Here is a 56570-nt window from a genome sequence, read left to right as displayed (position 1 = left end):
TATTATGACGGCGCGTTCGACGTCTACGTCAACGAAGAGGACAACTGGCGACACTTCGGCCGCATCTTCGCGCAGGTCGCCAACGCGCCGGGCTATGGCGTGGAGATGATGGACACCTATCTCGATCCGCTGGTGCTGCGTCTCATCGGGCTGCTGCAGAAGGCGTTGCCCGACGCCAGGCCTGAGGACCTGTTCTGGAGCTTCCAGTTCACCTCCGGCGCCTACTCGCTGATCCTGTCACGGACCGGCCGGATCGACCGCCTGTCCGGCGGCCTGTGCAAGTCCGACGATTTCGCCGCGGTCCGCGAGCGGTTCGTGACCTTCATGGCCGGGGGCTTCAACGCGCTCTACAAGCGGCGGAAGCAGAAGTCGAAATGAGCGCCTCTTGGCGTCTCCTGGCCGTACCACGCAAACAAGCCGGAACGAATGATGATAGCTCCCTACGTCCCGCAAATGGCTCTCTATCGGCAATGGCTGAGGGACAATCGCGGCCTCCACTTCGAGAACTTCGAGCCGATGCGGCAATGGTCCATCCGCGACCTCGACGGATTCTGGCGCAGCATCTGGGACTATCATGACCTGCAGTCGCCGACCGCGTTTTCGACCGTCCTCGGCAAGCGCACGATGCCGGGAGCGGTCTGGTTTCCGGGCGCTTCGGTCAACTACGCCCAGCAGGTCTTTCGTCACGTCGACGCCGCCGATGCGGCGGGCCTGCCTGCGATCATCAGCAGTCACGAGGACGGCAGGCTCACGGAGACGACCTGGCCCGAGCTTCGGCGAAAGGCAGCCGCCCTGGCGCTGCATCTGCGCGAGCAAGGCGTGGCGCCCGGCGACAGGGTCGCCGCCTATCTGCCCAATATACCCGAAGCCATCATCGCGTTTCTCGCTTCGGCGAGCATTGGCGCGATCTGGAGCGTTTGCGCGCCCGACATGGCCGCGCCCGCCGTGATCGACCGGTTCAAGCAGATCGAACCCAAGGTGCTGATCGCCTGCGATGCGGTCACCTATGCCGGCCGCCGGCACGATCGCCGCGGTGTCGTCGAGGAGCTGCGCCGGTCGTTGCCGACACTCGGTCACGTCATCCTGCACAGTGACGATGCCGGCGCGCAGGTGAGCGACGGGGTTCGTCTCTCGGACATTCTGGCAAGAACAAGCCCTGGCATCGATGCCTTCGAACCGGAGTGGCTTCCGTTCGATCATCCGCTCTGGATCGTCTATTCGAGCGGCACCACCGGGCTGCCGAAGCCGATCGTGCATGGTCACGGCGGAATCATCATCGTCACACTCGCCCTCCTCGGGCTGCACAACGACATCGGCTGCTCGTATCAGCCAAATTCGTTCGGCGAGCGCTATCACTGGTATAGCTCGACCGGCTGGATCATGTGGAACAACCAGGTCGGCGCGCTTCTGAACGGGACCACGTGCTGCATCTTCGACGGCAGCCCCGCCGGACCGAAGGATCGTCCGGACTGGACCACGCTGTGGCGATTCGTGGCGAATTCAAAATCCACCTTCTTCGGCGCGGGCGCGGCGTTCTTCGCGAACTGCGTCAAGGCGGACATCAACCTGGCCGACGCGGGCGATCTGTCCCATCTGCGTTGCCTCGGGTCCACCGGCTCGCCGCTCAGCGCCGACACGCAGGCCTGGTTCGATCAGCGGTTCGCGGCGCTGTCGCAGGTCAATGGCAGCCGGGCGCAGGCGCAAATGTGGTGGGCCAATATTTCGGGCGGCACCGACTTCGCCGGCGCCTTCATCGGCGGCAATCGCGAATTGCCGCAGGTGCCCGGAACGATGCAGTGCCGCGTCCTCGGTGCAGCGGTCGAGGCCTTCAACGACCAGGGCAAGGCCGTCATCGGCGAAGTCGGAGAGCTCGTCTGCACCGCGCCGATGCCGTCGATGCCGCTGCGGTTCTGGAACGACGACGGCGATGCGCGCTATCTCGCAAGCTATTTCGACGCCTTCGAGACGCGCGAGGGCGGGCCGGTCTGGCGGCACGGCGACTGGCTCAAGGTCGATCCGGACGGCTCCTGCGTGATCTATGGTCGTAGCGATGCGACCATCAATCGCCACGGGCTGCGCATGGGGACGAGCGAATTGTACTCGGCCATCGAAGCGCTGCCGGAGATCCTCGATTCGCTGGTCGTCGATCTCGAATATCTCGGCCGAGACAGCTACATGCCGCTGTTCGTGGTCCTGCGCGACGGCGTCGCGCTCGATGCGGCGATGAAGCGGAAGATCAACATGGCGGTGGAAGGCAGCCTGTCGCGACGCTTCGTGCCTGACGACATCTTCGCGGTTGCCGAGATCCCGCGCACGCTGTCCGGCAAGAAGCAGGAGCTCCCGATCAAGAAGCTCCTGCTCGGGCAGCCCCTCGACAAGGTCATCAACCGCGATGCGATGGCCAATCCCGGTTGCCTCGACTGGTACATCGCGTTCGCCCAGAGCCGTTTGCAGAGCGGCTCAGGTGCGACGTAGCAGACGTGCCCGAACGAGCCGCTAGACCACCATCCGGTCGAAATCGATCGCGACACGGCTGTCAGGAAAGATCTCCCGCGCCTCGGCGAGGATCTCCTCGTCGGGATAGCGGCCGGAGATGTGGTTCAGGACGAGCTGCCTGACGTTGCTGGACGCCGCGAGGCCGGCGGCCTCCGCGGCCGTCAGGTGGCCGTAGTCGCGAGCCATGGCAGAATCGCGCCGGAGGAAGGTCGCCTCGATCACGAGCATGTCCGCGTCGCGGACGTGCTCGTGCAGACCCTCGGTCGTTTCCGCATCGCCGACGATGACGAGCTTCTTCGGTCCCTGCGGAGGCCCCAGAACATCCTCGGGATCGATGGTTCGGCCATCCTCCAGCGTGACCGGCCGGCCCTCCGCCAAGGCCTTCCGCACGGGCCCATCGGGCACGGCGAGCGCTGCCAGACGCTCTGGCAGCAGATGGCGGCGCGCTCGACTCACAAATTCGAAGCCGAAGCCGTCGGTGTCGCGGTGCCGGACGGGAAAGCAGTTGATCGTGAACTCACCGGCTTCGAGAACCTCGCCGCGCCTGAGCGGTACGAACTCAAGCGGGATCGGCGCGCGGCCCTCGCCCCACAGCCCCGCGAGCATTCGGACCACCACATCGAGCGTGCCGGGGCTGCCGTGGACGCGCATGATGTCAGCGCTCCTGCGCAGCCGCAGGGTGGAAAACAGTCCGGGAATACCGAGGACATGGTCGAAATGGCCGTGGGTGAGCAGGATCCGATCGAGCCGCCGAAAGCCTGCCCCACCGCGGAGCAACTGACGCTGGATCCCCTCGCCGCAATCGACGAGAATGCGACGCCGGCCTGCTCGAACCAGAAGGCCGGGATGATTGCGGTCCGCGGACGGAACGCTCGCCGAGGTCCCCAGAAACGTGAGCTCGAACATCACAGCCGGGCTCAGGCAAAATTCGCTCGCGGCGTCGAGACCCGTTTTGACAACGGATCCCGGCTGCGCTGCTTCGTTTCAATCACCGTAGGCCATCCTTTTCTGAGCGCTTTTCCGTAGCCGCCGTTTGAGGGCCTGACGGGCAGATCTCATCGCAACGCCGCCGTCAAAGGGACGTCGCAGGCAGCGCTCGGGCCGGGCAGACTTCATCGCCACGCTCTGATAGAGCTTGGCGATGCCAAGCTCCGGTCCGAAACAGGATGCCGCGCCGCCGGCCATTCGCAAGATCATCCACATCGACATGGATGCATTCTATGCGTCGGTCGAGCAGCGGGACAATCCCGAGCTGCGCGGCAAACCCGTGGCCGTCGGCGGATCGCGCGAGCGCGGCGTCGTGGCAGCCGCGAGCTATGAGGCTCGGGCGTTCGGCGTGCGCTCGGCCATGCCGTCGGTGACGGCAAAACGCCAGTGCCCGGACCTGATCTTCGTCAAGCCGCGCTTCGAGGTCTACAAGACCATCAGCCAGCAGATCCGCGCCATCTTCGCCGAGCACACGCCGATCATCGAACCTCTGTCGCTGGACGAGGCCTATCTGGACGTCACCGAAAACCTTCAAGGCATTCCGCTGGCGCGCGACATCGCCTTGCAGATCCGGGCCAGGATCAAGGCCGAAACTGGACTCAATGCCTCCGCGGGAATCTCCTACAATAAGTTCCTCGCAAAGCTGGCCTCGGACCATCGCAAGCCCAATGGCCAATACGTCATTTCTCCGGAGATGGGTCCAACCTTCGTGGAGGGGCTGCCGGTCGGCAGGTTTCACGGCATTGGCCCGGCGACCGCTGCGAAATTCAACGCGCTCGGAATTCATACCGGCCTCGACATCCGCAATCAGACCCTGCCCTTCCTCCAGCAGCACTTCGGCAAAGCAGGCAACCACTACTATTGGATCTCGCGCGGAATCGACAATCGCCCGGTCCGAGCCAATCGCATCCGAAAATCCGTCGGCGCCGAAAACACCTTCTCGACGGACCTGACGGAATTCGAGCCGATGCTGGCGGAGCTGCAGCCCCTGATCGACAAGGTCTGGCAGCATTGTGAAACCAGCGGCAACCGAGGCCGGACGGTCACGCTGAAGGTCAAGTTCGCCGACTTCGACATCATGACGCGCAGCAGGTCCGTCGCCCACGCGGTCGGAAGTCGCGAGGATCTGGCGCGGTTGTCCGTTGCGCTCCTGCAGAGCGAGATGCCGTTGCCCAAGCCGGTGCGGCTCCTCGGCGTTTCGCTGTCATCCTTGCAGCAGCAGAATGACGCCGGGGCGGACGCACAGCTGCCCTTGCTGATCTGAGGCGGGCTGGGCGGCCCGATCATGCGTCGACCGGCGGACACACGTCGCCCATGTCGAGCCGGGCTGGCTCGAGAAGCGCGCCTGCCATGGGCGAACGACCGGTCGGGGTCACGGAGTCCTGTTGACCTATATAGGGTACCCCCCTATCTTATGGCAATGTCGCACACGATCAAACACAAGTCGAAGCTGCTTGCGCGCGTCCGGCGCATCAAAGGACAGATCGATGCCGTGGAACGGGCGCTGGACGCGGAGCTGGGCTGCGCCGACGTCCTCATGCTGGTCGCGTCGGTCAGGGGCGCAATCGCAGGACTGACCACCGAGCTGCTGGAGGATCACATCCGCCACCATGTCGTCGATCCGGCGCATGAAAAGGATCCTGACAAGGCCAAGGGCGCCGCGGACCTCATCGAAGTGGTTCGAACCTATCTGAAATGACACTCGCATGACCGACCTGTCTCAACTTCTGCAACAAGGCAGCGCGAACGCCTGGCTGTTCGTCCCCAGCGCCATCGTTCTGGGTGCGCTGCACGGGCTCGAGCCGGGTCACTCCAAGACCGTGATGGCTGCGTTCATTGTCGCGATCCGAGGAACCGTTTTTCAGGCCGTGCTGCTCGGCCTGTCGGCAACCCTCTCCCACACCGCGATCGTGTGGGTGATCGCGCTGGCCGGGCTTCACTTTGGCCAGGAACTCTCCGGGGCGCGGAGCGAAGCCTATCTGCAACTGATCTCGGCCGTCGTCATCATCGGCATCGCCGTGTGGATGGTCTGGCGCACGTGGCGGGATAAGAATGAACATCACGGTCATCATCATCACGACGCGCCGACATCCGTCGTGCTGACCGGACGTACGTTGTTGCTCGAGATCTTCGAAGACGGCGTGCCGCCACGCTGGCGAGTCCGGACCGAGTCCGGCGCGCTCCCTCCGGCCGGCGAACTCCAGCTCACGACCATTCGCGGCGACGGCGACGCGCAGAGCTTCAGCTTCCGCGCCGCAAGCGATTACCTGGAGAGCATCGAGGAGATTCCCGAGCCGCACGCGTTCAAGGTACGGCTTGCGCTTGCGGGTGACACTGCCGAGATCCTGTTCGAGGAACATGGGCACGATCACATGGATCTCGGCGATGAGGACGATGCCCACGCACGCGCCCATGCGGACGACATTCGAAAGCGCTTTGCAGGACGCACGGTCACGACCGCGCAGATCGTCGCCTTCGGTCTCACAGGCGGGTTGATCCCCTGCCCCGCCGCCATCACCGTCTTGCTGCTCTGCATCCAATTGAAGCAGTTCGCCCTCGGCTTCATTCTGGTGCTGTGCTTCGGCATCGGTCTGGCGATCACGATGGTCTCGGTTGGCGTTGTGGCGGCCCTTAGCCTGCGGCACGTCGAGCGGCACTGGAGCGGGCTCAGTCGCTTCGCCCGCCGTGCGCCCTACGTCTCGGCGGCTCTGATCGTGCTCGTCGGGGTCTATACGGGGTGGCTGGGTCTGCACGAATTCATCACGTAAGGCCCGCGATCCGGGATCCAGCCGGACAGGGAGGGGTCAGCGCATCACCTCCGGCGGAGCGACTAAGATCCGCCCCGGCCCTACATCGATCATTCCCGGCCAATGCGGCGGGTTGACAGCGGACCCATCCAGCGCTTTATTTCGCTTACGGGGATGTGCGATCTCCCCGCGAGGCGACATGCCCAAGAATCGCGTCCTGGTCACCAAGGGCGCAGCATGTCATCATCATACACCTCGATATCATCCGAAAAATTGTCTCGACTGATCGGCACGGCGACTTCGCCACGGCTCGTCGACGTGCGTGTCGACGAGGATTTCGCCGCCGACCCACGCCTCATCCCCGGCGCGGTACGGCGCTCCCATCTCGACGTCCAGCAATGGGCACCGAACTTCACCGGCCAATCGGTTGTCGTGATCTGCCAGAAAGGCAAGAAGCTGAGCGAAGGCACCGCGGCCTGGCTCCGGTGCAGCAACGTCGCAGCCGAGGTCCTCGAGGGCGGGCACGTCGGCTGGAAGGAGTCCCAACTCCCGACCGTGCCAGCCGACAGAATTCCGAGCAGGGATGACCGCGGCCGCACCGTCTGGGTCACGCGATCACGCCCCAAGATCGACCGCATCGCCTGTCCATGGCTGATCCGTCGCTTCGTCGACCCCGCCGCGGTCTTCCTGTTCGTGACGCCGGCCGAAGTCGAAGCCGTCGCCGAGCGTTTCCAAGCCACTCCCTTCGACATCGAGAATGTCTTCTGGAGCCACCGCGGCGAGCTTTGCACCTTCGACGTCATGGTCGAGGAGCTCGGTCTGCGGACACCACCCTTGGAACGACTCGCCACGCTGGTGCGTGCCGCGGATACGGCGCGACTTGATCTCTCGCCCGAGGCTCCTGGCCTCCTTGCCGCTTCACTCGGCCTGTCGCGAATGTATGACGACGATCTGGAGCAGCTGAGCGCCGGCCTGCTGCTCTATGATGCCTTCTACCGCTGGTGCCGCGACGCCACGAAGGAGGCGCACAACTGGCCGACCAGCAAGGTGAAGTCATGACGGACGTCGCAGCATCCCGGAAGCCGGTCGCGGCGGAGCACGCCCACGGCATCTCCTTCAATGAGGCGCTTCTCGTCTGGATCCGCGTGGCCGTGCTGAGCTTCGGCGGCCCCGCCGGTCAGATCGCGGTCATGCATCGCATCCTCGTCGAGGAGAAGAACTGGATCTCGGAGAGCCGCTTCCTGCACGCCCTGAACTACTGCATGCTGTTGCCCGGCCCGGAGGCGCAACAGCTTGCGACCTATATCGGCTGGCTGCTGCACCGGACCACGGGCGGCATCGTCGCAGGAACGCTCTTCGTTCTGCCCGGCATCTTCGCCATCATGGGCCTCAGCTACATCTATGCAGCCTATGGCAATGTCGGCGTCGTCGAAGCCTTGTTCTTCGGCCTCAAGGCGGCCGTGCTGGCGATCGTGATCCAGGCCGTCGTCCGCGTCGGCAAGCGTGCGCTGCGCAATCGGATCATGATCGGACTGGCGACCGCAGCCTTCGTCGCGATCTTCTTCTTCGGGGCGCCGTTTCCGATCATCGTCATTGCCGCCGGAGTCATCGGCTTCGTCGGTGCCCGCCTCGGCCGGCCGGAGTTCGCAGCCCTCGCGCACGGCGGCAAGAGCGCCGGCGCGATCGACAGCATGCTCGGCGAGGCCGTGCCGGATCACGTCCGTCCGAACGCTTCGCGCGCGCTGCGCGTGGCCGCCGTCTGGCTCGCGATCTGGCTCGTCCCCGTCTTCGCACTGCTGATCCTGCTAGGGCCGAACGACGTCTTCGGCCAGATCGCGATCTTCTTCAGCAAGATGGCGATGGTGACGTTCGGCGGCGCCTACGCCGTGCTCGCCTACGTCGCGCAACAGGCTGCGGAGTACTATCACTGGGTTGCTCCGCGCGAGATGCTCGACGGCCTCGGCATGGCGGAGACGACTCCCGGTCCCCTGATCATGGTCGTCCAGTTCGTGGGCTTCATGGCCGCGTTCCGCGGGGCCAGCGGACTGTCTCCCATGCTCGCCGGCACGCTGGGCGGACTGCTGGCGACGTGGGTGACGTTCGCGCCCTGCTTTCTCTGGATCTTCGTCGGCGCGCCCTACATCGAGGCCTTGCGGGGAAACAAGGCGCTCGGCGGCGCGCTCTCGGCCATCACCGCCGCCGTCGTGGGCGTGATTCTCAATCTGTCGATCTGGTTCGCGCTGCACACCCTCTTCCGCGAGACCTTTCCGATCCAGGGATTTGGACTGTCATTCGACGCGCCCCGGCCGATGAGCATCGACCTGCCGGCCGTTGTCCTGTCGGTTGCGGCCGCTACGGCCATTTTCCGCTTCAACGTGGGAATGCTCGTCGTGCTCGCCGCCTCGTGCATCGCGGGCATCCTGATGCGCTTTGCGGGCGTCATCTGAACGGCTGTGACGGCCGCGGGATGCGCGAGCGCCGATCTGGCATGTCCCCTCCCTCGACCCACGCGCGATCCTGTGGCAAGTCTGGACGACGCCGATGTGGCGCAGCCGGATGTCGTGATGTCGTCGGAGCAGGACTGGACGAGCGCTTTCCCGCCGTTGCGACAACTGCCGGAGGAGACCTTCGCGCAGTTGCGCGAGGCCAGCCTCATTGTCGAGCTTCCGGAAGGCAGCCGGATTTTCGGCCCCGGCCAGGCGCCGGACTCCTTCCTGCTGCTGCTGGACGGGACCATCCGGGTGCAGCAGACGTCCGAGTCCGGCCGCGAGATCGTGCTCTACCGCGTCCAGGCAGGCGAAAGCTGCGCGCTGACCACGGCCTGCCTGATGGGTTACGAGGAATACCAGGCCGAGGGCATCGCGGAGACCCGGATCCGCGCCGTGGCGATCCCGCGCGCGCTGTTTGACCGGCTGATCGCCAGCTCGCGCGAATTCCGTCAGTTCGTCTTCACCGCGTTCAGCCGCCGCGTCACCAATCTCTTCCGCATCATAGAGGAGGTCGCGTTCGAGCGGATCGATGTGAGGCTCGCGCAGAAGCTTCTCGAGTTCGCCGGGGCAAAGCAGCAGATCGCTGCGACGCATCAGGAGCTCGCCAACGAGCTCGGCAGCGCACGCGAGGTCATCAGCCGCCAGCTCAATGAATTCGCGAGGCGCGGCTGGTTGCGAATGGCTCGCGGAATCGTCGAGATCACCGACAGACCGGCGCTTGTCCAGCTGGCCCAGCATGATTAGGAACCGGCGTCTCTTGGTGACTTAGTTACATACGCGCGCCGTATCCCGCTCTATCGTTGGCATCATCGCAAGCCAAAGGGGAGCGCGACATGACACAGAACATTGGCAAGATCGACCGGCTGCTCAGGATCATCGTCGGACTGGCGATCCTCAGTCTCACGGTCGTAGGGCCGCAGACCTTGTGGGGCCTTCTGGGCCTGATCCCGCTCGGCACCGCACTGATCGGCTGGTGCCCGCCCTACGCGATGCTCGGCATCAATACCTGCGGAACGAAATCCAGTCCGATGCCTTAGACCGCGCAGGACGACAAACGCGGCGTGGGCGGCGATGCCGCCCCGGAGCCAAATCGTGGAGCAGCAGCCATGTCCTATCCAATCGATCTCCGCGTGCAGCCGAAGGTGGCCGGATTTTTCGATCCCGACACCAGCACGATCAGCTACGTAGTGAAGGACCCGTCATCGCCGTCCTGCGCGATCGTCGATCCCGTCCTCGACATCGACTACGCGGCCGGCCGCATCAGCACCCGCTCCGCCGACATGCTGATCGACTACGTGAAGATCAACGGCCTCCGGCCAGAGTGGCTGATCGAAACGCATGCGCATGCCGATCATCTCTCCGCTGCGCCCTACATCCAGGACAAGCTCGGCGGCAAGATCGGCATCGGCGAGCATATCCTGACCGTGCAGGAGACCTTCGGCAAGGTCTTCAACGAGGGCACGGAGTTTCGCCGCGACGGCAGCCAATTCGACCGACTGTTCAAGGATGGCGACACCTATCAGGTGGGACAGATGACGGCCCTCGTGATGCACACGCCCGGTCACACGCCCGCCTGTGCCACGCACGTGATGGGCGATGCAGCTTTCGTCGGCGACACCCTGTTCATGCCCGACGGGGGAACGGCGCGGGCCGACTTTCCAGGCGGCAACGCGCGCACGCTGTTTCGCTCGATCCGGAAGATCCTTGAAACGCTGCCGCGCGAGACCCGGCTGTTCATGTGTCACGACTATGCCCCCAACGGCCGCGCGGTGCGCTGGGAAACGACCGTCGGCGAGGAGCGGCTCCACAACATCCACGCGCGAGACGGGATGACCGAGGACGAGTTCGTTGCGCTTCGCGAGGCCCGCGACAAGACGCTCGGCATGCCGCGCCTGATCATTCCATCGCTTCAGGTCAATATCCGCGCCGGACATCTGCCTCCCGCGGACGCGACGGGAAAGACATTCCTGAAGGTACCGATCAACGTACTTTGAGAACCACTCGCTTTGCTCACGCGATGCCGACCTGGGCCGCAAGTTCGCGGCGTCACGAAGATGTCAGTTGCCAAGAGCGGCCCGTCTGCGCGACCAGTCCAAGCTGGAGCAGATGATCCAAGATGATGCGCGCTGATTTCGAGATGCCCGCGATGACACGCCGCCTGATGGCGGCGCTGATCGCGCTCGTCTTGAGTCTGGCGCCTCTGCTCGGAACGTTCGAGGTTGCCACGGCAGACACCGGTGCCGGTGCCCCTCAATGGTCCCGAACGACCACGAGCGCGCCCAAGCCGTGCAGGAAGGCCGTCCTTCCGGGCATGATCAACACCTGTCCGTTTGCCGCGGCTGGTCTGACCGCCGTCCCGGCGAACGACAATCCTGCGGCACAGCCGGTTGCCGCCTCCCGGACGCTGTCCTGGCGCCCCTATGACGAGGCGCTGACGACGCAATGCCACGGGTCCTCGCCCTACCGTCCTCCCTGTCGCCACGCCTGACCGTTCCGTGCTCATCGGCTCACGGGCAGCGTAACGCCGTGACTTGAGCGAACGAATATCCAACATCGATCGCGGGTCACGCGGATCGGCTCGTGGTGCCCGTCTCTAGGCGTGCCTTGCGCCGGATCGCGCGGCGCAACGGCCACCGCAATGTGCGATCAGCGCGCGGGAGATCATCATGTCCATCCGTCATCTTGGCCGGCTCGTATTGCTGTTCGGCCTGCTCCATCTTGCGGCGACGACCGCCGCCGCCGGTCAGTTGCGGCCGCAGGCGAACGTCGACACGCGCCTGCTGGTCGGCGACATCACGCGAGCAGACGACGGCCCGGCCACGGCGTGGGCGGGACTGGATGTCAGGCTGGATGCAGGCTGGCACACCTATTGGCGCTCGGCCGGCGACGCCGGCGCACCACCGCAATTCGACTGGAGCGGCTCGCGCAACGTCGCCGATGTCACCGTCGAATGGCCGGCGCCGAGCCGCTTCAGCGAGCAGGATATCGACACGTTCGGCTATGCCGAGCACGTGCTGTTTCCGTTGCGCGTGCGGCTCGAGGATGGAGCGGCGCCCGCACATCTCACGCTGAAGGCCGTGCTGTTCGTCTGCTCGGTCATCTGCACCCAGCAGGAGGCCGATCTCGAGGCCGACATCCCCGCCGTTTCGCGTCGGCCGAACGATCAGGCGCTGATCGACGAATGGCGGCAGAGCGTCCCGCGGGCGAGTTCGCCCGGACTTTCCATCACGGCGCTGCGCATCGATCGGCAACCAAAGCCGCAACTGCTGCTCGAAGCGCATGCTACGCCGCCACTGCACGCACCCGACGTCTTCCTTGATGGGGACGACGCCGTGTCCGGCGGCCGTCCCCAGGTGAGCACGATGTCGGACGGCGGCGTACGGATCGCCGTGCCGGTGCAAGGCCTCGATCGGGCCGGTCCGGTGCAACGCCTGCGGGTCACCCTGGTCGATGGCGACCGATCGGTAGAAGCCATGATTCCGGTGGATGTCGATCAAGCTGCCCACGCTTCTGCGGCCAAAGCAGCCACACCGGCACCCCGTCCTTCGGCGGCATCGGTCTGGGCCATTCTCGGCGTGGCCCTGCTCGGCGGCTTCATCCTCAACTTCATGCCCTGCGTGTTTCCGGTGCTGTCGCTGAAGCTCGTTTCGCTGGTCGATCACGATCCCGCACACGCGCCCTCGCCGCGTCGGGCATTCCTGGCGACGGCGGCCGGCATCGTCGCCTCGTTCGTGACCCTTGCCATCATCCTGTCCGCGCTCAAGGCCGCGGGCACCGAAGTCGGCTGGGGCCTGCAGTTTCAGCAGCCCGCTTTCCTCATCGCGATGATCATCGTGCTAGCGGCATTCGGTGCCAACCTGCTCGGCCTGTTCGAGATCAACCTGCCGTGGTCGATCGTCGGCCGCCTCGGCAACGCTGCGAGCCGCAGGACGATGGCAGGTCATGCCATCAACGGCTTCGTCATGACGCTGCTGGCCACGCCGTGCTCGGCGCCATTCGTCGGCACCGCCGTCGCTTTTGCGCTGTCGCAGGCCGCGCCGCAGATCCTGCTGGTGTTCACCACGCTTGGGCTCGGCATGGCTGCGCCGTATCTGTCTCTCGCCGCGGCGCCGGGCCTTGCCGCACTCTTCCCGCGGCCCGGCCGCTGGATGCTGAAGCTGCGCGCGCTTGCAGCGCTCGCGATGGCGGCGACCGCGCTATGGCTGCTGATCGTGCTCGCCGACATCAGTGGACCCTCGACTGCGGCCGTCCTCGCCGCTGCGCTGCTCGTCCCTGCGCTGATCATGGCGGCGCTCCGTTTCCCGTTGCGGCGAACGATCGCTGGAGCCAGCCTCGTCATCGCGACAGGTCTGGCGCTGACGGCAGCGACCTACATCAAGGCACCGGACGGCGGGGACCGGGTGGCCGAGATCGCCTGGCAACCGCTGGCTCCGGCCGAGATCGCGGCACAGGTGCGTGCCGGCCATACGGTCTTCGTCGACATCGGCGCCAGCTGGTGCGTCACCTGCAAGGTCAACGAGAAGCTCGTGCTCGACAGCACGGCCGTGCGCAGCCGACTCGCGTCGGGTGTCGTTGCCGTCAAGGCGGACTGGACCTCGCCCAGCGACGCGATCGCGACCTATCTCCGATCCTTCGGCCGCTACGGCCTGCCGTTCAACATCGTGTACGGCCCCGGAGCTCCCAACGGCATCCTGCTCCCCGAACTGCTGACGCCGCAGACCGTGCTGGATGCCATCGACACCGCATCGACCATCCCGCGTCAGGAGAACGACAAGTCATGAACATGAAGGCCTTTACCGCATCGATCGCCATACTGCTGCTGTTGACCGCGGCCATCCTGCCGCTCCAGGCTCGCGCCGAGGACGACGACACCGACATTCTGAGCGAAGCGCGCATCCTGCACGATCCCGCCATCCCTGCTGTCGGAAACGCCGATGGCGACATCACGATCGTCGAGTATTTCGACTATCAATGCCCCTATTGCCGCAAGATCAGCCCGGAGCTCGCCAAGGTGGTTCGCGACGACGGTCACGTCCGTCTCGTCTTCAAGGATTGGCCGATCTTCGGCGGCGCCTCGATCTACGCGGCACGCCTCACCCTGGCGGCGAGATATCAGGACAAGTTCGCCGAAGCCCATGAGGCGCTGATCTCGCTCAATGAGAAGCTGTCGGAGGCCAAGGTCGATGCGGCGCTCAGCGGCGCCGGAATCGACCTCGCCCGCGCCAAGGCCGACCTCGCGGCCAAGCGCGCCGACATCGACGCCGTGCTTGCGCGCAACCACGAGCAGGCCACGGGCCTCGGCTTCCGCGGCACGCCGGCCTTCATCATCGGCCATTTCCGCATCCCCGGCGTCCCCAATGCACAGGCTTTCAAGCAGGCCATTGCGGATGCCCGCGCTGCCGCATCCGCCAAGTGAGCGGGCACCTGACGCTCGCCATGGACGGCCGGCTGCAGCGCCGTGCCCGCAACGTGCGGCTCAGTAGCTGGCCCCAACGGAGAAGGAGATCTCGTTCCGAACGTTTGGGACAGCGGAGCTTCCTGATTCACTTCCGCGATGGAGTGAGGTCCTGATGCGGTTGGCCGGCACGGTCAGGCCGATCTCGGCATTGGCGAGGTGGCAGCCGGGGTCTTCGGCCTCGGCATGGCCGGCGATGCGCGGCGCACGCCGCGCGCGTATTGCATTGCAGATGTCAACATGTGCGCGGGCACCACAGCGGCCGGCGACCCGGGATTGCATCATCGCTTCGCTCCGCGCATGACGGGCGCGGCAGGCAGTGGCCCCGCCTGATGCGAACCGCCGAGCTTGGCGCGTCTGCCAAGCCGCGGCCGACGATCCCGCCAACATTCCCACTGCACCCAATCGATGCTACCAAGCCCGCACCACCGCCCGATCCATGCCGAGGAGGCATCGATGTTCGACCTCAACCAGCTGCGCTGCTTCGTCACCGTGGCCGAGGAGCTGCATTTCGGCCGCGCCGCGATCCGGCTCAACATGACGCAGCCGCCGCTGTCGCGGCAGATCCAGGTGCTGGAGCACATCATCGATGCGGTGCTGCTGGAGCGCACCAGCCGCTCGGTGAAGCTGACGCCGGCCGGGCGCAGCTTTTTGCCCGAGGCACGGCGCATCCTGAAAATGGCCGAGAGCGCCGCCCAGGTGGCGCAGCGCATTGCCAGCGGCAAGAGCGGCTCGCTCAAGATCGGCTTCACCGCGGCCGCGGCTTACAGCTTCCTGCCCGATCTGGTCGCCGCCTGCCGCAGCGAGCTTCCAGAAGCCGATCTGTCGCTGAAGGAAATGGTCTCCGGCGACCAGATCGAGGCGCTGGCCTCCGGCCAGATCGACGCCGGCCTGCTGCGGCCGCCGATCGCGCGCCCCGAATTCGCCACCCGCCGCGTCGTCGCCGAGCCGCTCTGCGCCGCGCTGCCGCGCCGGCATCGGCTGGCCTCGGCCGAGACCGTGTCGATCCGTGATTTCGACGGCCAGAACTTCATTATGTATTCGCAGACCGAGGCACGCTATTTCCACGATCTCCTGGTGTCGCAGTTCATGCGCGCAGAGGTGCTGCCGCGCTACGTGCAGCACCTGAGCCAGATCCACTCGATCCTGGCGATGGTGCGCGCCGGACTGGGGCTCGCGATCGTGCCCGAAGCTGCCTCCAGCCTGAAGATCGCCGATGTCCGGCTGCGGCCGCTGAAGCTGCGCAACCCGACGCCGGCCGAGCTGTTCCTGGTCTGGCGGCGCGATCACGACAATCCCCTGCTGCCGGCACTGGTCGAGCTGGCCGGCAATCTCGCCGTGCAGCAGGCGGAAGATTGATATCTGATCTGCATCAATCGATACCGTCATTGGCTTGGACCGGCATCGAACTTGGTCCTACGACATCGCCCGGGGAATGCGCCGGCGCCTGCCGCGCCCATTCCCAAGGACATTCGTGAAGGACCCGCGCGATGAGCAAGATGACCCCGACGGAAATGGCTGCGAAGATCGGCAGCGGCCTGCTCTCCTTCCCCGTGACGCCGTTCAAGGCCGACTATTCGTTCGACGAAGCCACCTATCGCGCCAACATGGACTGGCTGTGCGGCCATGAGGTCGCAGGCCTGTTCGCCGCCGGCGGCACGGGCGAGTTCTTCTCGCTCACCCCTGCGGAGGTGCCTGAGGTCGTCGAGGTCGCGGTGCACGAGACCCGCGGCCGGGTGCCCGTGCTGGCGGGTACCGGCTACGGCACCGCGATCGCGCGCGAGATCGCCATTGGCGCCGAGAAGGCCGGCGCGGACGGCCTGTTGCTGCTGCCGCCCTATCTGACCCATGCCGAGCAGGATGGCCTCGCCGCCCACGTCGAGGCGGTCTGCAAGTCGGTGAAGATCGGCGTGATCGTCTACAACCGCGACAACGCCATCCTGCAGCCGGATACTTTGGCGCGGCTGTGCGAGCGCTGCCCGAACCTGGTCGGCTACAAGGACGGCATCGGCGACATCGAGCTGATGACCCGGGTCTACACCAGGATGGGCGACCGCCTGACCTATATCGGTGGCCTGCCGACCGCGGAGACCTTCGCGCTGCCCTATCTCGACATGGGCGTGACGACCTACTCCTCGGCCGTATTCAACTTCGTACCGGAGTTCGCGACGAACTTCTATGCCGCGGTGCGCAAGCGCGACCACGCCACCATCCAGGCCGGATTGAAGGATTTCATTTTGCCGCTGATCGCGATACGCAACCGCAAGAAGGGCTACGCGGTCTCGATCATCAAGGCCGGCATGAAGGTGATCGGCCGCGATTCCGGCCCTGTCCGCCTGCCGCTGACCGATCTGACCGCGGAGGAGATGGCGGAGCTGACGGCGCTGGTGAAGGCGCTGCCAGGCGCCGTCTCGGCGCAGCAGGCGGCGGAGTAATTGGCTGTCATTCCGGGGCAAGGCCGCAAGGCCTTGAACCCGGAATCTCGAAGTTGATCGACAAGAAGAGACGCAAGCCAATCTCTGGATTCCGGGTTCAGCCCTGACGGGCTGCCCCGGAATGACGGAGGTGGTAGCGAGGAGGAGGAGCACATGAGTCACGAGGCCACCAAGACCGGCATCTCCGGCGCGCCGGTCGTCACCGGCATGGAGGTCATTCCGGTCGCCGGCCGTGACAGCATGCTGCTCAATCTCAGCGGCGCGCATGGGCCGTTCTTCACCCGCAACCTCGTCATCCTCACCGACAATTCCGGCCACACCGGCGTCGGCGAAGTGCCCGGCGGCGAGAAGATCCGGCAGACGCTGGAGGATGCGAAGAGCCTGATCGTCGGCAAAAGCATCGGCGCCTGCAATACCATCCTCGCCTCGATGCGCACCGCCTTCGCCGACCGTGACGCCGGCGGCCGCGGCAAGCAGACCTTCGATCTGCGCGTGATGATCCACGCGGTGACGGCGGTGGAATCCGCGCTGCTCGACCTGCTCGGCCAACATCTCCTTCTGCCCGTCGCGGCGCTGCTCGGCGAAGGCCAGCAGCGCACATCGGTCGAGGCGCTCGGCTATCTGTTCTTCGTCGGCGACCGCAGGAAGACGGACCTGCCCTACGCCACCGGCGAAGGCGAGAAGGACGGCTGGTTCACGCTCCGCCACCACGAGGCGATGACGCCCGAGGCCGTGGTGCGGCTCGCCGAGGCCACGCACGACGCCTACGGCTTCGCCGACTTCAAGTTGAAGGGCGGCGTCCTCAAGGGCGAGGCCGAGATCGAGGCGGTGACCGCGATCGCGAAACGCTTCCCGCAGGCGCGCGTCACGCTCGACCCCAACGGCGCCTGGTCGCTCGATGAGGCCATTCGCCTCTGCAAGGACATGCACGGCATCCTTGCTTATGCCGAGGACCCCTGCGGCGCCGAGGCCGGCTTCTCCGGGCGCGAGATCATGGCCGAGTTCCGCCGCGAGACGGGCCTGCCGACCGCGACCAACATGATCGCCACCGATTGGCGGCAGCTCAGCCATGCGCTGCGGCTCGGCGCGGTCGACATCCCCTTGGCCGATCCCCATTTCTGGACCATGCAGGGCTCGGTCCGCGTCGCCCAGACCTGCAAGGACAATGGCCTGACCTGGGGTTCGCACTCCAACAACCATTTCGACATTTCGCTGGCGATGTTCACCCATGTGGCCGCCGCCGCGCCGGGCAAGGTCACCGCGATCGACACCCACTGGATCTGGCAGGACGGCCAGGCGCTGACCAAGGCGCCGCTGCAGATCAAGGGCGGCAGGATTGCCGTGCCCGAGCAACCCGGGCTCGGCATCGAGGTTGACCGCGGCGCCATCGAAAAGGCCAATGCGCTGTACAAGAGCCACGGGCTCGGCGCACGCGACGACGCCGTCGCAATGCAGTATCTGATCCCCGGCTGGACCTTCGACGACAAGCGCCCCTGTCTCGTGCGATGACGGAGGCGATCGGTTAGATTGTCCGAGCAATCGCGCAAAAGTCTGGAGAACAACATGAACGCGATCCTCAAGAATTTCATTGCCGGCGAGTGGGTCGACGGCAGCGGGGTGACCCGCAACATCAACCCGTCCAACACCAACGACGTCGTCGGCGAATATGCCAAGGCCGACCGCGCCCAGACCGAGAAGGCGATCGCCGCCGCCAAGGCCGCGTTCCCTGCCTGGTCGCGCTCGACCCCGCAGGAGCGCTATGACGCGCTGAACAAGATCTCGGCGGAGATCCTGTCGCGCAAGGAAGAGCTCGGCCGGCTGCTCGCGCGCGAGGAAGGCAAGACCTTGCCGGAGGGCATCGGCGAGGTGGCGCGTGCGGGGCAGATCTTTGCGTTCTTTGCCGGCGAGGCGCTGCGCCTGACCGGCGAGAAGGGCGCCTCGGTCAGGCCCGGTCTCGATGTCGAGATCACGCGCGAGGCGGTCGGCGTCGTCGGCATGATCACGCCCTGGAATTTCCCGATCGCGATCCCCGCCTGGAAGATCGCGCCCGCGCTCTGCTACGGCAACACGGTGGTGTTCAAGCCGGCCGAGCTGGTGCCGGGCTCGGCGCATGCTCTCTCCGAGATCATCGCGCGCTCCGGCCTTCCCGCCGGCGTGTTCAACCTCGTCGTCGGCTCCGGCTCGGTGGTCGGCCAGACCCTGCTCGAGCATCCGGACGTCGCCGCGATCTCCTTCACCGGCTCGGTCGGCACGGGGCGCAAGATCGCGCAGGCCTGCGTGCTGTCGAACCCGATGAAGAAGTTCCAGCTCGAGATGGGCGGCAAGAATCCGATGGTCGTGCTCGACGATGCCGACGTCAAGATCGCAGTCGAAGCCTGTGTCAACGGCTCCTACTTCTCGACCGGCCAACGCTGCACGGCGTCCTCGCGCCTGATCGTCACCGAAGGCATCCACGACAAGTTCGTGGCCGCCATGACCGAGCGCCTCAAGGGCCTCGTGGTCGATGACGCCGTCAAGCAGGGCACCCATATCGGCCCAGTGGTCGACGGCAATCAGCTCGAGCAGGACCAGCGCTATCTCAAGATCGGACAGGACGAAGGTGCCAAGCTGACCTGGGGCGGCGAGTTGTTGAACCGCGAAACGCCCGGCTTCTACATGCAGCCGGCGCTGTTCACCGAGGCCACCAACACCATGCGCATCGCCCGGGAGGAGATCTTCGGGCCGGTTGCCTGCGTGATCCGTGCGAAGAACTACGACGAGGCGCTGGCAATCGCCAATGACACCGAGTTCGGTCTCGCGGCGGGCGTCTGCACCACCAGCCTCAAATACGCCTCGCACTTCAAGCGCAACAGCGAGGCCGGCATGGTGATGGTCAACCTGCCGACCGCCGGCGTCGACTATCACGTGCCGTTCGGCGGCCGGAAGGGCTCGAGCTACGGCGCCCGCGAGCAGGGCTCCTACGCGCGCGAGTTCTACACGACGGTGAAGACGGCCTACACCTATCCGGTGTGAGACCTCGCCCGTCGTGAGCGTCGTCATGGCGAGGCGCGAAGCGACGAAGCAATCCAGACCTCCTGTTCGGCCCCGGATTGCTTCGCTTCGCTCGCAATGACGGAAACCAAGACCTGTAGGGTGGGCAAAGGCGCGAAGCGCCGTGCCCACCGACGGCTCGAAGACGAACGAAAGACGGTGGGCACGCTTCGCTTTGCCCACCTTACGGAGCAGCACGGAGCGAGCATGAACCAGCAGGTCGTCGCGAACCAGGAGCCCCGCACCATCAAGCTCAACGCGCGCGACAACGTCGCGATCGTGGTCAACGATTTCGGCCTGCCCGCCGGCACCAGATTCCCAGATGGCCTCACGCTGAAAAGCTTCGTGCCGCAGGGGCACAAGACCGCGCTGGTCGACATTCCCGAGGGCGCGCCGATCCTCCGCTACGGCGAGATCATCGGCTATGCGAAGTCGGCGATCGCGGCCGGCGAATGGGTCGACGAGGCCCGCATCGACATGCCCGAGGCCCCAGCCCTCGACAAGCTGGAGATCTCCACTGCCGTACCGGCGCCGCTGCCGCCGCTCGACGGCTATACGTTCGAGGGCTTCCGCAATCGCGACGGCTCGGTCGGCACCCGCAACGTGCTGGGCATCTCGACCTCGGTGCAATGCGTCAAGGGCACGCTGGAATTCGCGATCAAGCGCATCAAGAACGAGCTGCTGCCGAAGTACCCGAATGTCGATGACGTCGTCGCGCTGACCCACTCCTATGGCTGCGGTGTCGCGATCACGGCGCCCGATGCCGTGGTGCCGATCCGCACCCTGCAGAACCTGGCGCTGAACCCGAACTTCGGCGGCGAGATCCTGGTCGTCGGCCTCGGCTGCGAGAAGCTCGCGCCGGAACGGCTGCTGCCGGAGGGCACGGAAGACTCGATCGTCCGCATGCAGGACGAGGCCTTCGACGGCTTCGGCGCCATCGTCGACGCCATCATGACCCAGGCCGACCGGCGCCTCGCGCAGCTCAACAAGCGCACGCGCGAGACCTGCCCGGCGTCGGATCTCGTGATCGGCCTGCAATGCGGCGGCAGCGACGCGTTCTCCGGCGTCACCGCCAACCCTGCGGTCGGCTTCGCCGCCGACCTGCTGGTGCGCGCCGGCGCGACCGTGATGTTCTCGGAGGTGACGGAGGTTCGCGACGCCATCCAGCTCTTGACCCGGCGCGCGATCAACGAGGACGTCGGCCGCGCGCTGATCCGCGAGATGGACTGGTACGACTCTTATCTGGCCCGCGGCGGCGCCGACCGCAGCGCCAACACGACGCCGGGCAACAAGAAGGGCGGGCTCGCCAATATCGTCGAGAAATCCCTGGGCTCGATCGTCAAGTCCGGCTCCGGTCCGATCCATGGCGTGCTGGCGCCGGGCGAGAAGGCCAAGCAGAAGGGCATGCTGTTCGCAGCCACGCCCGCCTCCGACTTCATCTGCGGCACCCTGCAGCTCGCCTCCGGCATGACGCTCCAGGTGTTCACCACCGGCCGCGGCACACCCTACGGCCTCGCCGCCGCGCCCGTGATCAAGGTCGCGACCCGCAGCGAACTGGCGCGGCGCTGGAAGGACCTGATCGACTTCGACGCCGGCCGCATCGCCACCGGCGAGATGACCATCGAGGAGACCGGGTGGGAGCTGTTCAAGCTGATCCTCGACGTCGCGAGCGGCCGCATCAAGCCGTGGTCGGATCGCTGGGGCATCCACAACGATCTGACGCTGTTCAATCCGGCGCCGGTGACCTGAGGGAGCGCTCACCCTGCCATGCCAGTTGCCTCGCTCAAACCTCTCCCCGTCATTGCGAGCGAAGCGAAGCAATCCAGGATGGTGGGCGGGACCCTGGATTGCTTCGCTTCGCTCGCAATGGCGCGTATGTTGAAGCAACGAGCCTAGACAACGAAGGCCGGGAGGAAGAGCCAGATGTCCAGCTTCAGCCGCTTCGCCGCGATTGCCGTAGCAGCCCTCCTCCTCTCCGCCGCCCCCTCTCGCGCCGAAGACTCCATCCCCGGCGTTCCCCGCGAGCTGCTCGAGGACATCGCGACCGGCAGCCGCGTGCTCGCCGATCTCGGCGTCGTCGATGCCTTCGGCCATGTCAGTGCGCGGCATCCCACCAATCCGCGCCACTTCCTGATGGCGCGCTCGATCGCGCCGGCGCAGGTCACGGCCAATGACATCATGGAGTTCGACGAGAACGGCGAACCGGTCGATGCGAAGAACCGCGCCGTCTTCCTCGAACGCTTCATCCATGCCGAGATCTACAAGGCCCGCCCGGACGTCAACGCGGTGGTACACACGCATTCGCCCGGCGTCGTCCCCTTCAGCGTCAGCCGTACACCCTTGAAGCCGCTCTATCACAATGCGGCCTTTCTCGGCGACGGCGCCCCGGTGTGGGACATCGGCAAGGAGTTCGGCGCGACCGACATGCTGGTGCGCAACAACGCCATCGGCAGGTCGCTCGCATCCGCGCTCGGCGACAAGTCCGTGGTGCTGATGCGCGGCCATGGTGACGTCACCGTCGGTCCTGCAGTCCAGGCCGCCGTGTTCCGCGCCTACTACACCGATGTGAATGCGAAGCTTCAGGCCCAGGCACTCGGGCTCGGCTCCGATGTGACGTATCTCAGCGCCGAGGAGGCCGCCAAGGCCGATGGCATCAACATGGTGATCATGGATCGTGCCTGGGTGTTGTGGAAGCAGAAGGTGCAGATTGGCAAATAGCGTTCGGCGATCACCGACCTCATTTTGCCGCAAAGTTGACACATCTGTTGATCGAACCTTAATTCCTGATTCTCCCATCGGGCCTGACGCCGCGGATGTCCCTGCATTTTCCTCGCATTGTCGCCGTCGCGCTCGGCCTCTGCCTCGGCTCGTCCTGTCTGGCCCAGGCGCCGATGACGGCTGCCAGCACGTCTGAGAACAAGCCAGACATCGATCTCTATGCGCTGATGTCCGGCTCCTGCCGCACCGCGAAGGTCGATGGCCGCGAATTTTCGTGCAAGACGGTGGCGTTCTTTCACAGCGAGAAGGGGCGGGCTCATTTCACCGTCGCGCTCGACGATCCGGCCGACGAGAGCCACATCATCGCATTCTCCGGCGTCAATGGCCGCAGGTCGATTCAGAACGTCTACGAGCTGCCGATCGACCGCATGCTGCTGAATTCCAAGCATCGTCCGAAGGTCGATGGCATTCCGGTGCCGGCGACGAAGAGCTCGGCCGGCGTGTGCCGTCAGGTCGGCAATTTCGCGATGCTCAAGGTCACGAGCGTGACCTGCTCCGCCAAGGACGACAGCGGCCGCGCCTATGAGCTGCAGTTCGTCTCCGACGGCACACCCATCACCTTGCGCCGGGTGCGCCAGACGATGACGAACGCCGAGCACAATCCCTACGAATGAACGCGCCGCGGGTGCGACAATGCCCGTCCGGGCCGCCTGACGCGCATCTGTTCCAAACCACATCTCGCACAGCCATGAACATGAGGGCGCATTCTCGCGGCAGATGATGCCCGAGGCTTGCGATCCGTCTCGCCCCCAGAAGTGCAAAGGGCGCAGGGAATGCCGGGTGAAGGCCCCACCCATGGCCCGCCTGCGAAAAAAAACGCAGGCGGCAGGTACCACAGGCAAAGCCGGTTCAACCCGGCATTCCCTGCGCGATGGTCTTCACGCTTATACGCAGTCTCCCTGGTGCGCCGGGCTTGTTGGCCACCATGTCGCACAACGCGCTTACGCGCGTCATGCTGGATACCAGCATCGGGGTATCAGGACGCTGCGACTTCACGTCCGCGCATTGCCGTTCGTCCGCACGCTCGATAAGCATGCTGCGGCAACATCGCGGCCATCGCTCCCCACCTCGCGTGTCGTGACGATCGCGCGCTACGCCCCTCTGCGGTGAGGCGGGATGCGCCACCAAAGCATGATTTTCGAAAAAACGAAAGAAGAAAATGCAGGCGCGCGATCGGTCATCAAGAGCACGTTGAACCAATTGAACAAAATCCCGGCCGTCCTGTTGCGCGCAACCCGCCTACGGAGCCTCTGCGCGGATTCGCAGGCGCTCATGGCAATGTTGATTTGCCCGGCGTGCCGGCTCGGCCACACATGCAGCATCGATGATGCTCAGCGCGGGCGCGCGGCAGCGCCCAGGATGTCCTGTGTGGCGCGACCGAGCCGCCTGGCGGCATCGGCGAGATCCTTCGCCGCAAAGCCCGAATAGCCCAGGATGAATCCGTCGGGGGCGCGCTGCACGATCCGCGCATCCGACAACAGCCGGCATTCGATGCCGGCCCGGTCGCGGATCAGTGTCGCTGCGCCCTTCGGCGCTGCGGGCGGCAAGGTCGCCAGCAGATGCAACCCTTGCGACGGCGCGGCCAGTTGCAGGCTTCCCTTGCCATGCCTGGCGAGCGCTTCGGCGACGACATCGCGCGCCTGGCGGTAGCGCGGGCGCAGCCGCCGCATGTGGGCCGCGAGCACGCCGTCGGCCATCAGGTCGGCCAGAGCGTCCTGCATGAAGGCCGGCGGAAACCGGTCCTGCGCCGCGCGCGCTGCGACGACCCGCGCGACCAGCGCCGGCGGCACCACGAGGTAGCCGAGCCGCAGTCCCGCGAACAGCGTCTTGCCGAAGGTGCCGAGATAGATCACGCGCTCACCGCCGATTCCGGCCAGCGCCGTCAGCGGCGGGCCGGCAAAGCGGTATTCGCTGTCGTAGTCGTCCTCGAAGATGTAGGCGTCCGCCCTGCGCGCCCAGTCGAGCAGCGCGATGCGCCGCGCCATGCTCATCGCAACGCCGGTCGGAAACTGATGCGATGGCGTCACGTAGGCGGCCTTGGCCGCCGTGTACGCCGCCTCGCCCGAGCTCACCATGATGCCTTCATCATCGACGGGCACCGGGACCAGCTTCGCGCCGGTCGTGCTCAATGTGTGGCGCGAGGCGACATAGCCGGGATCCTCGAACCAGACGGGATCGCCCGGCGCAAGCAACGCGTCGATGCACAGCCGCAGGCCATGCTGGGTGCCGCTCACGATCAGGATGCAGCTCGGGTCGCAGCGTACGCCACGATTGGCGGCAAGGTAGTGCGCGACCTGGGTGCGCAGATGCAGGCTGCCGCGCGGATCGCCATAGCCGAGCCCATCGGGCGCAGCGTGGGCGATGCGGCGCCGGCTGGCTGCGGCGAGTCGCCTCAAGAGCACGGGATCGACCAGCGTGTAGCCGAGCGCGAACGGCCGACGCGGCGGAATGCGAACATCCAGCTCGGCGACCGGCGCGGCGACCTGCGGTGCGGGCAGCCGGGCGGCGACATAGGTGCCGGCGCCGTGGCGCGCCTCGACCAGGCCATCCGACAGCAGCGCCTCATAGGCTGTGACGATCGCGTTGCGGCGGACGCCGAGCTGCTCGGCAAGCCCTCGCGTCGAAGGCAGACGAAGGCCGGGCACGAGCAGGCCATCGACGATGCCGGTCCGCAGCGCACCGTGCACCTGCTGCGACTGGCTGCGGATGGCACGGTCGAGGTGGATCGGCAGCGCCAGCACGTCGTCGCGGCGCCGCGAAGTGGTTGCTTGCTTTCGCATCGATGTGGAACTCCCGGCAACCACTTTGCCATGGCATGACGTCGACGGAAACAGGAGACTGACGATGTCCGAGCAACAGATGCCGAGCTATCCCGTCGACGACACCAACCGGGTCAAGCGGCGGCATCAGCGCGCCCACTACGATCATGCGACCGTCCATGCCCTGCTCGACTCCGCAACGCTGTGCCACGTCTCCTATGTCATCGACGGCCAGCCCTATTGCACGCCGACGCTGTATTGGCGCGAGGGAACGACGCTGTATTGGCATGGATCGAGCGCCAGCCGCATGCTGCGCAGCCTGTCCGAGGGACAGCCGGCCTGTCTCACCGTCACCCATCTCGACGGCCTGGTGCTGGCGCGCAGCGCCTTCCATCACTCCGCCGACTACCGCTCGGTGATGGCGTTCGGGCATGCCCGGCTGATCGAGGATCAGGCCGAGAAGGCGCGCGCGCTGGTGATGATGGTCGATCGCCTGTTTCCCGGCCGCACTGCAAGCCTGCGCCCAACCACGGAGCAGGAGATCAAGGCCACGTCAGTCGTAACCATGGACATCGAAAGGGCATCGGCGAAGATCCGCGCCGCGGGCGTCATCGATGATGAGGAGGATTATGCGCTTCCGATCTACGCCGAGCGCATTCCGGTGCACACCCTGGTCGGGCCGCCGGAGCCCGATGGCCGATTGCTGCCGGGCGTCACCCGTCCCGCGACGCTGTCAGGTTTCAGCGCTGGACGGCGGCTCGATGAGACGCTGACGGAGGCCTATGCGACGAGCTATCCGGCGGATTAGTTCGTTGACCCGTCAAGGCGCAGCCATGGCCTGATTGACGCGAGTTGAACGAAGGCAAGGTAGTTGGCAGCAAGCCTGTCATGGCGCGTTGCCGCCCGACGACATTGTTCGATCGCATTGAAGAAGCGCTCGACTCGATTGCGAGCGCGGTGGAGATAGGGACTGAAGCAGATCGGACCGCTGCGGTTGCTTTCGGCGGGATGTCGGCCCATGCGCCCTTCCTCATGGCATGCTCCCTGATCAGTCAACGGCTTGTTGGGCAGCATCGGCCTTGCGGCGGTCCATTCATAGTCCGCGAGTTCGTAACGTATGATTCGAGCCCGCATTTGGGGGCTTGAATCACGGTGGTCTGGACGAACGCAACTCTTCGGCCGGTCCTGGGTTCGGCCCTTGCGGCAGAAGTGGACGTCAGCCAACCAACAATCCCTCCCGAAGCCGTCGAAAATGGCCTCAGCGGTCATTAGCACTGACCTGCCGATCAAAATCAGCCGTCAATGTCGCCCTTCTTCTGAAGATATTCGTCGCGATTGATCTCGCCGCGGGCGTAGCGCTCCTCCAGCACATCGAGGCCGGGCGAGCGGCGCGGAGGTGCATAGTGCATCCCGGACCCGGCAAACGAACGCAGGATCCAGACGACCATCGCCACGATGGCGATCAGAGCGACAATCCAAATCACGAAGTGAAGCGGACCGTAGCCGCCCCAGCCGCCCATCATTCCCCAGTTCGGCCCGTAGCCCATCATCGTCACTGCTCCGGTTGAATTAAGTCGTTGTGGCGGTTGAAATCGAGGCGTTGCACCAGCTGGTTGCCCTGCTTGGTGACGATGTCGGCCGTGATCGTATCGGCGTCCTTCTCCTTGACCTCGCTCATCGTCAGGTTCTGGTCGCGGATCATCTGCTGGAGATAGGTCGTCACCTAGTCGGTGGTGATGTTACGGTCGCCGGCGTAATAGCCCGGACCGTAACCCATCATGCCCGAGCCCATCATGCCGCCGCCGTAATAAGGCTGCGCCTGCATGAATGTGGGAACCGCGATGATCGCCGTGATCGCTACGGCACCGGTTAGAGAACGACGCATGTCGGCCTCCGTTGAATTGGATCAATCGCACTTTGAGCCAATGCGTGCCGGCGATGTTGACCGACATCAATCTCAAGGGCTTGTGATAGCGCGATCATACCTTGGAGGCTATCATGATCGTGAAGAGATGCATGAGCTGGCTTCGCGCAATCTTCGGCAGTTTCGGCATCCTAGTATTCGGCGCTGCAACGTGGACCGCATCGGCCCAGCGACCCGCATCGCCACCGTCCGCGTCTTTAGGCCGCGCGCTCGCCGAGACCCATTGTGCGTCATGCCATGGGATCGACGACAACAGCGCCGATCCGCAACATCCGAAGCTGGCCGGGCAACGCGCGTCCTACATCCGTCAGCAACTGCGTGCGTTCAGGAACGGAGAGCGCCGCTCGGACATCATGTCCGGGCCCGCTGCAAGCCTGACCGAGGCGCAGATACGCGAGCTTGCGGCCTATTTCAGTCCGTGAAGCCGGATACGGGCGGCGAACCCAAGCTGGCCGAGATCGGGGCCCGCATCTTCCGCTATGGCTCGCCCGGGGCGCCGCCTTGCGCCGCCTGTCACGGCGACGGCGGCTCTGGCGGCGGCATGATGGGCGGCCACATGGGGATGATGGGAGGCGCCGCGAACGCGCCGAGACTCTACGGTCAGCACGCTGACTATCTGGTGCGGCAGCTCGATGCGTTCGCCAGCGGCGCACGTCGCAGCCCGGTCATGGAACCTATCGCGTCGATATGGCGCGAGCAGGACCGCCGTGCGGTGGCCGAGTATCTTTCTCGTCTTCGGTAAGGTGCCAAGCCCACTCGGCGTAAAATGAGCAATGAGAATGTTCGAACCTGGCCCATCGCGTCATTTGCTGCGATTGCACAAAGTGGGAAAGCGCGCCCGTCCTGCACGTGGCATACGCGCTGCCCGACCACGCCGCGCCCACCCTTGAAAGCAAGATCGTCGTTGGCACGATGGGCACGTCGTTCCGGGCGATGCGTTGCATCGCTCGGAACGGCTTGCCCGCCCTACGATTCGACGTGTCTCAACGCTCGATCATCCTGTTCCAGCGCGTATTCCATTCCGGGCGCTTGGCATTGATGACGTCCCAGTCGAGCGTGATCGCGCTCTTCATGAAGCTGTGAAACGTTGCGAGCTTCTGCTCAGCCGCTGGTGTCGTCGCCTTCGCTTCCGTGTTGGACGGCACGATGTTGCCGGCCGCCAGCGCCTTGGCCTGCGCTTCCGGCGACAGCAGATAGGCGGCGAGCTTCTGCGCCAGCTCGGCTTCGGAGTTGTTGGCGATGACGCATTCGGCGACCATCAGCACGACCGAGCCTTCCTTCGGCTGGGCATACTCCACTGGAATGCCCTTCTCCTTCAATGTCGACACCGCAGTCGGCGTCAGCGGGAAGATCGCGGCTTCGCCGGTCTGCACCATCTCTGAGATCTTGGCCGAGTTCGGGATGTATTCGAGCACGTTCTTGCCGATCGTGTCGGGAAACGCCTTGAATCCAGGCTCGACATTGGCCTCGCTGCCGCCCTTGATGCGGTTGAACATCAGGAAGGCGTGCAGGCCGAAGGTCGAGACCGAGGCCGACTGGAACACGACCTTGTCCTTGAATTTGGGATCGGCGAGATCGAGCCAGGAGGTCGGCACCGCCCAGCCCTTCTCGTCGAACAGCTTCTTGTTGTAGGCAAGGCCAGTCATGCCGATGTCGATGCCGGCGGCGATGTCGTCCTTGAGACGCGCGAACGGCTCGAGCTGCGCCAAGCCGTCGCTCGGCTTCAGCTTCTCGCACAGGCCGAGGCCGGCGGCGCGGATCATCACGCCGTCGTCGAGAAACATCACATGCATCTGCGGCCTGTCCTTGGCCGCGATTGCCTTGGCGAGGATCTCCGAGGAGGTGCCGGGCACGACGACGATCTTGACGTCGTTCGCCTTCTCGAACTCCGGAAACACCGCCTGCGTGTAGGTGCGCTCGAAATTGCCGCCGTTCATGCCGACATAGAGCGTCTTGGTTTCGGCGTGCGCGGTTGATGTGGCCAGCACGAGCGCGAGGGCTGAGCCGAGCGTGGCGCGAGCATCGATCATGGCGAGGTCTCCTTCGATCCTGTCGTCATTGCTGCTTGAGATGCATCGCCCGGCTGCGATGCGGGTGAGAAACGGGCGATGGCGAAAGGGGCGATCGGCGTCGAGGTCTCGCCGTCGCGCACCAGCTCGGCCAGCACCTCGCCGACACCCGGCGCGATCTGGAAGCCGGCGCCGGAGAAGCCGAAGGCGTGGATCAGTCCCGGCGTCGTCGCGCTCGGCCCGATCACCGGATTGCGGTCGGGCATGGTCGCCTCGGTGCCGCCCCAGAAGCGGATCGCCTGGGCATGGCGGAGCGGGCCGAACAGCGCGCTGGCGCGCTGCATGATCGCAAGCACGCCGTCACTGCGCGGGCGCGAGTAGTCGGGATCGTCGAGTGGCGCAGCGCGCTCGCCGCCGACCACGACATTGCCGCGCGCCACCTGCCGCGCATAGATGCCGCCGCCTTCGATGCCGATATTGACGCCGAGAAATGGATCAAGCGGCTCGGTCACGATCATCGATGGATAGGTGCGCTCCAGCGGCACCGGCTCGTCGAACGCGCGCGCCAAGCCGTCGGCCCAGGCGCCGGCGCTGTTGATGACCGTACGTGTCTTGATGGCAACGTCGCCGGCCTCGACCACGAAGCCCTCGAACGTCCTGGTGGCGCCCGTGACCTCCGTGTTCTCCAGCACCTCGGCGCCGGCGCGACGCGCCGCTGCGGCGAAGGCGGTGGCGACCAGCCGGGGATTGGCGTGGCCGTCGCCGGGGCAGAACGAGCCGCCGACGACGCCGCCCGCGATGCCGAAGCGCTCGCGCAGTCGATTGTGGCCGATCAGCTCGAGAGCGAGCCCGAACGGCGCGACCTCGGCGGCGTAGCGCTCCAGGCTCGCCATGTCCTCGGCGTTGCGCGCGAGCTTGAGATGGCCCGAGCGCAGGAACTCCCCGTCGATGCCGATGAGCTGCGCGAGCCGCGGCCAGATGGCATGCGCGCGCTGCGACAGCGGCAGTTGCTCGGGCGGGCGTCCCTGGCGGCGCACGCCGCCATAGTTCACGCCGCTCGCCTGCGCGCCACAGAAGCCCTTGTCGAGCAGCGTGACGGAGAAACCCATGGCGCGCAGCGCCAGCGCGGCGGAGCTGCCGACCAGCCCGCCGCCGACGATCGCGACATCGCAGTCAATGCGCCGGGTCATGCTGCCTCTCGTCGAGGGATAGGCTCACGGCCAGCGGGATCGGCTTGATCGGCGCCTGCGCGCGCAGCCGGCCGACAGCGCCGATGTCGCGGCGCGTCTGCGCAGCTAAGAGCTCCGCGGCGACCGCGCCGCACATGCGGCCCTGGCAGCGGCCCATGCCGATGCGCGTCACCGCCTTCAGACGATTGATCTCGGTGAGCGAGAAATCCCTGATCGCGCGCCGCGCCTCGCCGGCATCGATCTCCTCGCAGCGGCACAGCAGCGTGTCATCGGCGATGTCGCCCGCCCAATGCGATGGATAGGGAAAGGCGGCTTCGAGCACGTCGCGCTGCCGCTCGATCCTCGCAAGCGCATGTTCGAGGGCGGCGGCGCGCATGGAATCATGCGGCTGGCCGCGATCCTCCAACAATGCCAGCGCGGCCCGCTCGCCGGCGGCTTCAGCGGCATCGGCGCCGGCAATGCCGGCGCCGTCGCCGGCGAGGTACACGCCCGCGATGCTGCTGCGGCCACTGACGTCGCGAACCGGACGATGCGCGCGGTCGCGCGCATCGAAGCGAAAGGCGCAGCCTGCGAGATCAGCAGCCTGAGTCTCCGAGCGCAGACCGAGTCCGTAGCCGACGCCGTCGCAGGTGACCGCGTGTTCGCGCCCACCGGCCCGATAGACGATGCGCGCCGCCCTGCCCTCGCCCTCGATCCGGAGCCGGGAGACGCCGAACTGCACGCGGGTGCCGCGCAGCGTCAACTCCACCGCCATGCGCAACCCACGCAGCACGATGCCCGGCGCGAGCGGCAACGCGCGCAGCAGATTGAGCTTCGCAGACAAGGGCGCCGCGTCGAGCACGGCAGCGACGTCGACGCCGGCCTTCATGTATTGCCAGGCCACCAGATAGAGCAGCGGGCCGGAGCCGGCGAACACCACGCGCCGGCCGATCGCGCAGCCCTGCGCCTTGAGCGCGATCTGCGCGCCGCCGAGCGTGAACACGCCGGGCAGGGTCCAGCCGGGGATCGGCAGCACGCGATCGGTCGCGCCGGTCGCGAGGATGAGCCCGTCATAGCTGACTCGCTGGCTGATACCCCCACGCAAGATGTCGGCCGCGCCGTCGCGCAGATTCCACAGCAGCTGATCCGGTCGATAGTCGATGCCGGCGCCGAGCGCCGCAAAGTCGTGATGCAGCCGCGCGGCCTTCGGAGCCTCCGAGCCGTAGCGCGCGCGGTCATCGCGGCCGTCGGGGCTCAGCGGCTGGCGATAGATCTGGCCGCCACAGGCCTGGCCCTCGTCGATCACGACCGGCCGCAGGCCGGCGGCGACCAATGTCATCGCGGCGCGGATGCCGGCCGGACCGGCGCCGACGATCAGGGGCGGCGCGCGCTCAGCCATGGCTGCGTCCCCGCTGCGTGACGATGTGCATGCCCGCGATGAGCGGCGTCGTGCAGGCGCGCAGCCGCTCGCCGCTTGCGAGCTGCACCCAGCAGTCCTGGCAGGCGCCCATCTGGCAGAAGCCGGCGCGCGGCGCGGCGGAGAACTCGCTGTGGCGCAGCCATTCGACGTGACAGAGCACCGCCGTCAGAACGGTGTCGCCGGCGCGGCCGTCGCAGGGCACGCCATCGATCGTGAAGGAGATGACGGCGCTGTCGTTGCGGACCAGGCGATGCAGCAGCGGCATGGTGTCAGCCCTGCCCGACGAGGATCTTGTCGAGACCGAAGATGCGGTCGAGCAGCAGCATCGCCGCCGCCGTCACCGCGATCATCAGTGCCGATACCGCAGCCATCATCGGATCGATGGACTCGGTCGCATACATGTACATGCGCACCGGCAGGGTAACCGTGGCAGGCGAGGTGATGAAGATGGACATCGTGAGCTCGTCGAAGGAGTTGATGAAGGCGAGCAGCCAGCCGCCGGTGATGCCGGGCAGGATCATCGGCACGGTGATGCGGCGGAATACGATCCAGCGCGAGGCGCCCAAGGTCACGGCCGCCTGCTCGGCGCTGCGGTCGAGGCCGGACAGTGCCGCCAGCACCAGCCGGAGCACATAGGGCGTGACCACGACGATGTGGCCTGCGGTGAGCCAGAGCAGGCTGCCGGTGGCACCGACGAGCGCGAACAATCTGAGCAGCGCGACGCCGAGCACGAGATGCGGGATCATCAAGGGCGACAGGAACAGTGCGTTCAGCGCCGCACGGCCGCGGAAGTCATAGCGATCGAGCGCGAGGCCGGCGGCGACCGCGAGCACGACCGCGATCGTCGCGGCTGTCGCTGCGACCCACAGGCTGTTGAGAAAGGAGGCGACGAAATCCGGATGCGCGAACACGGCCGCGAACCAGCGCAGCGAGACTTGCGTCGTCGGCAGGGTCAAGGTGTTGGCGGGCGTGAACGCGACCAGGCAGATCACGACGAGCGGCGCCAGCACGAAGCCGACGACGAGCGCGTGAAAGACAAGCGCTATGAGACCATTGTGGCGCATGCCGCTCACCCCAGCGTCCGCCTGGCGCGCGCCTCGACCAAGCGCTGGTAGACAAGCATGATGACGAGATTGATGACGAGCACCAGGATCGCGATGGCCGCGCCGAGCGGCCAGTTCAGCTCGTGCATGTACTCATCATAGACCAGCGTCGCCGCCATCTTCAGCCGACGGCCGCCGAGCAGCGCGGGGATTGCGAACGCGGACGCTGATAGTCCGAACACGACGAGGCACCCCGACAGCAGCCCCATCGTCACCTGCGGCAGCACTACGCGGCGCAGCGCCGTGAGGCGCGAGGCGCCGAGCGTCCAGGCGGCGGCCTCGACCATCGGATCGAGCTTCTGCAGCGAGGTCCAGACCGGAATCACCATGAAGGGCAGCATCACATGCACGAGCGCGATGACGATGGCCGTCTCGGTGTAGAGGATCCTGACAGTGCCGAGGCCAACCGCGCGGAAAGCCTCGTTCACGAGGCCGGTGGGGCCGAGCAGCATGCTCCAGCCGAAGGCACGCACCACGACCGAGACCAGCAGCGGGCCGATGATCGCGAGCAGGAACGCCGAGCGCCAGGGCTCGCGCATGCGCGCCAGGATGTAGGCCTCGGGCGCGCCGATCGCTGCGCAGACCAAGGTCGTCAGCGCCGCAAGCCGCAGGGTGCGCCAGAAGATATTGAGGAAGTAGCTGTCGGAGAGGATGGCGATGTAGTGCGTCAGCGTGGTCTCGTCCTTGACGCCGGTCGCGGCGTCATAGGCGTGGAACGACAGGATCAGCGTGAGCGCGAGCGGCACGACGACCAATGCGGCGAACAGCAGCGCGCCCGGCGCCGCCAACAGCCATGGTGTCGGACTGGCGCGCCCGCTGCTCATGCCGGTGACGCTCCGTCCGGCTTGGACGCGTGTGCGCTGGCGCTGCTCCAGGCGAGCCCGACCCGATCGCCCTCGCGCGCCGGCTCCTCGCCTGCATTGGGCAGGGAGACGCCGATCACCCCGGCCGGGGTCTCCACGGTGAAGAACCAGGCGCTGCCGAGGAAGAAACGCGCTTTGATGCGGCCGTCGAGCACGCCGGCGCCGGGAGCGGCCAGACCGATCTTCTCCGGCCGGATCGCCAGCACGGCCGCCGCGCCCTCGGCGAGACCAGCGCCCTCGCAAGGAAGCAGCGCATGGCCGCCGATCTCGACGCCATTGTTGCGCCAGATGCCGGACAGTCGGTTCATCTTGCCGACGAAGGAGGAGATGAAGGGCGTCGCGGGGCTCTCATAGAGACGATAGGGCGCATCGACCTGCATGATGCGCCCGTGCTCCATCACCACGACGCGGTCGCTCATCGACAGTGCCTCGCTCTGGTCGTGGGTCACCATGATCGTGGTGGTGCCGATGCGCTGCTGGATGCCGCGCAGCTCGAACTGCATCTCCTCGCGCAGCTTGGCGTCGAGATTGGACAGGGGCTCATCGAGCAGCAGCACCGGCGGATCGATGACGAGGGCGCGCGCCACCGCCACGCGCTGACGCTGGCCACCGGAGAGCTGGCGCGGATAGCGGTCGGCGAGCGATGCGAGCTGCACCAGCGCCAGCGCCTGGGTGACGCGCGCCTCGCGCTCGGCTCGCGCGACCTTGCGCATCTCGAGCCCGAAGGAGACGTTCTGCGCCACCGTCATGTGCGGAAACAGCGCGTAGCTCTGGAACACGATGCCGAGGCCGCGGCGGTCCGGCTTCTCATGGGTGATGTCGCGACCATCGAGCGTGATGCGCCCCGACGTCGGTTCGACGAGGCCGGCGATCATCTGAAGCGTCGTGGTCTTGCCGCAGCCGGACGGACCGAGCAGCGAGATGAACTCGCCCTTGGCGACGCTGAGACTGACATCGCTGACCGCAGCGACATCGCCGTAGAGCCTCGTCAGACCGTCCAGCGTCAGGAAACCCATGCGTCCTCGCGCGGGAGGCTCCCTTCGCCATCGGCAGGGATTGCCGCCCTGGGGCTCTTTCATGCCGGGGAGCGAACCAGATGGTCAATCGTGAATTCCGATATCCTGAATTTATCTCTTCAGAATTCTGATATATGAAATCTGAGCTTCAAATTGACTCCCATCATTCACTTAATCAGATGACCGCATCCGACACCGATAACGCCTCCAGCCTTCGCCGGGCCCTGAAGCTGCTGCGCATTCTCGCCGAGGGCGACCCCGACGGGCTGCGGCTGAAGGACATCGCCGAGGTCGCGGGCTGCAGCCAGCCGACCGCGCACCGCATGCTGCAGGACCTCGCCGCGGAGGGTTTCGCCGAGCAGGCCGCTGGCAAGCGCTATCGCCTCGCGCTCGACTTCTACGTGCTGGCCGCACGCGCCGGCCAGGCCAGCGGGCTACGCGACGCCGCCCGCCCGGCGCTGCTGCGGCTGTCCGCAACCCTGAGCGACACGATCTTCCTGCTGGTGCGCAACGGCTTCGATGCGGTCTGCCTCGACCGCGTCGAGGGTCCGTTTCCGATCCGCTCCTTCACCGGCGACATCGGCGGCAAGGTGCCGCTCGGACTCGGCCAGGGCAGTCTCGCCATTCTCGCCAACCTGCCCGAGGACGAGCGGGAGGCGGTGATCCGCTTCAACATCCCGCGCCTGCTCGATCGCGGCTTCCTCGACGAAGCCTCGCTGCGCAGTGCGCTGGCGCAGGCGCGCGCGCAGGCCTGGGTCAACACCAGCACCGGGCTCATTCCCGGCATGGCCGGCGTCGGCGTGCCCGTGCTGGATGCGCAGGGCCGGGCCGTCGCGGCGCTCAGTGTCGGCACGCTGGCCGAACGGCTGAACGCCGATCGCCTGCCGCATGTGGTCAAGATCCTGCAGGGCGAGGCGCAGGCGCTAGCCGGCAAGCTCAACCCGTTCGACGTGGCTCTGCGCTATCCGTCACGCAGTCTGAGCACGATCGGGGGAAGTTGACCTTCTGCGTCACAACCACCGTCATTCCGGGGCAAGGCCGAGAGGCCTTGAACCCGGAACCTCGATGTTGTCTTGCATCCACTCTCAACAATTTCGAGATTCCGGGTTCAATCGCCAACGCGCAGCCGCATCGCGCCTTCGCATTGACGATTGCCCCGGAATGACGGTGGAAGCGTAACGAGTCCGCCCCCTAGCGCAGCAGAGACAATCCTACCTTCGCGGCCTACGTCACCCACTCGGCACGGATGCCGCGCGGCCCGGCCGCCGCGCTCGCGGGTTCGCGCCAGGAGAACGCGAACAGGCCCGACGGCTCGACCTGTTCGAGCTCATTGCGGACAATGTCGCGCGCGATCACGACGATGAAGGGCGCCGGCAGTTTTTCGGCCGTCAATTGCCGCGGCGGCGCGAACACCGTGCCGACGCTTTCGACCAGCAGCGGGCGCGGCGCCTCCTGGACCTTCACGAGGCCCTTGATGCGCAGCAGCCGCTCGCCGAGCGCGCCGGCCACATTGTCGAGCCAACCGGCGAGATCGGCATAGGCGATCTCAGCGCGCGGGCGGACGAGGCAGAGCGCGAGGCGCGGATGCGCGGTTGCCAGATCGCGGGCGACCTCGCGTAGCGGCAACGCGGCTACGAGGGGTGCGAAGGCGGCCGAGACGATGGCTGCGCGATCAGCGCCGGCAACGGCTTCCGCCACCGGGTTGAGCTGCGCGATCGCAACCGGCGCCTCGGTCAGCGCCTGCGGCGCAAGATCAGCCTTGGTCGCGACGATGCGATGCGCCGCCGCCCATTGCGCCGCAGCTTCCTCGAATGTCGCGACGGCGAGCCCTCGCGTCAGGTCATAGGTTGCGACGACCGCGACGCGCATGCGGTGCTCGGCCAGCGTCGCGAGCTGGCGCAGCACCGGGCCGGGCATCGCCAGGCCCGACGTCTCCAGGATGATCCGGCGCAGGGGCAGCAGGCCGGCGGGGCGCGGCGCCATGATCAGGCGGTCGATGGCGAAGGCGAGATCACTGCCGACCTGGCAGCAGACGCAGCCATTCGACAGCATCGCCATCGGCACGTCGTCGCCGCTCTCGCGCAGCAGCACGCCGTCCAGCCCGATTTCGCCGGCCTCGTTGACGATCACGGCGGTGTCCGAGCCGGTCTCCGCGCTCAGCACGTCGCGCAGCAGCGACGTCTTCCCCGAGCCTAGGAAGCCGGTCAGGACGAAGAAGTCGATTGCCCCGGCGCTCATGGCGCCGCGGCGTCCTTGTCTTTATCCTTGGCGGCGTATTTCTCCGGCACGTCGCTCTCCCAGCTCGCCTTCACCAGCTCGCGGACGTCGGCCAGCAATTCCTCGGTATCGTAGATGATGCCGTCCTTGATCGTGTATTTCAGGCCGCGATGCCACTCAACCGCGTTGGTGGCGTCGTTGAAGCGCATCGCGCCGGTGCCGTAGAGCAACTTGAAATCGGTCAGCGGATTGTGGTCGTGCACAAGGATGTCGGCGCGCATGCCGATGTCGATGGTACCGATCTCGTTCTCGAGGCCGCACAGCGCCGCGCCCTGCGAGGTCGCCGAGCGGATCACCTCGAGCGGATGGAAGCCGGCCTCCTGCAACAGCTCGAGCTCGCGGACATAGCCGAAGCCGAAGATCTGGTAGATGAAGCCGGAATCCGAGCCGGTGCAGACCCGGCCGCCGCGGTTCTTGTATTCGTTGATGAACGCCATCCAGAGCCGGTAGTTCTCCTTCCACTCGATCTCGTTCTGGGTCGACCAGCGATACCAGTACGAGCCGTGGCCGCCGCGCTGCGGCGTGAAGTAGTCCCACATCGACTTCCAGGTGTACTCCTTGTGCCAATAGGCCTGGCGCGCCCGCATCAGGTCGCGGTTGGCGTCGTAGATCGTAAACGTCGGCACGAAGGTGAAGCCGATCTCCAGGAACTGCTCCAGCACCTCGTTCCACTTGGCCGAGCCGGGCTCGGCGCCCTGCCTGAACATCTGGCCCGACACCGAGAAGCGGAAATATTCGTCGGTGTAGTTGTAGTCGAGCGGGAAGTTCTGGATCACGCGATCCTCGAACAGCGCCTCCGGCAGGCCGTAATAATGCTCTGCGCTGGTGAGGCCCCAGCGCGCCGTGGTCAGGGCGTTCATGCGCGACACCGCCATCTGGGCGTGATGGCAGCCGGTGCGCAAGCCCAGCGTCTTGCACTCGTCGAGCGCGGCCTCCATGATTGCCGGCGGCGCGCCGAAGAACTTGATGCCGTCGGCGCCGCGCTCCTTGACCTGACGTAGCCAAGTCCGCCCCTGCTCCGGCGTGTAGATGGTCTTGACCATGTCGTTGACGGCCGGGAAATAGGCATAGGCGAGCAGCCGCGGCGAGGCGATGCTGTTGTCGGCGGCGCGCTGCTTCTGGTCGAGCATCCAGGACAGGCCGTTCATCGAGCCCATCTCGCGCACCGTGGTGACGCCATGCGCCAGCCAGAGCTTGTAGACATAGTCGACCGGTGGCACCCAGCCATTGGCGGAGTGATAGGCGACGCCGGCATGGGCGTGGCAGTCGACGAAGCCCGGCGTCACCCATTTGCCGCGGCAGTCGATCTCGTGATCGGCGGGCTCGCCGGCGTTGCCGGCATAGCCGTAGCCAACGACCTTCTTGATGCTGACGATGCGGCCGTCCTCGACGATGATGTCGACCGGCCCGATTGGCGGCGCGCCGGTGCCGTCGATCACAATGGCGCTGCGCAGCGCCAGCCGTTTGAACGGCCCGATGCCGCGATCGCGCGACGTGGCCTTCGGCACGATCGGCGCGGCGCCCTTGTTCCTGATGAAGGCGAGCTCATCGCCCGGCAGCATCGTGGCTTGGTCCGTCATTCCCGCGTTTCCTCATTGTAAAAGCGTAGGGTGGGCAAAGGCGCGCCCCTCCGCCACATTTGCACAGACGCGACCCGACCGCGCCGTGCCCACCATTTCACGGCGAGACCGCCGTTGTTACGGTGGGCACGTCGTTCCAAGCGATGCGTCGCATCGCTCGGAACGCCTTTGCCCACCCTACGAATCGTCGTCGACCACGCCCTACCCCGTCCTGTACCGCCGTGCGAACGCCACGCTGCCGAACACCGTGAAGGCCATGGTCACCGCGAGCAGCATGAAGGCGAGCGCAGCCCCCATCGGCCAGTTGTTGCCGCGCACGAACTGGTCGTATACCGCTGGCGCCATCATCTTGAATCGGGGGCCGCCGAGAAGCACCGCCGTTGCATAGGTGTTCATGCACAGAACGAAGACCAGGATCGAGCCGGCGGCCACGCCGGGGCCGGACAGCGGCAGTATCACCCGCCAGAACACCCGCGCGCCCGAGGCGCCGAGATTGGCGGCGGCATATTCCAGGTCGCGGGGAATGCTTTCGATGACCGCCGAGAGCGTCAGGATCATGTAGGGCAGCACCACGGCGATGATGCCGATGATCACGGCCTTGGTCGTGTACATGATCTCGAGCGGCGCGGAGATCAGGCCAAGCTTCATCAGGCTCGTATTCACGAGCCCGTCGCGCGCGAACAGCGCCATCCAGCCGGCCGAGCGCACGACATTGCCGACCAGGAGCGGAAACAGCGTCGCGATCACGACCAGGCTCTTCCAGCGGCTCTCCATGCGGCCGAGCCAATACGCCGCCGGAAACGCCAGGATCAGCGTGAGCAAGGTGCACAGCAGCGCGATGCCCAGCGTGGCCAGGATGATCTGCTGATAGTACGGATCGGTCGCGGCCTTGATGTAGTTGTCCGGCGACAGCGCCTGCATCATCAGTTGGGTCGGGCTGAACTGGTTGAGCGAGATCCGGAACATCAGGATCATCGGCCCGACCAGCAGCGCCAGGACCAGCAGACAGGCAGGAACGACCAGCAGCGCCATCGCGCGAGCTCCGATTGCAGATGAGCGGCGCATCAGCCGCATGCTCCTGCGGCCTGCGCCGCAGGAGCGGGAGTTCAAGGCTTACGCCTTGAACTCCTTGTTCCAGAAGTCGAGCGTGCGCTGCGAGCGCCCTGCGGCATAGGCATAGTCCGGCTTCAGCAGGCGGGCGCGCTCAGCCTCGGTCAGGCTGACCTGCTTGGCGAGGTCCTCCGGCAGCACGGCGTCGGTGACGGTCGGGACGTAGCCCATCTTGTCGGCGAAGCCGCCTTGCGCCTTGGCGTCCAGCATCGCGTCGAGATAGGCGAAGCCGCCGGCCTTGTTCTTGGCGTTCTTCGGCACCGAGGCCTGGAACACGATCGCCGGCGTGCCCTCCTTCGGCACGACATGGGCGAGCGGGATGCCGGACTTCTTCCACATGAAGCCGCGGGCGAGCCACATCGTGGTCAGCCACACCTCCTCCGACTTCAGCGCCGCCGCCAGCGCCTCGTTGGACGGATAGATCTTCACGTCGAGCGAGCGCCATTCCATCAGCTTCTTCTCGGCCGGATCGAGATTGCTGACGCCGCCGCCGCCGGCGAGCGCCGCCGCCAGCGTGTTGTTGGGATAGAGGATGTCGGCGAGGCCGATGCGGCCACGCCATTTCGGATCCCACAGATCCGCGAAGGATTGCGGCGGCGTCTTCACCTGGTTGGTGTTGTAGAGGATCACCTGCGCCGAATAGATGTGCGGGATCGCGATCTCGCTCCGGAGCTCCGGGAACACCTTGTCCAGCCGCTTCACCTGCGCCGCATCGACCTTCTCGAACACATCCGATTGCGACACGATGTAGGCGTCGTTGTCGGACAGGCAGGCGACGTCCATCGAGCCGCGCCGGCTCTGTCGCTCGGCCAGCAGCTTGGTCTTGCGCGGATCGGCATTGGCGACGTCCTGCACGATCTCAAAACCCCTGGGCGTCATGATCGGCTTGTCGATGATATCGGAGAGCAACTGGCCGTAGTCGCCGCCCCAGGTGCCGACCACGACCTGTCCGCCCTCGGCGCGCGCAGAGGGCATGCCGGACGCCAGCGCGGCGACGCCGGCGCTGGCGGAGAGAAAGTGACGTCGCGAAATCATGGGAGAACCTCTTGCTGTGAATGGATGGTGTTTACGAAGCTGTCTGCGGCACGAGACGCGGGACCTTGCGGTCCCATTCCAGGGACACTGGATCGTTCGGTTTGAGTGTTGCCAGCGGCTCGCTCGCGTCGGGCGTTGGCCTGACGGCCACCAGCGTCTCGTCGCCGATCGCCACCACATATTCGCTCTGCGCGCCCATATAGGTGATCGCCAGCACGCGGCCGCGCACCTCGCCGGACTCACCGGCCACCACTGCAATGCGTTCAGGTCGCAGCGCGAAAGCATCGGCATCGTCGCGCTCGCCGCTGGCGACATCGACCGGCAGCAGCAGGCCGCCGTTGGTGCGGAACTGGCTCTCGTTCGCCCGCCGGCCCGCCACGATGTTGCAGCGGCCGACGAAGTCGGCGACGAACGCATCCTTCGGCGAGTCGTACAGCTCCTGCGGCGTGCCGATCTGGCGGACGCGGCCGCCCTCCATCACCACGAGGCGGTCGGCCATGGTCAGCGCCTCCTCGCGGTCATGCGTCACCATCAGAGTGGTCAGGCCGAGCCGCTGCTGCAGCGCGCGGATCTCGAGCCGCACCTCGGCGCGCAGCTTGGCGTCGAGATTCGACAAGGGCTCGTCGAGCAGGAAGATGCGCGGATTGATCACCAGCGCGCGCGCCAGCGCGACGCGCTGCTGCTGCCCGCCGGACAACTGCCGCGGCAGCCGATCGGCGAGATGCGACAGCCGCACCAGCTTGAGCGCGTCGGCGATCTTGATCTTTCGCTCGACCGCGTTGAGGCCGCGCATCTCCAGGCCGAAGCCGACATTGTCAGCCGCGCTCATGTGCGGAAACAGCGCGTAGGACTGGAACACCATGCCGGTCGATCGCTTGTAGGCCGGCAGATGGGTCACGTCCTCGCGGTCGAACAGCACGCGGCCACTGGTCGGCGGCAGGAAGCCCGCGACCATGCGCAAGGTCGTCGTCTTGCCGCAGCCGGAGGGCCCGAGCAGCGCGACCAGCTCGCCCTCGTTGACCGAGAGATCCAATCCTTCCACGCCGATGGAGGTGCCGAAGCGCTTGGTCAGCTTCTCGAGCGTGAGCTGCGCCATCAGACCACCCGCGACAGTTTGACGAAGCGGTCGGTCACCACCATCAGCAGTCCGACCAGCGCGATCTGCACGGTGGCGACGGCGGCGAGCGTCGGATCGATGCGGAATTCGAGATAGTTCAGCATGGCAACAGGCAGCGTAATGCGGCCGGGACCGACCAGCAGCATCGACAGATCGAGATTTTCAAAACTCTGGATGAAGGAGAACATCGCGGCCGCGACGATCCCTGAGCGCATCATCGGCAGGGTGATGCGACGGAACACCGTGAACGGGCTCGCACCAAGATTGGCGGCCGCCTCCTCGGCGGCTCGGTCGAGCCCCTGCAGGCTGGCGACAACGAGCCGCACCGTCCAGGGAATCGCGAGCAGCGTATGCGCGGCCACGAGCCCTTCCGTCGTCGCCTTGATGTCGCGGTCGAGCAGATCCTCGGCGAGCACGTAGAACATGTAGAGGCCGGAGCCGGCGACCACGCCGGGCACCGCCAGCGGCGCCAATAGGAACGAGCTCAGCGCCTGCCGGCCGCGGAACTCGCCGCGCACAATGGCGAGCGCAGCCGCGGTGCCGACGGGCACGCCGATCGCGGTCGCGAGCAGCGCGACCTGGAAGCTCGTCACGAGGCCGCGCAGGAATTCGGGCTTGCTCAGCGCGTTGGCGTACCACTTCAGCGACAGGCCAGGCGGCGGGAAGCTCACGATCTCCTGCGCGAAGAAGCTGGTCACCACGATCATGATCACGGGCGCGAAGATGATTGCGTAGGCGACGACGATCAGTGTCCGCACTGCGAATTGGCCGAGTGATGGTTGTCCCGTAAAACGGAACAGCATTGCAGACACCTCAACAAACAGATCAGCAACTTGTGCGGCGGCATCGTAGTCGGCAGCTCCGCTGCCGCCAAGCCTGCGACACGAGTTATCGCAATGCACATACGCATGGGCGGAGCGACGCAGCGACGCCGCGATCCTGACGCGTGACGTGGCGCCGCCTCCATCTTGGCGCTAGCGCCGTGCGCCCCTGCCCCGTCGCCGGCGTGACCGATATTCAACTTTCGGAATCTTCGAGGACCGCGCAGGCGGACTTGACGCGTGCGCGCCGGTCCGTCGCGGCGGCGCGGATTTGAGCAACGCGTGCTCAATTCTTGCTCCGGCCCGATCCAATATTTTGTGCGCCTACGGACAAGTCATCCGCGCAGGCTCGCACCTAAGCTTGCCGTCGAGCTTGGACCGGGGCGACGGCACCAATGCACCGCCGGACCAGCGCGACACATCGTTCGAAGGAGCTGGCAACATGCAGACGAGGCTATTCACCGGAGCGCGGCGCGCGTGGCTTGCCGCGCTCGGCGCCATCATTGCGACGGGACTTCTCGCGCCGATCGACGCACGGGCGGCGACACCCGCAGGGTGCGCGGCGCTCAAGGAGAAATATCCGGACTGGAAGGGCAAGACGCTCGTCAACGCCATCAATCCGCACACACCGGGCTACGAATCGATCGACCCGAAGGATCCGAGCAAATATGTCGGCTTCGACATCGACCTCGGCGAAGCCATCGGCGACTGCCTCGGCTTCAAGCTGACCTACAAGCCGGTGACGTTCGCCGCGCTGCTGACGACGCTGGCGAGCGGCCAGGCCGACATCGTCATCTCCGACATCTATGCCACCAAGGAGCGCGCCAAGGCCGCCGACTTCATCACCTACTCCAAGGTGTTCGACGGCGTGCTGGTCGCGAAGGGCAATCCGAAGGGCATCAACGGGATCAACATGACGATGTGCGGCGCGGCGGCTGCCGAGAACACCGGCTATGTCGAGGTGCCGCTGATCCAGGACCTCGCGCCGAAGTGCAAGGCCGAAGGCAAGCCGGAGCCGACGCTGCAGCTCTACGACAACAACGCCAATTGCATCCAGGCCATCCTCGCCGGTCGCGCCGACACCTATGTCAACGACGTCAACACGGTCGATCAGGCGGTGAAGGCCTATCCGGACAAGCTGGAGAAGGCGATCGCGGTGACCATCCCCTATTCGGTCGGCATCGCCGTGCCGAAGGACAAGCCGAAGTTCCGCGACGCCGTCATGGCGGCGCTGATCGAGGTGCAGAAGGAAGGCATCCATCAGGCGCTGCTGAAGAAGTGGCAGCTCGATCCGGCGAACTTCAAGGAGCCGGACATCCTGACAGCGGACTAACAGCGGTGCGGCCGCGCTGGAATCACAGCTGCAGCCACAAAGACGGTCCACTCCCCTCCCCCTTGCGGGGAGGGGTTGGGGGTGGGGGTCCACAAATGACAGTCTTTGCTGGGCGCCTCCCCCCCAACCCTCCCCCACAAGGGGGGAGGGAGTGCACCAGCTCCCTCGGCGACACACGCGTGAGCCAACTTCGTAGGGTAGGCAAAGCGCAGCGTGCCCACCAACGCTGTTCCGAAACACCACGGTGGGCACGGCGCTTCGCGCCTTTGCCCACCCTACGGCACTCATCAGGCTGCAATCACCGATGTCCCTCTTCCTGCACTATCTCAGCATGCCGTATCTGCTCATGGGCATCGAGCTCACGCTGCAGGTCACCGCGCTCGGCCTGATCGGCGGACTGGTCCTCGGCCTCATCCTCGCCGGCATGCAGCTCAGCCGGTTCTGGCTGCTGGCCGCGATTGCGCGCGGCTATACTGTGATCTTCCGCGGCACGCCACTGATCCTGCAGATGGTGTTCGCCTACGACGCGCTGCCGCATATCGGCATCAAGCTGCCGGCGGTGCTGGCGGCGGGCCTCGCGCTCGCCTGCAACGAGGCGCCGTTCATCGCCGAGATGCTGCGCTCCGGCGTGCTCGGCGTCGATCGCGGCCAGCTCCTGGCGGGCCAGGCGCTCGGCATGACGCCATCAGTGCTGATGCGCCGGATCATCGCGCCGCAGGCGATCCGCACGATGATCCCGGCCTTCGGCAACGAGGCGGTGAGCGCGCTGAAGAACTCCTCGCTCGCCTCCGTCATCGCCGTACAGGAATTGACCTTGCGCTCGACGCAGCTCGCCTCCTCCACCTTCGACTTCTTCTCCATCTTCTTCGCCTCGGGTCTCATCTATCTCCTGCTGACCGGCGCGATCAGCGTCATCCAGCTCGCGCTGGAATGGCTGCTCGATCTCGACCGCACGGCCAAACAACGCAAGCTGGCGGACTACCTGCCATGGCGCCGCGTCGATCCGGTGGCAAAGCTGGACCTTGCGAATACCGCACCTACCGTCGAGGCCGCGCCGCCGGAGCCCGCCGAACTGAAGGAAACGCCGCCGCTCGCGCTGACGGTCGAGGACCGCGCCCGGCGCGCCGCGACCATCGCCCGCAACAACGTCGCGGTCGAGGTCAAGGAGCTGCGCAAGGCCTATGACGGCAACAGAGTGCTGGACGGGCTCGATCTCACGGTGCGCATCGGCGAGGTGATCGCGCTGCTCGGCCCCTCCGGCTCCGGCAAGAGCACCTTGCTCCGCTGCATCAATCATCTGGAGAACTGGGACGCCGGCGAGATCCGCGTCGGCGGCCGCAAGCTTGGCTTCGACGAGCAGGGGCGCAGGCTGACGCCGCGCGCGGTCGCCAACGAGCGCGCCAATGTCGGCGTCGGCATGGTGTTCCAGCAGTTCAACCTGTTTGGGCATCTCACGGCGAAGGAGAACGTCGCAGGTCCCCTGCGCTGGGTGCACGGCCTGGGCCGGTTCGAGGCCGACCGCCGCGCGGCCGAGTTGCTCGACCGCGTCGGCCTGTCGCATCGCGCCGATGCGCTGCCGCGGCATCTCTCCGGCGGCCAGCAGCAGCGCGTCGCCATCGCCCGCGCGCTGGCGCCGAACCCGAGCGTGCTGCTGTTGGACGAGCCGACCTCCGCGCTCGATCCCGAGTTGGTCAACGAGGTGCTGGAGGTGATCCGCCGCCTCGCCGTCGACGACGGTCTGACCATGATCATCTCGACGCATCAGGTCCGCTTCGCCGACGAGGTCGCCGACCGGGTCGCCTTCCTCAATGGTGGCGTCATCCTCGAAGAGGGACCGGCCCATGAGGTGCTGACCAACCCGCGCCACCCGCTGACCGCGCGCTTCCTCTCGGTGATGGAGGCAGAGCGGCCGAAGGATGCGGTCGCATGAGTTCATCCTTCACGTCAACATCAACGATCTCGCGTCCGATCTTTCATGAGGCCCTTGCATGAAGCACCATCTGCTGCCGGTATCCCCGAAGACCATCCATTGGGGGTATTTTTCCAAGGTGGTGACACCGGCTCTCACCTTGCGCTCCGGCGACCGCGCCACGATCGAGACGCTGACCCATCATGCGAACGACGACTATGAGCGCATGATCAAGGACGATCCCGACGCCGAGAGCGTGTTCAAGTGGACCAGAGAGCACAAGGCGGTGGCGCGGCGCGGCTCGGGGCCGACCGAAGGGCCGTTCATCCGCGGCTCCGGCGAGGGCGTCGGCGTGCATCTGCTGACCGGCCCGGTTGCGATCGAGGGGGCCGAGCCAGGCGACGTTCTGGAGGTGCGCATCCTCGACATCAAGCCGCGGCCGAGCCGGTGCGGCTGCCATGCCGGCAAGTGCTTCGGCTCCAACGCCGCCGCCAATTGGGGCTTCCACTATCACGACCTGATCGAGGAACCGAAGCCGCGCGAGGTCATCACCATCTTCGAGCTCGACACATCGGGCGAGCCGTTCGCCAAGGCGGTCTACAACTACGTCTGGACGCCGCAGACCGATCCCGACGGCATCGTGCATCCGACCATCGACTATCCCGGCGTGCCGGTCGACCACAGCACGATCAGGAAGCGCGAGAACATTTTGCCGAACATCAAGGTGCCGGCGCGGCTGCATTTCGGCACCATGGGGCTGGCGCCGTCGGAGGCCGACTACGTCTCCTCGATTCCGCCGAGCTACACCGGCGGCAACATCGACGACTGGCGCATCGGCAAGGGCGCGCGGATGTATTATCCGGTCGCCGTGCCCGGCGCGTATTTCTCGGTCGGCGATCCCCATGCCGCGCAGGGCGATAGCGAGCTCGGCGGCACCGCGATCGAGACCTCGCTGACCGGCGACTTCGAGTTCATCCTCCACAAGAAGAGCGACCTCGGCGGCACCCAGCTCGAAGGACTGACCCATCCGCTGCTGGAGACCGACCAGGCATGGTCCGTCTACGGCTTCACCTATCCGAACTATCTCGCCGAGCTCGGCGCCAACGCGCAGACCGAAATCGCCAACCATTCCAGCCTCGACCGCGCGATGCGCGACGCCTTCCGCAAGCTGCGGCGATTCCTGATGACGGTGCATCATCTCAGCGAGGACGAGGCGATCTCGCTGATGTCGGTCGGTGCCGACTTTGGCGTCACCCAGGTGGTGGATGCCAATTGGGGCGTCCACGGCACGATCCGGAAGAACGTGTTCCGGTGTGAGTGATGTCGACGTGGTGCAAACTTTCGCCTCCCGGACGGTATGCTCCCTCCCCCCTTGTGGGGGGCTGGGGAGGGGGGCGCCACGCGGCGAGACCGCCGTTGTGGGCCCCCTCCCCAGCCCCCCACAAGGGGGAGGGGAACAGGCTGCATTCGCGGCGACAGCGCCTACCGCAACGAGTTTCGGAGCCAACGACTGAGCAACACCAGCACACCACAGACCGTCAAACTCATCTGGCACGGGGGTTGCTTCGCATTCCCCGACCCGGGGCGTGCCATGAGTTTCCGTCCGTTCACCAGCGAATCCTATGCGAGGGACGAGCGCCCCGAAGCGTGGCGCGACGTGTTGAACGCCATCGGGCTGCAGCCCGCGGCAAAGACGCCGTTCCATGATGGCCACGCGACGGCCTCCCATCGCCATGCGCCGGGCATCGCGCTGTCGCGGCTGTCGGCGGGCTCGCAGGTGGTCACCGCGGTTCCGCAAGCCCATGAGGACCTGCCGATTGCGTTGCTCGCGATCGACGACGGCGCTGTGCTCCGCAGCGGCGACAGCCATCGCATCGTCCCCGCGGGACATCTGATGCTATTGCCGCGCGTCGGCGACTGGAACATCGCGTTCCAGCGCGATCTGCGCGCCATCGTGCTATCGGTGACATCAGACGCCCTGCATGGCCGCATCAGCGGCAAGCTGAAATTGGCCGCCCCCCAGGTGATCGCGCCGAGCGGTCTTGCCGACGTGGTCTGTCGCACCATCGAGGCCACCGCGCGGGCGCTCGAAACGCTGAGCGATGCCGAATGGAGCACGGTCGCGCAGAGCCTGGTCGATCTGCTGCTGACGCTGGCCCATCAACAAGCAGTGCCGACAACGGAGGCCGGCAGCAGCGCGACGCAGGCTGCGATCCTGCACCGGATCTGCCAGACCATCGAGCGGCGGCTCGACGATGCCGAGCTGACGCCGGCGCGGGTGGCCCAGGCCGAAGGCATCTCAGAGCGCTATCTGCAAAAACTGTTCGAAGGTGCCGGCGACAATTTCAGTCACTACGTGAGGGAACGGCGGCTGCAGAGGGCCTGGACCGACCTGTCCAATCCAGCCGAAGCCAACCATTCGATCTCCGAGATCGCCTATCGCTACGGCTTCGCCGATTCAGCGCATTTCAGCCGCAGCTTCCGCGCCCGCTTCGGCCTGTCGCCGCGCGAGTTCCGGCAGCAGAAGGCGGAGCAGGCGATGACGTCGGCGGCCCCGCGCGGTCAGCGCGGCTGGCCGCAAGATGCGCTGGCGCAGCAGCGCGTCTGCGAGAGGCCGGCGGCGGCCAGGAGCGATATCACTCTGCCCGCGCCGGCCAACGACCAGGACGCGCGGCGGCATCACCATCATCTGGCGGTGTCGGCCGAGCGCGTGCATTGGGGCTATTTCAGCCGCTCGCTGCCGCCGCAGATCGAAATCGCATCCGGCGACACGATCACGGTGGAGACGCTGACCCAGCATGCCTCCGATGATCCGGAGCTGATGATCTCAGGCGATGCCGCTGCGCTCAGCGTGTTCGGCTGGACCAAGGCGAAGAAGAACGTCGACCGCCGTGGCGCCGGCCCGATGGACGCCAGCGTGTTCGGCCGCGGCGCCGGCGAAGGCTTTGGCGTCCACATCTGCACCGGCCCGGTCGCGATCAAGGACGCGCAGCCGGGCGACGTGCTCGAAGTACGGATCCTCGACATCGTGCCGCGGCCGAGCCGCAGCCGCGGATATGAAGGCCGCGTGTTCGGCTCCAGCGTGGCGGCATGGTGGGGCTATCACTACAATGAGCTGATCGCTCCGCCCGCGCCGCGCGAAGCCGTCACGATCTACGAAATCTTTGCCGACGATTCCGAGCCGCATGCGCGCGCGCTCTATTCCTATCGCTGGGAGCCGCAGACCGATCCGGCCGGCGTGATGCACGCGACCTACGACTATCCCGGCGTGCCGGTGGCGCCCGGCAGCATCAAGCGCCGCCACGGCGTGCTCGACAACATCCGCATTCCCCTGCGGCCGCATTTCGGCGTGATCGCGGTGGCGCCACGCGAGGCCGACTTCGTCGATTCGATTCCGCCGTCCTATTTCGGCGGCAATCTCGACAATTGGCGGCTCGGCAAGGGCGCGACCGTGTATCTCCCCGTCTCCGTTCCCGGCGCGCTGCTATCGGTCGGCGATCCCCACGCCACGCAGGGCGACGGCGAACTCGGCGGCACCGCGATCGAATGCTCGATGACCGGCACCTTCCAGGTCATCCTCCACAAGAAGACGCAACTCGCCGGACAGCCTTTTGCGGATCTCAGCTATCCCCTGATCGAAACCGAGACCGACTGGGTGCTGACCGGCTTCAGCCACCCGAACTATCTCGCCGAGTTCGGCGCGCAGGGCCAGAGCGAGGTCTACGCGACCTCCTCGCTCGACCTCGCGATGAAGGATGCCTTCCGTAAGATGCGCCGCTTCCTGATGCACATCAAAGGCCTTAGCGAGGACGAGGCGGTCGCGCTGATGTCGGCGGCGGTGGACTTCGGCGTCACGCAGGTCGTCGACGGCAATTGGGGCGTGCACGCGATCCTCAGCAAGCGGCTGTTCGAGGATGCGGGCTGAGTTCATGCTAAGTCGTAGGGTGGGCAAAGGCGCGCCCGCGAACCTGCGACATCGATCATGATGTACGTCGCGCCGTGCCCACCGCGGCGCATCCGCTGATGATAATGGGCACGCGTCGCCTGCGGCGCCGTTTTGCCCACCCTACACATTCACTCGCAGAGGAATCCGACCATGCAGTTCCACATGATCTCCGGCGCGACGAAACCCGTGGCGCCGTTCAGTCACGCGGTCGAGACCGACGGCTTCGTGTTCGTCACCGGCCAGATGCCGGATTCACCGGAGCTGCCGGGCGTGCTGCCCGACGGCATCGTGGAGCAGACGAAGGCGGTGATGCAGAACTTGAAGTACATCCTCCAAGGTCTCAACCTTGGTCTCGAACATATTGTGATGTCTCGGATTTACCTGACCGAGTTCAGGCGCGATTACGCGGCAATGAATGAAACTTACCGTTCATTCTTCCCACCGGGCCGGCTGCCGGCCCGCACCTGCGTCGGCGTCACCGGTCTCGCCTATGACGCGCTGATCGAGATCGATCTGGTCTGCCGAAGACCATAATACCCATTGGTAAACATCTCCTCAACGCAGGCAACCGTCATTCGATCCGGGCTGGGGAGCGTCCCGCTGTTGCCGATTGTGTGCCGAGGCTTGGCGGTGTCAATTCGCCGGACAATCAGGCAGGATCGGGGGAGTGCCATGCCGTACCAGTTTTCCAATCGTCAGCAGATCCGCAAGCCGGCGGTGACCAGCAAGGGCGGCATCGTCGCGGCACAGTCACGGCGCGCCGCCGAGGTCGGTGCCGAGGTGCTCGCCGCGGGCGGCGACTGCGTCGACGCCGTGGTGGCGACCGGCTTTGCGCTCGGCGTGCTCGAGCCGTGGATGAGCGGCCTCGGCGGCGGCGGCGCCATGCTGCTGTACCGCGCCAGGGACAACCACGTCGAGGTGATCGACTACGGTATGCGCGCCCCCGACAGCCTTGATGTCACGGACTATCCGCTGGCCAACGACGGCAGCGTAGCAGCCGACATCTTCCCCTGGCCCCGCGTCAAGAACGACCGCAATCTGCACGGCCCCGGCGCGATCGCAGTGCCCGGCGTCGTCGCGGGCATGGAGGCGGCGCATCGCCGCTACGCGCGGCTGCCGTGGCAGGATCTCGTCACGCCGAGCGTGAAGCTCGCCGCCGAGGGCCTGCTGGTGGACTGGTGGACCACCGTGATGATCTCGAGCTGCGCCGCAGACCTGCGCCGCTATCCCGGCAGCGCCGCGGCCTATCTGAAGGATGGTTTGCCGCCGAATCCGCAATGGGGCGCGAAGGCGGTGACGCGGCTGCCGCAGGAGCAGTTGAAGGCGACGCTGGCACATCTTGCCAGCGCCGGCGCGCGCGACTTCTACCGGGGCGACATTGCGCGCTCGCTCAGCCGCGACATCCAGGCCGCCGGTGGCGCGCTTTCGGTGGATGACCTCGCCGCGTTCGAGGCACATCACCGCGAGCCGCTGCGCATTCCCTATCGCGGCGGCACGGTGTTCGCGACACCGGAGCTGACGGCCGGCCCGACGCTCGCGCACGCCTTGCGGCTGATGCAGGCGAGCGTGACGGCCTCGGGCAAGACGCCTGATGCAAGCGCCTTCATCGCCTATGCCGAAGCGATGCAGTCGGCCTATCGCGAACGGCTCAACGACATGGGCGATGCGCCCGGCAAGCGCGCGCTCGGCGCCGAATATCTAGCACCGGCCTGCACCACGCACTATTCGGTGGTGGACCGCGACGGCAACATGGCGGCGGTGACGCAGACCCTGCTGTCGGGTTTCGGCTCGAAATTCCAGGCGCCGCAGAGCGGCGTCATGATGAACAACGGCATCATGTGGTTCGATCCGACGCCGGGCACGACGAACTCGCTGGCGCCCGGCAAGCGCTGCCTCACCAACTACACGCCGGTGGTGGCGCAGGCCGCGGACGGAAAGCGCCTCGCGCTCGGCGCCTCCGGCGGCCGCCGCATCCTGCCCGCCGTGGCGCAGATGCTCTCCTTCGTAATGGACTTCGGCATGGATCTCGACACGGCGATCCACCAGCCTCGCATCGACGCCAGCGAGGGTGACGTAGTTGGCGCGGATACGCGCCTGCCGGAGGAGGTGATGGACGCCCTCACGGCGAAGTTCGAGACCGTGCCGGCGCCGGTGCAGACCATGCCCATGAAGTTCGCCTGCCCCAGCATCGTGATGCGCGAGGGCGACGTGAACAGCGGCGCCACGGAGATCTTCCATGCGTGGGGAGATGCGGTGGCGGAGAGCTGACGCAACGATCCGTTAGATTCGAGATATCACCGCGCTGACGGTGCGCTCCCCTCCCCCTTGCGGGGAGGGGAGATGAGATCGTGGCGCTGTCACCGCAGAACTTATGAACGGAGTTCGGGGCAAGCGCTGCTGGAGATCACCCCACCAGCGCCTGCACCAACCCACTCTCCGGATCCGCCAGCTCGTCGATCACGTCGAAATGGTGCCGGTCCGGCGCCTCGACATAGGCAGTGGAGGCCCCGAGCCCGGTCCAGATGTTGGCGAGCAGCTGGGCCTGGCGGCGGAATTCGCTGCGCTCCGCGCCGCCGACCCAGGCGGTGACACGCGCAGCATCGACCGGCACCAGCAGCGCCGGGCTCTCGCGCTGCGCGGTGGCGTCATCGATATGAAGCGTGTCGTTCATCGCGGTCCGCTGCAGCGGGCGCAGATCGTGCAGGCCGGAGAGCGAAACAACGTTGCTGATCCGCGCCTGTCGCTCCGGCGGCAGCGGCGCGCCGCGGCAGATCATGCGGCTGACGAGATGGCCGCCGGCGGAATGCCCGGTCAGCGCCACCGGCCCCGCGACCTCGTCCATCGCCCGCGCGATCGCCTGCGCCACGTCGGCCGAGATGTCGGCGATGCCGACCTCGGGACAGAACCGGTAGGACGGCATCGCCACGGCATGGCCGCGCGCGATGGAGCCTTGCGCGAGATGCGACCAGAAGCTCTTGTCGAGCCGCATCCAGTAGCCGCCATGCACGAACACGACGAGGCCCTTCGGCGTACCCTCGGGCAGGAACAGGTCGAGCCGCTGCCGGTCATGCGCGCCATAGGCGATGTCGAGCTTCGCCCGGCCCCTCCCCGCCAATGTCGTGCGATAGGCTTCCGCCGGCGCGACCCACAGGCCGGGCCAGCGCTCGCCACCGGCGATGTTCGGGCCGTTGGCATAGGCATTGTCCCAGTCCTTGACGGCATAGAGCATGAGGATCTCCTGATCGATTGATGTGCGCGCGGGCTTACAGCCCAGTGCGCAGCTTCCAGAGCTCGGGGAACAGCACGATCTCCAGCATCTTGCGCAAGTAATTGACGCCGCTGGTGCCGCCGGTGCCGGTCTTGAAGCCGATGATGCGCTCCACCGTGGTGACGTGGTTGAAGCGCCAGCGGCGGAAGTAATCCTCGAAGTCGACCAGCTTCTCGGCGAGCTCGTACAGCTCCCAATGGCGCTGCGGATCGCGGTAGACGCTGGTCCAGGCCGCCGTCACCTCCGCGCTTTCGCTGCGCGTGCCGCGCCAGTCGCTGCGCTGCCCGTCGGCGCCGATGAAGAAGCCGCGCCGCGCCAGCAGCCGCAGCGCTTCGTCGTAGAGGCTCGGCTTCGCCAGGATCGCTTCCAGCTCGGCGGTCAGCTTGGGGTGATGCGCATGCGGGCGCAGCATCGCCAGATTGCGGTTGCCGAGCAGGAATTCGATCGAGCGATACTGGAACGACTGGAAGCCCGAGGACTCGCCGAGCTTGTCGCGGAACAGCGTGTATTCGCTCGGGGTCATCGTGCGCAGCACGTCCCACGCACCGTTGAGCTGCTCGAAGATGCGCGACACCCGCGTCAGCATCTTGAATGCCGGCTGCACGTCGTCTTTGGCGATCGCCGCCATCGCGGCCTTGATCTCGTGGATCGCAAGCTTCATCCACAATTCGGAGGTCTGGTGCTGGATGATGAACAGCAGCTCGTCATGCGCGGTCGAGAGCGGCGCCTGGGCGTCGAGCAGGCGATCCAGCATCAGATAGTCGCCATAGGACATCCGTCCCTTGAAGTTCATCCGCGCACCTTCGGTGGCGGGATCGTAGGGACCGTTGCTCACGTCACGAGTTCCTTCTGGCGATATTCGGGTCTGTCCCACAGCTTGTTGTCGAGGACCTCCGCGAGGATGTCGACGGCGCCGCGCACCTCGGCCTCGCCGAGATAGAGCGGCGTGAAGCCGAAGCGCAGCGTGTCCGGCGCGCGGAAGTCGCCGATCACGCCGCGCGCGATCAGCGCCCGCATGATCGCATAGCCGTCGGGATGGCGGAACGACACCTGGCTGCCGCGCCGCGACGGATCGCGCGGCGACGCCAAGGTCAGCGACGGACAGCGTTTCTCGACCTCGGCGATGAACAATTCCGACAGCGCGATCGAGGCCGCGCGCACGTCCTGCATCGACACGCCGTCCCAGGCGTCGAGCGCGGCATCGAGCGCGGCCAGCGCGATGATCGGCGGCGTGCCGATGCGCATGCGTTCGATGCCGCCGCCGGGGCGGTAGTCGAGATCGAAGGCGAACGGCGCCTCGTGCCCCATCCAACCGGACAGCGCCGGCGGCGCGATGTCGGCATGGCGCGGCGCGACATAGATGAAGGCCGGCGCGCCGGGCCCGCCATTGAGATATTTGTAGGTGCAGCCGACCGCGAAGTCGGCCTCGGCGCCGGCGAGGTCGACCGGCACGGCGCCGGCGGAATGCGCGAGGTCCCACACCGTGAGCGCGCCAGCCGCGTGCGCCTTTGTCGTCAGCGCGGCCATGTCGTGCATGCGGCCGGTGCGGTAATCCACCTCGGTCAGCATCAGCACGGCGACGCTGTCGTCGATCGCGTCCTCGACCTGCTCGGGCGCGACCACCTTGAGCGTCGCGCGGTCGCCGAGCATGCGGACCAGGCCCTGCGCCATGTAGAGATCGGACGGGAAGTTGCCGCTGTCGGACAGGATCACGCGGCGGCCCGGATTGAGCGACAGCGCCGCGGCGAGCGCCTGATACACCTTGATCGAGAGCGTATCGCCCATCACGACCGTGCCGGGCGCGGCCCCGATCAGCCGCGCGATGCGATCGCCGACGCGGCGCGGCTGCACCATCCATCCCGCACTATTCCAGCCACGGATCAGCTCCTGTCCCCACTCCGCCTCGATCATGCTGTTGACGCGCGCCGGCACCGCTGACGGCAGCGCGCCGAGCGAGTTGCCGTCGAGATAGATGACGCCTTCAGGGATCGTGAAGAGTGCTCGGGTCCTGGAAAAATCGGTCATGCTGCCCCTGTGTGGTTCGCCGCCCTGCATGCATGATTCGCGCCGGGTCGGACCAGATCAAGCCGGTCCCATCGCGACCGGCACCGCGTCGGCCGCATGGCTCGCGAAGACGTGAGGATGTCGACACAATCCAGCCGGTCGATCGCCGCCGGTCGGCGACATTGACGCGCCACGGCAGGCTTGTCACGGGCGGCGCGTGGCGCATGATAGATCGATCCGAACCGCCGATGGAGGACACGACATGCGCATTCTGGTGCCGCTCGTCCTGCTGCTGGCGCTGCTGGCCCGCCCCGCCGCCGCGGCCGACGCCAGCGCGGCGCAGAGCGTGATTCGCGCCCAAGAGCAGGCCCTGGCGCGCGACGACGGCGCGACCGCCTATGCCCAGGCCGCGCCGGAGATCCAGGCGCTGTTTCCGAGCGTCGAGATCTTCATGAGCATGGTCAAGAGCGGCTATCCGCCGGTCTATCGCCATCGCAGCTTCGAATTCGGCGCCGCGCAGGTCGAGGACGGCAGCATCGCGCAGCGCGTCCACATCGTCGATGCCGAAGGCGAGGCGTGGGAGGCGCTGTACACGCTGCAGACCCAGCCCGACGGCAGCCTCAAGATCTCCGGCTGCTCGCTGTTGAAGACGGGCCAGTCGGTCTAGGGCTGGGCGGCTACGTCACGCCGAAGCGCTTCTTGAACTGCTCGACATTGATGAGGCCGCGGCCGTGGCGGCCGTCGCCGATCTTCACCTCGCCATGATAGGCCTCGACCGAGAAGCGGATGACGCGGCGCTCGACCTCGATCACCTCGGCGACCGTGCGAATGGTGGCGCCGACCGGCGACGCCGCGAGATGGCGGACGTTGACCTCGGTGCCGACCGTGACCCAGCCCGGCGGCAGCGCCGGGTTGATGGCGTCGCCCGACGTCATCTCCATCTCCAGGATCATCATCGGCGTCGCATAGACCATCGGCATATGCGGCACGAAATGCCCGACGGTGCGCTCCGGCGGCACGACGAGCAAACGCTCGGCGCGCATGCCCGGCTTGATGAACTCACGTGCGTCCATGGCTGCTCCAAACTCCGCTGTCGTCCCGGACAAGCGCGCGGCACGCGCGCGCCGATCCGGGATCCATACGCCGTGGCGGTCGTGATGGGCAAAGGGCCAATGACCAGCGTGCCTCGAACCGCTCCCTGGGGGTATGGGTCCCGGCGTTCGCCGGGACGACGGCGGTGATCGTCGAGACAGATGTCATAGCCTCGCTTTCGCCAGGACGACGGCCAACTACTTCTTCTGCTCGGCCAGGCGTTCGACGAAGGTCTTGCCGCCCTTCATCTTGTGCGTCAGCGGTGCCTCGTTGATCTGGATCACCACCGCTTCCGGATCGACGCCGAGATGCGTCACCAGGGCCTTGGTGATGTCGCGCATCATGTTGGCCTTCTGCTCGTCGGTGCGGCCGGCGGCCATGCTCACGGTGATCTCGGG

The 56570-nt window shown here is 66.3% G+C and carries 54 protein-coding genes and 1 pseudogene (2 of these 55 only partly in view); 31 read left to right on the top strand and 24 right to left on the bottom strand.

The features are described 5' to 3' along the window. Positions 1 to 378: the 3' portion of a TetR/AcrR family transcriptional regulator gene (locus QW881_RS01345; RefSeq protein ID WP_315754890.1), read on the top strand. Its footprint begins 315 nt before the window's first position; only the last 378 of its 693 coding nucleotides appear in the window; the start codon falls outside the window, past its left edge; the stop codon is at positions 376 to 378. A 51-nt stretch (positions 379 to 429) separates the two neighbouring features. After that, entirely contained in the window at positions 430 to 2475 is a 2046-nt protein-coding gene (locus tag QW881_RS01340; protein ID WP_315754888.1) for an acetoacetate--CoA ligase, read from the top strand. A 21-nt stretch (positions 2476 to 2496) separates the two neighbouring features. Here QW881_RS01340 and QW881_RS01335 read toward each other — a convergent pair whose 3' ends face one another. Beyond that, positions 2497 to 3402 carry a ribonuclease Z gene (locus QW881_RS01335; protein WP_315754886.1) on the bottom strand — a complete coding sequence of 302 codons (906 nt, stop codon included), beginning with the start codon at positions 3400 to 3402 and terminating at the stop codon, positions 2497 to 2499. Positions 3403 to 3637: 235 nt separating this feature from the next. On the opposite strand from QW881_RS01335, the gene dinB reads away from it, so the two are divergent. The 18 genes from dinB to QW881_RS01245 all read left to right on the top strand — a co-directional run bounded on the left by dinB (position 3638) and on the right by QW881_RS01245 (position 23031). Next, positions 3638 to 4747 (top strand): DNA polymerase IV, encoded by a 1110-nt coding sequence (gene dinB, locus QW881_RS01330; protein ID WP_316158069.1) that lies wholly within the window; start codon positions 3638 to 3640, stop codon positions 4745 to 4747. A 156-nt stretch (positions 4748 to 4903) separates the two neighbouring features. Then, positions 4904 to 5182 (top strand): metal/formaldehyde-sensitive transcriptional repressor, encoded by a 279-nt coding sequence (locus QW881_RS01325; protein ID WP_315754883.1) that lies wholly within the window; start codon positions 4904 to 4906, stop codon positions 5180 to 5182. Positions 5183 to 5189: 7 nt separating this feature from the next. Continuing rightward, positions 5190 to 6251, top strand: a complete 1062-nt coding sequence (locus QW881_RS01320; RefSeq protein WP_315754881.1) for a nickel/cobalt efflux transporter — start codon at positions 5190 to 5192, stop codon at positions 6249 to 6251. A 216-nt stretch (positions 6252 to 6467) separates the two neighbouring features. Beyond that, positions 6468 to 7289 (top strand): sulfurtransferase/chromate resistance protein, encoded by an 822-nt coding sequence (locus tag QW881_RS01315; protein ID WP_315755152.1) that lies wholly within the window; start codon positions 6468 to 6470, stop codon positions 7287 to 7289. After that, a complete protein-coding gene (gene chrA / locus QW881_RS01310) occupies positions 7286 to 8677 on the top strand; it encodes a chromate efflux transporter (protein WP_315754879.1) in 1392 nt (463 codons plus the stop codon). The genes QW881_RS01315 and chrA overlap by 4 nt, the downstream gene beginning before the upstream one ends. A gap of 117 nt (positions 8678 to 8794) precedes the next feature. Further along, positions 8795 to 9463, top strand: coding sequence for a Crp/Fnr family transcriptional regulator (locus QW881_RS01305; RefSeq protein ID WP_315755151.1), 669 nt, complete (start codon positions 8795 to 8797; stop codon positions 9461 to 9463). Between the two features lie 89 nt (positions 9464 to 9552). Continuing rightward, complete coding sequence (locus tag QW881_RS01300) at positions 9553 to 9756, top strand: DUF2892 domain-containing protein (RefSeq protein WP_315754876.1); 204 nt, start codon at positions 9553 to 9555, stop codon at positions 9754 to 9756. 69 nt (positions 9757 to 9825) lie between these two features. Further along, positions 9826 to 10713 carry an MBL fold metallo-hydrolase gene (locus QW881_RS01295; protein ID WP_315754874.1) on the top strand — a complete coding sequence of 296 codons (888 nt, stop codon included), beginning with the start codon at positions 9826 to 9828 and terminating at the stop codon, positions 10711 to 10713. 152 nt (positions 10714 to 10865) lie between these two features. After that, a complete protein-coding gene (locus QW881_RS01290) occupies positions 10866 to 11207 on the top strand; it encodes a hypothetical protein (RefSeq protein ID WP_315736659.1) in 342 nt (113 codons plus the stop codon). A gap of 178 nt (positions 11208 to 11385) precedes the next feature. Further along, complete coding sequence (locus tag QW881_RS01285; protein WP_315754870.1) at positions 11386 to 13500, top strand: protein-disulfide reductase DsbD family protein; 2115 nt, start codon at positions 11386 to 11388, stop codon at positions 13498 to 13500. Next, positions 13497 to 14135, top strand: a complete 639-nt coding sequence (locus QW881_RS01280) for a DsbA family protein (RefSeq protein ID WP_316158070.1) — start codon at positions 13497 to 13499, stop codon at positions 14133 to 14135. The genes QW881_RS01285 and QW881_RS01280 overlap by 4 nt, the downstream gene beginning before the upstream one ends. Positions 14136 to 14630: 495 nt before the next feature. Beyond that, complete coding sequence (locus QW881_RS01275; RefSeq protein WP_316158071.1) at positions 14631 to 15533, top strand: LysR substrate-binding domain-containing protein; 903 nt, start codon at positions 14631 to 14633, stop codon at positions 15531 to 15533. Between the two features lie 131 nt (positions 15534 to 15664). Continuing rightward, the gene (gene kdgD / locus QW881_RS01270) at positions 15665 to 16609 is read left to right on the top strand and encodes a 5-dehydro-4-deoxyglucarate dehydratase (protein ID WP_315754866.1); all 945 of its coding nucleotides are present in this window, start codon (positions 15665 to 15667) and stop codon (positions 16607 to 16609) included. Between the two features lie 153 nt (positions 16610 to 16762). Continuing rightward, entirely contained in the window at positions 16763 to 18118 is a 1356-nt protein-coding gene (gene gudD / locus QW881_RS01265) for a glucarate dehydratase (RefSeq protein ID WP_316158072.1), read from the top strand. 54 nt (positions 18119 to 18172) lie between these two features. Further along, positions 18173 to 19621 (top strand): aldehyde dehydrogenase family protein, encoded by a 1449-nt coding sequence (locus QW881_RS01260; protein ID WP_316158073.1) that lies wholly within the window; start codon positions 18173 to 18175, stop codon positions 19619 to 19621. 225 nt (positions 19622 to 19846) lie between these two features. Beyond that, positions 19847 to 21388: a galactarate dehydratase gene (gene garD / locus QW881_RS01255; protein WP_316158074.1), complete on the top strand. Its 1542-nt coding sequence runs from the start codon at positions 19847 to 19849 to the stop codon at positions 21386 to 21388. 174 nt (positions 21389 to 21562) lie between these two features. Continuing rightward, a complete protein-coding gene (locus QW881_RS01250) occupies positions 21563 to 22357 on the top strand; it encodes a class II aldolase/adducin family protein (protein WP_316158075.1) in 795 nt (264 codons plus the stop codon). A 95-nt stretch (positions 22358 to 22452) separates the two neighbouring features. Further along, a complete protein-coding gene (locus QW881_RS01245) occupies positions 22453 to 23031 on the top strand; it encodes a hypothetical protein (protein WP_316158076.1) in 579 nt (192 codons plus the stop codon). Between the two features lie 717 nt (positions 23032 to 23748). On the opposite strand, the gene QW881_RS01240 is transcribed toward QW881_RS01245, so the two are convergent. Beyond that, positions 23749 to 25197: a PLP-dependent aminotransferase family protein gene (locus tag QW881_RS01240; protein WP_315754853.1), complete on the bottom strand. Its 1449-nt coding sequence runs from the start codon at positions 25195 to 25197 to the stop codon at positions 23749 to 23751. Positions 25198 to 25261: 64 nt separating this feature from the next. Here QW881_RS01240 and QW881_RS01235 point away from each other — a divergent pair, with 64 nt between their 5' ends. Next, positions 25262 to 25984 (top strand): pyridoxamine 5'-phosphate oxidase family protein, encoded by a 723-nt coding sequence (locus tag QW881_RS01235; protein WP_315754851.1) that lies wholly within the window; start codon positions 25262 to 25264, stop codon positions 25982 to 25984. Here QW881_RS01235 and QW881_RS01230 read toward each other — a convergent pair. The 4 genes and pseudogenes from QW881_RS01230 to QW881_RS01215 form a co-directional block, all read right to left on the bottom strand. Then, positions 25981 to 26225 (bottom strand): annotated as a pseudogene (locus QW881_RS01230) (IS5/IS1182 family transposase); the annotation flags it as partial. The gene QW881_RS01235 and the pseudogene QW881_RS01230 overlap by 4 nt on opposite strands. 243 nt (positions 26226 to 26468) lie before the next feature. Next, positions 26469 to 26726 (bottom strand): SHOCT domain-containing protein, encoded by a 258-nt coding sequence (locus tag QW881_RS01225; RefSeq protein ID WP_315754849.1) that lies wholly within the window; start codon positions 26724 to 26726, stop codon positions 26469 to 26471. 2 nt (positions 26727 to 26728) lie between these two features. Beyond that, positions 26729 to 26899, bottom strand: coding sequence for a hypothetical protein (locus tag QW881_RS01220; RefSeq protein ID WP_315754847.1), 171 nt, complete (start codon positions 26897 to 26899; stop codon positions 26729 to 26731). Further along, positions 26900 to 27061 carry a hypothetical protein gene (locus QW881_RS01215; RefSeq protein WP_315754845.1) on the bottom strand — a complete coding sequence of 54 codons (162 nt, stop codon included), beginning with the start codon at positions 27059 to 27061 and terminating at the stop codon, positions 26900 to 26902. Positions 27062 to 27192: 131 nt separating this feature from the next. On the opposite strand from QW881_RS01215, the gene QW881_RS01210 reads away from it, so the two are divergent. Together QW881_RS01210 and QW881_RS01205 are read left to right on the top strand one after the other, a co-directional pair. After that, a complete protein-coding gene (locus QW881_RS01210; protein ID WP_316172322.1) occupies positions 27193 to 27522 on the top strand; it encodes a cytochrome c in 330 nt (109 codons plus the stop codon). Then, a complete protein-coding gene (locus QW881_RS01205; protein ID WP_315754841.1) occupies positions 27519 to 27842 on the top strand; it encodes a c-type cytochrome in 324 nt (107 codons plus the stop codon). The genes QW881_RS01210 and QW881_RS01205 overlap by 4 nt, the downstream gene beginning before the upstream one ends. Positions 27843 to 28083: 241 nt before the next feature. On the opposite strand, the gene QW881_RS01200 is transcribed toward QW881_RS01205, so the two are convergent. Genes QW881_RS01200 through QW881_RS01170 form a run of 7 tightly spaced genes read right to left on the bottom strand, consistent with a single transcriptional unit; the run spans position 28084 to position 34680 of the window. Next, positions 28084 to 29130, bottom strand: a complete 1047-nt coding sequence (locus tag QW881_RS01200) for an ABC transporter substrate-binding protein (protein ID WP_315754839.1) — start codon at positions 29128 to 29130, stop codon at positions 28084 to 28086. Continuing rightward, positions 29127 to 30299 carry an FAD-dependent oxidoreductase gene (locus tag QW881_RS01195; RefSeq protein ID WP_315754836.1) on the bottom strand — a complete coding sequence of 391 codons (1173 nt, stop codon included), beginning with the start codon at positions 30297 to 30299 and terminating at the stop codon, positions 29127 to 29129. The genes QW881_RS01200 and QW881_RS01195 overlap by 4 nt, the downstream gene beginning before the upstream one ends. Next, positions 30283 to 31677 (bottom strand): FAD/NAD(P)-binding oxidoreductase, encoded by a 1395-nt coding sequence (locus tag QW881_RS01190; RefSeq protein WP_315754834.1) that lies wholly within the window; start codon positions 31675 to 31677, stop codon positions 30283 to 30285. The genes QW881_RS01195 and QW881_RS01190 overlap by 17 nt, the downstream gene beginning before the upstream one ends. After that, complete coding sequence (locus QW881_RS01185; protein ID WP_315754832.1) at positions 31670 to 31963, bottom strand: (2Fe-2S)-binding protein; 294 nt, start codon at positions 31961 to 31963, stop codon at positions 31670 to 31672. Before QW881_RS01185 ends, QW881_RS01190 begins: the two co-directional genes overlap by 8 nt. Before the next feature lie 4 nt (positions 31964 to 31967). Further along, positions 31968 to 32762 (bottom strand): ABC transporter permease, encoded by a 795-nt coding sequence (locus QW881_RS01180; protein ID WP_315754830.1) that lies wholly within the window; start codon positions 32760 to 32762, stop codon positions 31968 to 31970. 5 nt (positions 32763 to 32767) lie between these two features. Next, on the bottom strand, positions 32768 to 33625 hold the full coding sequence (locus QW881_RS01175) for an ABC transporter permease (protein ID WP_315754827.1): 858 nt from the start codon (positions 33623 to 33625) through the stop codon (positions 32768 to 32770). Then, on the bottom strand, positions 33622 to 34680 hold the full coding sequence (locus QW881_RS01170; RefSeq protein WP_315754825.1) for an ABC transporter ATP-binding protein: 1059 nt from the start codon (positions 34678 to 34680) through the stop codon (positions 33622 to 33624). Before QW881_RS01170 ends, QW881_RS01175 begins: the two co-directional genes overlap by 4 nt. Before the next feature lie 179 nt (positions 34681 to 34859). Between QW881_RS01170 and QW881_RS01165 the strand changes: the two genes are divergently transcribed. Beyond that, positions 34860 to 35681 (top strand): IclR family transcriptional regulator, encoded by an 822-nt coding sequence (locus QW881_RS01165; RefSeq protein WP_315754823.1) that lies wholly within the window; start codon positions 34860 to 34862, stop codon positions 35679 to 35681. A 223-nt stretch (positions 35682 to 35904) separates the two neighbouring features. Here the strand turns inward: QW881_RS01165 and QW881_RS01160 are convergent, their stop codons facing one another. The 6 genes from QW881_RS01160 to QW881_RS01135 all read right to left on the bottom strand — a co-directional run bounded on the left by QW881_RS01160 (position 35905) and on the right by QW881_RS01135 (position 42602). Continuing rightward, positions 35905 to 36918 carry a CobW family GTP-binding protein gene (locus tag QW881_RS01160; RefSeq protein ID WP_315754820.1) on the bottom strand — a complete coding sequence of 338 codons (1014 nt, stop codon included), beginning with the start codon at positions 36916 to 36918 and terminating at the stop codon, positions 35905 to 35907. Then, on the bottom strand, positions 36915 to 38537 hold the full coding sequence (locus QW881_RS01155; protein ID WP_315754816.1) for an amidohydrolase family protein: 1623 nt from the start codon (positions 38535 to 38537) through the stop codon (positions 36915 to 36917). Before QW881_RS01155 ends, QW881_RS01160 begins: the two co-directional genes overlap by 4 nt. A gap of 201 nt (positions 38538 to 38738) precedes the next feature. After that, entirely contained in the window at positions 38739 to 39569 is an 831-nt protein-coding gene (locus QW881_RS01150; protein ID WP_315754814.1) for an ABC transporter permease, read from the bottom strand. Between the two features lie 81 nt (positions 39570 to 39650). Continuing rightward, complete coding sequence (locus tag QW881_RS01145; protein ID WP_315736636.1) at positions 39651 to 40682, bottom strand: PotD/PotF family extracellular solute-binding protein; 1032 nt, start codon at positions 40680 to 40682, stop codon at positions 39651 to 39653. Between the two features lie 31 nt (positions 40683 to 40713). Continuing rightward, complete coding sequence (locus QW881_RS01140) at positions 40714 to 41778, bottom strand: ABC transporter ATP-binding protein (RefSeq protein ID WP_315754812.1); 1065 nt, start codon at positions 41776 to 41778, stop codon at positions 40714 to 40716. Beyond that, a complete protein-coding gene (locus QW881_RS01135) occupies positions 41778 to 42602 on the bottom strand; it encodes an ABC transporter permease (RefSeq protein ID WP_315754810.1) in 825 nt (274 codons plus the stop codon). The genes QW881_RS01140 and QW881_RS01135 overlap by 1 nt, the downstream gene beginning before the upstream one ends. A gap of 460 nt (positions 42603 to 43062) precedes the next feature. On the opposite strand from QW881_RS01135, the gene QW881_RS01130 reads away from it, so the two are divergent. From QW881_RS01130 to QW881_RS01105, 6 genes are all read left to right on the top strand, one after another. Continuing rightward, positions 43063 to 43953 carry an ABC transporter substrate-binding protein gene (locus QW881_RS01130; protein ID WP_316158078.1) on the top strand — a complete coding sequence of 297 codons (891 nt, stop codon included), beginning with the start codon at positions 43063 to 43065 and terminating at the stop codon, positions 43951 to 43953. 304 nt (positions 43954 to 44257) lie between these two features. Continuing rightward, complete coding sequence (locus tag QW881_RS01125; protein ID WP_316158079.1) at positions 44258 to 45883, top strand: amino acid ABC transporter permease/ATP-binding protein; 1626 nt, start codon at positions 44258 to 44260, stop codon at positions 45881 to 45883. A 58-nt stretch (positions 45884 to 45941) separates the two neighbouring features. Next, positions 45942 to 47183, top strand: coding sequence for an acetamidase/formamidase family protein (locus QW881_RS01120; protein WP_316158080.1), 1242 nt, complete (start codon positions 45942 to 45944; stop codon positions 47181 to 47183). 270 nt (positions 47184 to 47453) lie between these two features. Continuing rightward, entirely contained in the window at positions 47454 to 49787 is a 2334-nt protein-coding gene (locus tag QW881_RS01115) for an acetamidase/formamidase family protein (RefSeq protein WP_316158081.1), read from the top strand. A gap of 171 nt (positions 49788 to 49958) precedes the next feature. Then, on the top strand, positions 49959 to 50342 hold the full coding sequence (locus QW881_RS01110) for a RidA family protein (RefSeq protein WP_316158082.1): 384 nt from the start codon (positions 49959 to 49961) through the stop codon (positions 50340 to 50342). 138 nt (positions 50343 to 50480) lie between these two features. Continuing rightward, positions 50481 to 52076 (top strand): gamma-glutamyltransferase, encoded by a 1596-nt coding sequence (locus tag QW881_RS01105; RefSeq protein WP_316158083.1) that lies wholly within the window; start codon positions 50481 to 50483, stop codon positions 52074 to 52076. Positions 52077 to 52212: 136 nt separating this feature from the next. Here the strand turns inward: QW881_RS01105 and QW881_RS01100 are convergent, their stop codons facing one another. Genes QW881_RS01100 through kynU form a run of 3 tightly spaced genes read right to left on the bottom strand, consistent with a single transcriptional unit; the run spans position 52213 to position 55101 of the window. Next, complete coding sequence (locus QW881_RS01100; RefSeq protein WP_316158085.1) at positions 52213 to 53037, bottom strand: alpha/beta hydrolase; 825 nt, start codon at positions 53035 to 53037, stop codon at positions 52213 to 52215. Positions 53038 to 53071: 34 nt separating this feature from the next. Then, positions 53072 to 53911: a tryptophan 2,3-dioxygenase gene (kynA, locus tag QW881_RS01095; protein WP_316158086.1), complete on the bottom strand. Its 840-nt coding sequence runs from the start codon at positions 53909 to 53911 to the stop codon at positions 53072 to 53074. Beyond that, positions 53908 to 55101, bottom strand: a complete 1194-nt coding sequence (gene kynU, locus QW881_RS01090) for a kynureninase (RefSeq protein ID WP_316158087.1) — start codon at positions 55099 to 55101, stop codon at positions 53908 to 53910. Before kynU ends, kynA begins: the two co-directional genes overlap by 4 nt. A 241-nt stretch (positions 55102 to 55342) precedes the next feature. Here kynU and QW881_RS01085 point away from each other — a divergent pair, with 241 nt between their 5' ends. Continuing rightward, the gene (locus tag QW881_RS01085) at positions 55343 to 55747 is read left to right on the top strand and encodes a DUF4864 domain-containing protein (RefSeq protein WP_315754790.1); all 405 of its coding nucleotides are present in this window, start codon (positions 55343 to 55345) and stop codon (positions 55745 to 55747) included. A 10-nt stretch (positions 55748 to 55757) separates the two neighbouring features. Here the strand turns inward: QW881_RS01085 and QW881_RS01080 are convergent, their stop codons facing one another. Both QW881_RS01080 and QW881_RS01075 read right to left on the bottom strand, forming a co-directional pair. Further along, positions 55758 to 56153, bottom strand: a complete 396-nt coding sequence (locus QW881_RS01080; protein ID WP_315754788.1) for a thioesterase family protein — start codon at positions 56151 to 56153, stop codon at positions 55758 to 55760. A 216-nt stretch (positions 56154 to 56369) separates the two neighbouring features. Then, a protein-coding gene (locus QW881_RS01075) for a tautomerase family protein (RefSeq protein ID WP_015669268.1) crosses the window boundary here: on the bottom strand, positions 56370 to 56570 show its 3' portion. Its footprint extends 3 nt past the window's final position; only the last 201 of its 204 coding nucleotides appear in the window; the start codon falls outside the window, past its right edge; the stop codon is at positions 56370 to 56372.

The organism is Bradyrhizobium sp. SZCCHNS3016, assembly GCF_032484535.1.
In the GTDB taxonomy this organism is placed as follows: domain Bacteria; phylum Pseudomonadota; class Alphaproteobacteria; order Rhizobiales; family Xanthobacteraceae; genus Bradyrhizobium.
Note: the sequence above shows the minus strand (reverse complement) of the source record. Positions and strands in the feature narration are given on the sequence as shown.

Bases quoted from the DNA above. Each gene is read 5' to 3' on its own strand.
- QW881_RS01340 (WP_315754888.1), top strand. From the start codon at position 430: ATGATAGCTCCCTACGTCCCGCAAATGGCTCTCTATCGGCAATGGCTG.
- QW881_RS01335 (WP_315754886.1), bottom strand. From the start codon at position 3,402: ATGTTCGAGCTCACGTTTCTGGGGACCTCGGCGAGCGTTCCGTCCGCG.
- dinB (WP_316158069.1), top strand. From the start codon at position 3,638: ATGCCAAGCTCCGGTCCGAAACAGGATGCCGCGCCGCCGGCCATTCGC.
- QW881_RS01325 (WP_315754883.1), top strand. From the start codon at position 4,904: ATGTCGCACACGATCAAACACAAGTCGAAGCTGCTTGCGCGCGTCCGG.
- QW881_RS01320 (WP_315754881.1), top strand. From the start codon at position 5,190: ATGACCGACCTGTCTCAACTTCTGCAACAAGGCAGCGCGAACGCCTGG.
- QW881_RS01315 (WP_315755152.1), top strand. From the start codon at position 6,468: ATGTCATCATCATACACCTCGATATCATCCGAAAAATTGTCTCGACTG.
- chrA (WP_315754879.1), top strand. From the start codon at position 7,286: ATGACGGACGTCGCAGCATCCCGGAAGCCGGTCGCGGCGGAGCACGCC.
- QW881_RS01305 (WP_315755151.1), top strand. From the start codon at position 8,795: ATGTCGTCGGAGCAGGACTGGACGAGCGCTTTCCCGCCGTTGCGACAA.
- QW881_RS01300 (WP_315754876.1), top strand. From the start codon at position 9,553: ATGACACAGAACATTGGCAAGATCGACCGGCTGCTCAGGATCATCGTC.
- QW881_RS01295 (WP_315754874.1), top strand. From the start codon at position 9,826: ATGTCCTATCCAATCGATCTCCGCGTGCAGCCGAAGGTGGCCGGATTT.
- QW881_RS01290 (WP_315736659.1), top strand. From the start codon at position 10,866: ATGACACGCCGCCTGATGGCGGCGCTGATCGCGCTCGTCTTGAGTCTG.
- QW881_RS01285 (WP_315754870.1), top strand. From the start codon at position 11,386: ATGTCCATCCGTCATCTTGGCCGGCTCGTATTGCTGTTCGGCCTGCTC.
- QW881_RS01280 (WP_316158070.1), top strand. From the start codon at position 13,497: ATGAACATGAAGGCCTTTACCGCATCGATCGCCATACTGCTGCTGTTG.
- QW881_RS01275 (WP_316158071.1), top strand. From the start codon at position 14,631: ATGTTCGACCTCAACCAGCTGCGCTGCTTCGTCACCGTGGCCGAGGAG.
- kdgD (WP_315754866.1), top strand. From the start codon at position 15,665: ATGAGCAAGATGACCCCGACGGAAATGGCTGCGAAGATCGGCAGCGGC.
- gudD (WP_316158072.1), top strand. From the start codon at position 16,763: ATGAGTCACGAGGCCACCAAGACCGGCATCTCCGGCGCGCCGGTCGTC.
- QW881_RS01260 (WP_316158073.1), top strand. From the start codon at position 18,173: ATGAACGCGATCCTCAAGAATTTCATTGCCGGCGAGTGGGTCGACGGC.
- garD (WP_316158074.1), top strand. From the start codon at position 19,847: ATGAACCAGCAGGTCGTCGCGAACCAGGAGCCCCGCACCATCAAGCTC.
- QW881_RS01250 (WP_316158075.1), top strand. From the start codon at position 21,563: ATGTCCAGCTTCAGCCGCTTCGCCGCGATTGCCGTAGCAGCCCTCCTC.
- QW881_RS01245 (WP_316158076.1), top strand. From the start codon at position 22,453: ATGTCCCTGCATTTTCCTCGCATTGTCGCCGTCGCGCTCGGCCTCTGC.
- QW881_RS01240 (WP_315754853.1), bottom strand. From the start codon at position 25,197: ATGCGAAAGCAAGCAACCACTTCGCGGCGCCGCGACGACGTGCTGGCG.
- QW881_RS01235 (WP_315754851.1), top strand. From the start codon at position 25,262: ATGTCCGAGCAACAGATGCCGAGCTATCCCGTCGACGACACCAACCGG.
- QW881_RS01225 (WP_315754849.1), bottom strand. From the start codon at position 26,726: ATGATGGGCTACGGGCCGAACTGGGGAATGATGGGCGGCTGGGGCGGC.
- QW881_RS01215 (WP_315754845.1), bottom strand. From the start codon at position 27,061: ATGCGTCGTTCTCTAACCGGTGCCGTAGCGATCACGGCGATCATCGCG.
- QW881_RS01210 (WP_316172322.1), top strand. From the start codon at position 27,193: ATGAGCTGGCTTCGCGCAATCTTCGGCAGTTTCGGCATCCTAGTATTC.
- QW881_RS01200 (WP_315754839.1), bottom strand. From the start codon at position 29,130: ATGATCGATGCTCGCGCCACGCTCGGCTCAGCCCTCGCGCTCGTGCTG.
- QW881_RS01195 (WP_315754836.1), bottom strand. From the start codon at position 30,299: ATGACCCGGCGCATTGACTGCGATGTCGCGATCGTCGGCGGCGGGCTG.
- QW881_RS01190 (WP_315754834.1), bottom strand. From the start codon at position 31,677: ATGGCTGAGCGCGCGCCGCCCCTGATCGTCGGCGCCGGTCCGGCCGGC.
- QW881_RS01185 (WP_315754832.1), bottom strand. From the start codon at position 31,963: ATGCCGCTGCTGCATCGCCTGGTCCGCAACGACAGCGCCGTCATCTCC.
- QW881_RS01180 (WP_315754830.1), bottom strand. From the start codon at position 32,762: ATGCGCCACAATGGTCTCATAGCGCTTGTCTTTCACGCGCTCGTCGTC.
- QW881_RS01175 (WP_315754827.1), bottom strand. From the start codon at position 33,625: ATGAGCAGCGGGCGCGCCAGTCCGACACCATGGCTGTTGGCGGCGCCG.
- QW881_RS01170 (WP_315754825.1), bottom strand. From the start codon at position 34,680: ATGGGTTTCCTGACGCTGGACGGTCTGACGAGGCTCTACGGCGATGTC.
- QW881_RS01165 (WP_315754823.1), top strand. From the start codon at position 34,860: ATGACCGCATCCGACACCGATAACGCCTCCAGCCTTCGCCGGGCCCTG.
- QW881_RS01160 (WP_315754820.1), bottom strand. From the start codon at position 36,918: ATGAGCGCCGGGGCAATCGACTTCTTCGTCCTGACCGGCTTCCTAGGC.
- QW881_RS01155 (WP_315754816.1), bottom strand. From the start codon at position 38,537: ATGACGGACCAAGCCACGATGCTGCCGGGCGATGAGCTCGCCTTCATC.
- QW881_RS01150 (WP_315754814.1), bottom strand. From the start codon at position 39,569: ATGGCGCTGCTGGTCGTTCCTGCCTGTCTGCTGGTCCTGGCGCTGCTG.
- QW881_RS01145 (WP_315736636.1), bottom strand. From the start codon at position 40,682: ATGATTTCGCGACGTCACTTTCTCTCCGCCAGCGCCGGCGTCGCCGCG.
- QW881_RS01140 (WP_315754812.1), bottom strand. From the start codon at position 41,778: ATGGCGCAGCTCACGCTCGAGAAGCTGACCAAGCGCTTCGGCACCTCC.
- QW881_RS01135 (WP_315754810.1), bottom strand. From the start codon at position 42,602: ATGCTGTTCCGTTTTACGGGACAACCATCACTCGGCCAATTCGCAGTG.
- QW881_RS01130 (WP_316158078.1), top strand. From the start codon at position 43,063: ATGCAGACGAGGCTATTCACCGGAGCGCGGCGCGCGTGGCTTGCCGCG.
- QW881_RS01125 (WP_316158079.1), top strand. From the start codon at position 44,258: ATGTCCCTCTTCCTGCACTATCTCAGCATGCCGTATCTGCTCATGGGC.
- QW881_RS01120 (WP_316158080.1), top strand. From the start codon at position 45,942: ATGAAGCACCATCTGCTGCCGGTATCCCCGAAGACCATCCATTGGGGG.
- QW881_RS01115 (WP_316158081.1), top strand. From the start codon at position 47,454: ATGAGTTTCCGTCCGTTCACCAGCGAATCCTATGCGAGGGACGAGCGC.
- QW881_RS01110 (WP_316158082.1), top strand. From the start codon at position 49,959: ATGCAGTTCCACATGATCTCCGGCGCGACGAAACCCGTGGCGCCGTTC.
- QW881_RS01105 (WP_316158083.1), top strand. From the start codon at position 50,481: ATGCCGTACCAGTTTTCCAATCGTCAGCAGATCCGCAAGCCGGCGGTG.
- QW881_RS01100 (WP_316158085.1), bottom strand. From the start codon at position 53,037: ATGCTCTATGCCGTCAAGGACTGGGACAATGCCTATGCCAACGGCCCG.
- kynU (WP_316158087.1), bottom strand. From the start codon at position 55,101: ATGACCGATTTTTCCAGGACCCGAGCACTCTTCACGATCCCTGAAGGC.
- QW881_RS01085 (WP_315754790.1), top strand. From the start codon at position 55,343: ATGCGCATTCTGGTGCCGCTCGTCCTGCTGCTGGCGCTGCTGGCCCGC.
- QW881_RS01080 (WP_315754788.1), bottom strand. From the start codon at position 56,153: ATGGACGCACGTGAGTTCATCAAGCCGGGCATGCGCGCCGAGCGTTTG.